At 59.6% G+C, this 56784-nt stretch carries 58 protein-coding genes and 1 riboswitch (2 of these 59 running past the window's edge); of the genes, 16 read left to right on the forward strand and 42 right to left on the reverse strand.

Going from position 1 to position 56784, the window contains the following annotated elements; all coding sequences use genetic code 11:
* Positions 1-359: the final stretch of an MFS transporter gene (locus V6S97_RS22895; RefSeq protein WP_334427783.1), read on the forward strand. Its footprint begins 1018 nt before the window's first position; the window shows 359 of its 1377 coding nt (coding positions 1019-1377); its start codon lies beyond the left edge, outside the window; the stop codon is at positions 357-359.
* 60 nt (positions 360-419) lie between these two features.
* Here the strand turns inward: V6S97_RS22895 and phaR are convergent, their stop codons facing one another.
* Positions 420-995, reverse strand: coding sequence for a polyhydroxyalkanoate synthesis repressor PhaR (gene phaR, locus V6S97_RS22900; RefSeq protein WP_003520279.1), 576 nt, complete (start codon positions 993-995; stop codon positions 420-422).
* 243 nt (positions 996-1238) lie between these two features.
* Between phaR and V6S97_RS22905 the strand changes: the two genes are divergently transcribed.
* The 4 genes from V6S97_RS22905 (at position 1239) to bfr (ending at position 4347) form a co-directional block, all read left to right on the forward strand.
* Positions 1239-2420, forward strand: coding sequence for an acetyl-CoA C-acetyltransferase (locus V6S97_RS22905; RefSeq protein WP_003505229.1), 1182 nt, complete (start codon positions 1239-1241; stop codon positions 2418-2420).
* A gap of 171 nt (positions 2421-2591) precedes the next feature.
* Positions 2592-3317 (forward strand): acetoacetyl-CoA reductase, encoded by a 726-nt coding sequence (gene phbB / locus V6S97_RS22910; RefSeq protein ID WP_035212852.1) that lies wholly within the window; start codon positions 2592-2594, stop codon positions 3315-3317.
* Positions 3318-3584: 267 nt separating this feature from the next.
* Complete coding sequence (locus V6S97_RS22915) at positions 3585-3896, forward strand: (2Fe-2S)-binding protein (RefSeq protein ID WP_003505234.1); 312 nt, start codon at positions 3585-3587, stop codon at positions 3894-3896.
* Positions 3862-4347: a bacterioferritin gene (gene bfr / locus V6S97_RS22920; protein ID WP_003505236.1), complete on the forward strand. Its 486-nt coding sequence runs from the start codon at positions 3862-3864 to the stop codon at positions 4345-4347. Before V6S97_RS22915 ends, bfr begins: the two co-directional genes overlap by 35 nt.
* A gap of 42 nt (positions 4348-4389) precedes the next feature.
* On the opposite strand, the gene V6S97_RS22925 is transcribed toward bfr, so the two are convergent.
* The 14 genes from V6S97_RS22925 to rplU all read right to left on the reverse strand — a co-directional run bounded on the left by V6S97_RS22925 (position 4390) and on the right by rplU (position 16572).
* Positions 4390-4902, reverse strand: a complete 513-nt coding sequence (locus V6S97_RS22925) for an RNA pyrophosphohydrolase (protein ID WP_080570260.1) — start codon at positions 4900-4902, stop codon at positions 4390-4392.
* Between the two features lie 46 nt (positions 4903-4948).
* On the reverse strand, positions 4949-6148 hold the full coding sequence (locus tag V6S97_RS22930; protein ID WP_334427784.1) for a divergent polysaccharide deacetylase family protein: 1200 nt from the start codon (positions 6146-6148) through the stop codon (positions 4949-4951).
* Positions 6149-6210: 62 nt separating this feature from the next.
* Positions 6211-7539: a S41 family peptidase gene (locus V6S97_RS22935; RefSeq protein ID WP_003505242.1), complete on the reverse strand. Its 1329-nt coding sequence runs from the start codon at positions 7537-7539 to the stop codon at positions 6211-6213.
* A complete protein-coding gene (locus V6S97_RS22940; protein ID WP_175281112.1) occupies positions 7529-8926 on the reverse strand; it encodes a murein hydrolase activator EnvC family protein in 1398 nt (465 codons plus the stop codon). Before V6S97_RS22940 ends, V6S97_RS22935 begins: the two co-directional genes overlap by 11 nt.
* 159 nt (positions 8927-9085) lie before the next feature.
* Positions 9086-9568 carry a 23S rRNA (pseudouridine(1915)-N(3))-methyltransferase RlmH gene (gene rlmH, locus V6S97_RS22945; RefSeq protein ID WP_003505246.1) on the reverse strand — a complete coding sequence of 161 codons (483 nt, stop codon included), beginning with the start codon at positions 9566-9568 and terminating at the stop codon, positions 9086-9088.
* Positions 9569-9726: 158 nt separating this feature from the next.
* Positions 9727-10215, reverse strand: coding sequence for a ribosome silencing factor (gene rsfS / locus V6S97_RS22950; protein WP_003505248.1), 489 nt, complete (start codon positions 10213-10215; stop codon positions 9727-9729).
* A gap of 69 nt (positions 10216-10284) precedes the next feature.
* Entirely contained in the window at positions 10285-10869 is a 585-nt protein-coding gene (locus V6S97_RS22955; protein WP_050816429.1) for a nicotinate-nucleotide adenylyltransferase, read from the reverse strand.
* Between the two features lie 42 nt (positions 10870-10911).
* A complete protein-coding gene (locus V6S97_RS22960) occupies positions 10912-12198 on the reverse strand; it encodes a glutamate-5-semialdehyde dehydrogenase (protein ID WP_035212838.1) in 1287 nt (428 codons plus the stop codon).
* A complete protein-coding gene (proB, locus tag V6S97_RS22965) occupies positions 12191-13360 on the reverse strand; it encodes a glutamate 5-kinase (protein ID WP_020010754.1) in 1170 nt (389 codons plus the stop codon). Before proB ends, V6S97_RS22960 begins: the two co-directional genes overlap by 8 nt.
* The gene (gene obgE, locus V6S97_RS22970) at positions 13357-14427 is read right to left on the reverse strand and encodes a GTPase ObgE (protein WP_065695302.1); all 1071 of its coding nucleotides are present in this window, start codon (positions 14425-14427) and stop codon (positions 13357-13359) included. The genes proB and obgE overlap by 4 nt, the downstream gene beginning before the upstream one ends.
* A 169-nt stretch (positions 14428-14596) precedes the next feature.
* Complete coding sequence (locus V6S97_RS22975) at positions 14597-15187, reverse strand: GNAT family N-acetyltransferase (RefSeq protein ID WP_060727343.1); 591 nt, start codon at positions 15185-15187, stop codon at positions 14597-14599.
* Positions 15184-15816 carry a GNAT family N-acetyltransferase gene (locus tag V6S97_RS22980; protein ID WP_003505256.1) on the reverse strand — a complete coding sequence of 211 codons (633 nt, stop codon included), beginning with the start codon at positions 15814-15816 and terminating at the stop codon, positions 15184-15186. Before V6S97_RS22980 ends, V6S97_RS22975 begins: the two co-directional genes overlap by 4 nt.
* Before the next feature lie 131 nt (positions 15817-15947).
* Positions 15948-16217: a 50S ribosomal protein L27 gene (rpmA, locus tag V6S97_RS22985; protein ID WP_003492686.1), complete on the reverse strand. Its 270-nt coding sequence runs from the start codon at positions 16215-16217 to the stop codon at positions 15948-15950.
* 40 nt (positions 16218-16257) lie between these two features.
* Positions 16258-16572 (reverse strand): 50S ribosomal protein L21, encoded by a 315-nt coding sequence (rplU, locus tag V6S97_RS22990; protein ID WP_003492690.1) that lies wholly within the window; start codon positions 16570-16572, stop codon positions 16258-16260.
* Between the two features lie 332 nt (positions 16573-16904).
* Between rplU and V6S97_RS22995 the strand changes: the two genes are divergently transcribed.
* Positions 16905-17345, forward strand: a complete 441-nt coding sequence (locus V6S97_RS22995; protein WP_080866490.1) for a metallopeptidase family protein — start codon at positions 16905-16907, stop codon at positions 17343-17345.
* Between the two features lie 676 nt (positions 17346-18021).
* On the opposite strand, the gene V6S97_RS23000 is transcribed toward V6S97_RS22995, so the two are convergent.
* Both V6S97_RS23000 and V6S97_RS23005 read right to left on the reverse strand, forming a co-directional pair.
* Positions 18022-18228, reverse strand: coding sequence for a DUF1737 domain-containing protein (locus tag V6S97_RS23000; protein ID WP_080866492.1), 207 nt, complete (start codon positions 18226-18228; stop codon positions 18022-18024).
* Complete coding sequence (locus tag V6S97_RS23005) at positions 18225-19136, reverse strand: HpcH/HpaI aldolase/citrate lyase family protein (RefSeq protein WP_161974152.1); 912 nt, start codon at positions 19134-19136, stop codon at positions 18225-18227. Before V6S97_RS23005 ends, V6S97_RS23000 begins: the two co-directional genes overlap by 4 nt.
* Positions 19137-19246: 110 nt before the next feature.
* On the opposite strand from V6S97_RS23005, the gene V6S97_RS23010 reads away from it, so the two are divergent.
* The 3 genes from V6S97_RS23010 (at position 19247) to leuB (ending at position 21582) form a co-directional block, all read left to right on the forward strand.
* Positions 19247-19477, forward strand: a complete 231-nt coding sequence (locus V6S97_RS23010) for a hypothetical protein (RefSeq protein ID WP_003505260.1) — start codon at positions 19247-19249, stop codon at positions 19475-19477.
* 164 nt (positions 19478-19641) lie between these two features.
* A complete protein-coding gene (gene leuD, locus V6S97_RS23015; RefSeq protein WP_003505261.1) occupies positions 19642-20247 on the forward strand; it encodes a 3-isopropylmalate dehydratase small subunit in 606 nt (201 codons plus the stop codon).
* 222 nt (positions 20248-20469) lie between these two features.
* On the forward strand, positions 20470-21582 hold the full coding sequence (gene leuB, locus V6S97_RS23020; protein WP_003505262.1) for a 3-isopropylmalate dehydrogenase: 1113 nt from the start codon (positions 20470-20472) through the stop codon (positions 21580-21582).
* Here the strand turns inward: leuB and V6S97_RS23025 are convergent.
* The 3 genes from V6S97_RS23025 to cobA form a co-directional block, all read right to left on the reverse strand.
* Positions 21563-22807: a cytochrome-c peroxidase gene (locus V6S97_RS23025; RefSeq protein WP_035212854.1), complete on the reverse strand. Its 1245-nt coding sequence runs from the start codon at positions 22805-22807 to the stop codon at positions 21563-21565. The two genes, leuB and V6S97_RS23025, sit on opposite strands and share 20 nt — an antisense overlap.
* Positions 22808-23030: 223 nt before the next feature.
* Positions 23031-24347: a cobyrinate a,c-diamide synthase gene (locus V6S97_RS23030; protein ID WP_003505266.1), complete on the reverse strand. Its 1317-nt coding sequence runs from the start codon at positions 24345-24347 to the stop codon at positions 23031-23033.
* On the reverse strand, positions 24344-25132 hold the full coding sequence (gene cobA, locus V6S97_RS23035) for a uroporphyrinogen-III C-methyltransferase (protein WP_003505268.1): 789 nt from the start codon (positions 25130-25132) through the stop codon (positions 24344-24346). Before cobA ends, V6S97_RS23030 begins: the two co-directional genes overlap by 4 nt.
* Positions 25133-25190: 58 nt before the next feature.
* On the opposite strand from cobA, the gene V6S97_RS23040 reads away from it, so the two are divergent.
* Positions 25191-26321, forward strand: a complete 1131-nt coding sequence (locus tag V6S97_RS23040) for a cobalt-precorrin-5B (C(1))-methyltransferase (RefSeq protein ID WP_020809683.1) — start codon at positions 25191-25193, stop codon at positions 26319-26321.
* Here the strand turns inward: V6S97_RS23040 and cobM are convergent.
* The 3 genes from cobM to V6S97_RS23055 are packed head-to-tail and all read right to left on the reverse strand — an operon-like array spanning position 26276 to position 28718.
* Positions 26276-27049: a precorrin-4 C(11)-methyltransferase gene (gene cobM, locus V6S97_RS23045; protein WP_107677667.1), complete on the reverse strand. Its 774-nt coding sequence runs from the start codon at positions 27047-27049 to the stop codon at positions 26276-26278. The two genes, V6S97_RS23040 and cobM, sit on opposite strands and share 46 nt — an antisense overlap.
* Positions 27046-27465, reverse strand: a complete 420-nt coding sequence (locus tag V6S97_RS23050) for a cobalamin biosynthesis protein (protein WP_003505273.1) — start codon at positions 27463-27465, stop codon at positions 27046-27048. Before V6S97_RS23050 ends, cobM begins: the two co-directional genes overlap by 4 nt.
* Entirely contained in the window at positions 27459-28718 is a 1260-nt protein-coding gene (locus tag V6S97_RS23055; protein ID WP_060725323.1) for a bifunctional cobalt-precorrin-7 (C(5))-methyltransferase/cobalt-precorrin-6B (C(15))-methyltransferase, read from the reverse strand. Before V6S97_RS23055 ends, V6S97_RS23050 begins: the two co-directional genes overlap by 7 nt.
* Between V6S97_RS23055 and V6S97_RS23060 the strand changes: the two genes are divergently transcribed.
* On the forward strand, positions 28717-29499 hold the full coding sequence (locus tag V6S97_RS23060) for a cobalt-precorrin-6A reductase (RefSeq protein ID WP_060725322.1): 783 nt from the start codon (positions 28717-28719) through the stop codon (positions 29497-29499). The genes V6S97_RS23055 and V6S97_RS23060 overlap by 2 nt on opposite strands.
* On the opposite strand, the gene V6S97_RS23065 is transcribed toward V6S97_RS23060, so the two are convergent.
* The 7 genes from V6S97_RS23065 to V6S97_RS23095 are packed head-to-tail and all read right to left on the reverse strand — an operon-like array spanning position 29466 to position 37745.
* A complete protein-coding gene (locus V6S97_RS23065; protein ID WP_334427788.1) occupies positions 29466-30227 on the reverse strand; it encodes a precorrin-3B C(17)-methyltransferase in 762 nt (253 codons plus the stop codon). The two genes, V6S97_RS23060 and V6S97_RS23065, sit on opposite strands and share 34 nt — an antisense overlap.
* Positions 30224-30991: a precorrin-2 C(20)-methyltransferase gene (locus tag V6S97_RS23070; protein WP_334427789.1), complete on the reverse strand. Its 768-nt coding sequence runs from the start codon at positions 30989-30991 to the stop codon at positions 30224-30226. The genes V6S97_RS23065 and V6S97_RS23070 overlap by 4 nt, the downstream gene beginning before the upstream one ends.
* A complete protein-coding gene (locus tag V6S97_RS23075) occupies positions 30988-31620 on the reverse strand; it encodes a precorrin-8X methylmutase (protein ID WP_107677672.1) in 633 nt (210 codons plus the stop codon). The genes V6S97_RS23070 and V6S97_RS23075 overlap by 4 nt, the downstream gene beginning before the upstream one ends.
* The gene (gene cobG, locus V6S97_RS23080; protein WP_020809687.1) at positions 31617-32972 is read right to left on the reverse strand and encodes a precorrin-3B synthase; all 1356 of its coding nucleotides are present in this window, start codon (positions 32970-32972) and stop codon (positions 31617-31619) included. Before cobG ends, V6S97_RS23075 begins: the two co-directional genes overlap by 4 nt.
* Entirely contained in the window at positions 32972-36322 is a 3351-nt protein-coding gene (gene cobN / locus V6S97_RS23085; protein WP_334427791.1) for a cobaltochelatase subunit CobN, read from the reverse strand. The genes cobG and cobN overlap by 1 nt, the downstream gene beginning before the upstream one ends.
* A gap of 2 nt (positions 36323-36324) precedes the next feature.
* The gene (gene cobW / locus V6S97_RS23090; RefSeq protein ID WP_099085796.1) at positions 36325-37362 is read right to left on the reverse strand and encodes a cobalamin biosynthesis protein CobW; all 1038 of its coding nucleotides are present in this window, start codon (positions 37360-37362) and stop codon (positions 36325-36327) included.
* Positions 37359-37745 carry a DUF1636 family protein gene (locus V6S97_RS23095; RefSeq protein ID WP_003505282.1) on the reverse strand — a complete coding sequence of 129 codons (387 nt, stop codon included), beginning with the start codon at positions 37743-37745 and terminating at the stop codon, positions 37359-37361. The genes cobW and V6S97_RS23095 overlap by 4 nt, the downstream gene beginning before the upstream one ends.
* A gap of 158 nt (positions 37746-37903) precedes the next feature.
* Positions 37904-38119, reverse strand: a riboswitch (cobalamin riboswitch).
* A 134-nt stretch (positions 38120-38253) separates the two neighbouring features.
* Between V6S97_RS23095 and cobO the strand changes: the two genes are divergently transcribed.
* Complete coding sequence (cobO, locus tag V6S97_RS23100) at positions 38254-38871, forward strand: cob(I)yrinic acid a,c-diamide adenosyltransferase (RefSeq protein WP_080866644.1); 618 nt, start codon at positions 38254-38256, stop codon at positions 38869-38871.
* Between the two features lies 1 nt (position 38872).
* Positions 38873-40330, forward strand: a complete 1458-nt coding sequence (locus tag V6S97_RS23105) for a cobyric acid synthase (protein WP_003505289.1) — start codon at positions 38873-38875, stop codon at positions 40328-40330.
* On the opposite strand, the gene cbiB is transcribed toward V6S97_RS23105, so the two are convergent.
* Positions 40317-41282, reverse strand: coding sequence for an adenosylcobinamide-phosphate synthase CbiB (gene cbiB, locus V6S97_RS23110; protein ID WP_334427792.1), 966 nt, complete (start codon positions 41280-41282; stop codon positions 40317-40319). The genes V6S97_RS23105 and cbiB overlap by 14 nt on opposite strands.
* Here cbiB and cobD point away from each other — a divergent pair.
* A complete protein-coding gene (gene cobD / locus V6S97_RS23115) occupies positions 41281-42330 on the forward strand; it encodes a threonine-phosphate decarboxylase CobD (RefSeq protein ID WP_003505294.1) in 1050 nt (349 codons plus the stop codon). The two genes, cbiB and cobD, sit on opposite strands and share 2 nt — an antisense overlap.
* Here the strand turns inward: cobD and V6S97_RS23120 are convergent.
* The 9 genes from V6S97_RS23120 to V6S97_RS23160 all read right to left on the reverse strand — a co-directional run bounded on the left by V6S97_RS23120 (position 42312) and on the right by V6S97_RS23160 (position 51660).
* On the reverse strand, positions 42312-43589 hold the full coding sequence (locus tag V6S97_RS23120) for an L-fuconate dehydratase (protein WP_003505299.1): 1278 nt from the start codon (positions 43587-43589) through the stop codon (positions 42312-42314). The genes cobD and V6S97_RS23120 overlap by 19 nt on opposite strands.
* A 36-nt stretch (positions 43590-43625) precedes the next feature.
* Positions 43626-43955: an L-rhamnose mutarotase gene (locus V6S97_RS23125; RefSeq protein ID WP_003505301.1), complete on the reverse strand. Its 330-nt coding sequence runs from the start codon at positions 43953-43955 to the stop codon at positions 43626-43628.
* Positions 43956-43966: 11 nt separating this feature from the next.
* Positions 43967-45100, reverse strand: coding sequence for a mannitol dehydrogenase family protein (locus tag V6S97_RS23130; RefSeq protein ID WP_003505302.1), 1134 nt, complete (start codon positions 45098-45100; stop codon positions 43967-43969).
* Positions 45097-46107, reverse strand: a complete 1011-nt coding sequence (locus tag V6S97_RS23135; protein WP_334427793.1) for a zinc-binding alcohol dehydrogenase family protein — start codon at positions 46105-46107, stop codon at positions 45097-45099. Before V6S97_RS23135 ends, V6S97_RS23130 begins: the two co-directional genes overlap by 4 nt.
* Before the next feature lie 3 nt (positions 46108-46110).
* Positions 46111-46932 (reverse strand): amidohydrolase family protein, encoded by an 822-nt coding sequence (locus tag V6S97_RS23140; RefSeq protein ID WP_334427794.1) that lies wholly within the window; start codon positions 46930-46932, stop codon positions 46111-46113.
* A 3-nt stretch (positions 46933-46935) separates the two neighbouring features.
* On the reverse strand, positions 46936-47949 hold the full coding sequence (locus V6S97_RS23145; RefSeq protein ID WP_087745220.1) for an aldo/keto reductase: 1014 nt from the start codon (positions 47947-47949) through the stop codon (positions 46936-46938).
* 97 nt (positions 47950-48046) lie between these two features.
* Positions 48047-48988: an ABC transporter substrate-binding protein gene (locus V6S97_RS23150; RefSeq protein WP_003505310.1), complete on the reverse strand. Its 942-nt coding sequence runs from the start codon at positions 48986-48988 to the stop codon at positions 48047-48049.
* 75 nt (positions 48989-49063) lie between these two features.
* Complete coding sequence (locus V6S97_RS23155) at positions 49064-50086, reverse strand: ABC transporter permease (RefSeq protein ID WP_003505311.1); 1023 nt, start codon at positions 50084-50086, stop codon at positions 49064-49066.
* 8 nt (positions 50087-50094) lie between these two features.
* Positions 50095-51660, reverse strand: coding sequence for a sugar ABC transporter ATP-binding protein (locus tag V6S97_RS23160; RefSeq protein WP_162687265.1), 1566 nt, complete (start codon positions 51658-51660; stop codon positions 50095-50097).
* Between the two features lie 255 nt (positions 51661-51915).
* Here V6S97_RS23160 and V6S97_RS23165 point away from each other — a divergent pair, with 255 nt between their 5' ends.
* Entirely contained in the window at positions 51916-52608 is a 693-nt protein-coding gene (locus tag V6S97_RS23165) for a FadR/GntR family transcriptional regulator (protein WP_003505313.1), read from the forward strand.
* 44 nt (positions 52609-52652) lie between these two features.
* Entirely contained in the window at positions 52653-54185 is a 1533-nt protein-coding gene (locus V6S97_RS23170) for a UxaA family hydrolase (protein ID WP_003505314.1), read from the forward strand.
* 84 nt (positions 54186-54269) lie between these two features.
* On the opposite strand, the gene purH is transcribed toward V6S97_RS23170, so the two are convergent.
* Both purH and V6S97_RS23180 read right to left on the reverse strand, forming a co-directional pair.
* Positions 54270-55886 (reverse strand): bifunctional phosphoribosylaminoimidazolecarboxamide formyltransferase/IMP cyclohydrolase, encoded by a 1617-nt coding sequence (gene purH, locus V6S97_RS23175; protein ID WP_065695307.1) that lies wholly within the window; start codon positions 55884-55886, stop codon positions 54270-54272.
* A gap of 152 nt (positions 55887-56038) precedes the next feature.
* Positions 56039-56784 carry the final stretch of a heparinase II/III family protein gene (locus V6S97_RS23180; protein WP_161974182.1) on the reverse strand. Its footprint extends 922 nt past the window's final position, so only the last 746 of its 1668 coding nucleotides appear in the window; its start codon lies off the right edge, out of view; the stop codon is at positions 56039-56041.

Consider the following 56784-nt stretch of genomic DNA (forward strand, 5'->3'; position numbering starts at 1 on the left):
AAAAGGGCTCTACCCTGTTCGGCTGGATACAATTATCAACCGCTGACAATGGCGGCATCTTCGCCACCGGTGCGGAAAAGGCCTATCTCCTTTATGGCGTTTTAATCGGCCTTGCCTTTGGCCCGGTCCAGGCCTCGTCGCGCTCTTATCTCGCCCGCAACATCACTGTCGCAGAAGCGGGCCGCTATTTCGGCATCTATGCGCTTTCCGGGCGCGCCACGAGTTTCATGGCGACGCTGTCATTTTCCATAGCCACCTATATAAGCGGCTCCGCCCATATCGGCATGGCCACGCTCATCGTATTTCTGGGGGCAGGCTTCCTGCTGCTGTTGCGCGTTCCGGAAAGAGCGGCGGGCTGAAAGTCCGAAGCAGCAGCCGATGCGGTAGTCAAATCCAGCATCGGCCAGAATGAGGTAGAATCAGAGCTGGTCGAGTTTTTGCTGCAATGCGCGCAACTGCGCCTTCAGCTCATCGATTTCAGATGCATTCGGTTTGCGGGTTTCTTTCGGCGCCTGCGGCATCGCAAAAGGCGTGAAGCCCTGCATCGCCTGGCGGAAGAGTTCGGTGTTACGGCGGATCTGCTCTTCCATCATCTGCAGAGGCGCCTGGAAATTGCGGGCAAGCGAACCGTCGCCGAAGGCCTTGGCCATATGCTCCTGCATCTGGCTTTGCTGGTCGGAGAAGGTCTTCATCGAATGTTCGAGAAATGTCGGCACTACCATCTGCATCTGGTCGCCGTAATAGGAGATCAGCTGCCGCAGAAACGCCGTCGGCAGCAACGTATTGCCGGTTTTGGCCTCCTGCTCGACGATAATCTGCGTCAGGACTGCGTGGGTAATATCCTCTGATGATTTGGCGTCCTGAACCTTGAAGTCTTCGCCGCGCTTGACCATCTGCGCCAGATCATCAAGCGTCACATAGGTGCTCGTGCCAGTATTATAGAGCCGCCTGTTGGCGTATTTTTTAATGATTGTTTCGCCGTCGTGTTTCGCCATGCCCGCCTCCTCGCGATGATGGTATTTTCTTGTTTTTTGGTGTTATTGCTCTTCCCACCGCAAAGTGTATGCGCAAAACAAGCCCTCTGACAAATGTTTTGTGCATCGCAACAGTTTGTTTTTTGCGCAGCAATTTTCCGCAAGATTCCAGCGTGATTTAGCAACATCTTTTAAAGCAACTTTCGCCATTTGACTTGTATTGAAAGCTTTGCCAGTCTCCGCCCGCAAGTGAGGAGAAAACTAATGACCCTGCCTTCAATCGTAATTGCCAGCGCCGCGCGCACCGCAGTCGGCTCTTTCAATGGCCACTTTGCCAATACGCCAGCCCATGAACTGGGGGCGACCGTCATCAGCGCCGTGCTGGAACGCGCCGGCGTCGCGGCTGGCGAAATCGATGAAGTCATTCTCGGTCAGGTCCTGACGGCGGGCGAAGGGCAGAACCCGGCGCGGCAGGCGGCGATGAAGGCCGGAATTCCCCAGGAAGCAACCGCCTTCGGTCTCAATCAGCTCTGTGGTTCCGGCCTGCGCGCCGTGGCCCTTGGCATGCAGCAGATCGTTACCGGCGATGCGGCCATCGTTATTGCCGGCGGCCAGGAATCCATGTCCATGGCGCCCCACTGCGCCCATTTGCGCGGCGGCGTGAAGATGGGCGATTTCAAGATGATCGACACCATGCTGAAAGACGGCCTGACTGACGCCTTTTACGGCTATCACATGGGCATCACTGCTGAAAACATCGCACGCCAATGGCAGCTTTCCCGCGATGAACAGGACCAATTTGCGGTCGCATCGCAAAATAAGGCCGAAGCCGCGCAGAATGCCGGTCGTTTCACTGACGAGATCGTTGCTTTCACGGTCAAAGGCCGCAAGGCCGATATCGTCATCGATGCGGATGAACATATCCGCGCCGGCGCTTCACTGGAAACGATGGCCAAGCTGCGCCCCGCCTTTGACAAGGAAGGCACCGTGACGGCGGGCAACGCCTCCGGTCTGAATGATGGTGCCGCCGCCACGCTTTTGATGTCGGAACAGGAGGCGGGAAAGCGCGGTATCAAGCCGCTGGCCCGTATCGCCTCCTGGGCGACGGCAGGTGTCGATCCGCAGATCATGGGCACCGGCCCCATCCCCGCCTCCCGCAAGGCGCTGGCCAAGGCTGGCTGGTCGATCAGCGATATTGGCCTTGTGGAAGCCAACGAAGCCTTTGCGGCCCAGTCCTGCGCGGTGGTGCGCGAACTTGGTCTTGATCCTGATATCGTCAACGTCAATGGCGGGGCGATTGCCATCGGCCATCCGATCGGCGCCTCCGGTGCACGCGTCCTTAACACCCTGATTTTCGAAATGCGCCGCCGCAACGTGTCGAAGGGCCTCGCAACGCTCTGCATCGGCGGCGGCATGGGTGTCGCCATGTGCATCGAAGCACTCTGAAACCACCGCCTGACTTTTCAAAAAGCAATTCCGGTTCGGCGTGCAATAGGTTAGAAGCGGCCTCCCATTGGCCGCATTTCTGTGGCCGGTGAGCGCGACGAAAAACTTCTGCAAGATATGGAAGCATCCTCGCATATGCAGGCGCTTCAATGACAGGTCATGGAGGCCGATATGAGCCGGGTTGCTTTGATTTCCGGCGGGACGAGCGGCATAGGTGCCGCAATCGCCCGCGCCCTGCAGGCGGCCGGCTACCGCGTGGCCGTCAACTACGCTTTCACAACGGACAGGGCGGAAGCATTCCAGAAAGAAACCGGCATCCCTGCACTCCAGTGGGACGTGCGCGACTATGACGCCTGCGTCAGTGGTATTGCGAAGGTGGAGGAAACTCTCGGGCCCGTCGAAGTCCTCGTCAACAATGCCGGCATCACCCGCGATGCGATGTTCCACAAGATGACACCGCAGCAATGGCGCGAGGTGATCGACACCAACCTCACCGGCGTGTTCAACATGACGCACCCCGTCTGGCCGGGCATGCGCGACCGCGGCTTCGGTCGCATCGTCAATATTTCCTCCATCAATGGCCAGAAGGGACAGGCAGGGCAGGCCAACTACTCCGCCTCGAAGGCAGGCGATATCGGCTTCACCAAGGCGCTCGCCCAGGAGGGCGCCAGCCGCAACATCACTGTCAACGCCATCTGCCCCGGCTATATCGGCACGGAGATGGTAAGAGCGATCCCGGAAAAGGTTCTGGCCGAACGGATCGTGCCGCAAATTCCCGTAGGACGGTTGGGTGAACCAGAAGAAATCGCGCGCTGCGTTCTGTTTCTGGTTTCCGACGAGGCCGGCTTCATCACCGGCTCGACCATGACGGCCAATGGCGGACAATATTTCGCCTGAGGCCATCCATCGCCGCCCTGCCGGCCGCCTGAACTCAGTAAACTTTCCGTGATCTCGGCTTCGATAAATTTGCGGCGCACAAAAACTTGAAGATGAAAGACAGGAAAGACAGGCCGCCTAAACCAATGAAAATACGATAGTTTTTGTATAGTTTAGAATGAGTCTAGAAAACCCTTGGCGACTCATTAATAGGTTTTTCTTGACATTGGCTGTCCTGTTTTGGTTTAAGAATGAAAACAACGTGTTGCGTCATACAGGCAGTCCATCATGCTGGTTTGCAGCTGCAATTACATCACTGATCACGATATCCGGGACGTCATTAACGAGCTCCTCGACGAGGACTGTTGGCAGCTCATCGTTCCTGCAAAAGTGTATCACGCCATGGAAAAACGCGGCCGCTGCTGCGGCTGTTTCCCGACCGTTGTCGACCTGATCATCAAAACGACTGAAGAATATCATGCCCGTCGCCACTCGACTGAGGCCGATGTTTTTGATTTTATGTCCCGCCTGAAGCAATTCCATGAAGAGAACAGGAGAGCGGACATTGAAAGGCGACAAAAAAGTCATCGAGCGGCTTAACGAGGCCCTTTTTCTCGAACTCGGTGCGGTAAACCAGTACTGGCTTCACTATCGTTTGCTGGAAGACTGGGGCTACACGAAGCTCGCCAAAAAGGAACGTGCTGAATCCATCGAGGAAATGCAGCACGCCGACAAGCTGGTCGCACGCATCATCTTCCTTGAAGGCCATCCCAACCTTCAGACGGTTTCGCCCCTGCGCATCGGCCAGAACGTAAAGGAAGTTCTGGAAGCTGACCTTGCCGGCGAATATGACGCCCGCACCTCCTACAAGAAATCGCGCGATATCTGTTATGAGGCCGGAGACTATGTCTCCATGAAGCTTTTTGAAGAACTGCTGATCGACGAGGAAGGCCATATCGACTTTCTCGAAACCCAGCTCGAACTGCTCGGCAAGATCGGCGAAGAGAAATACGGCCAGCTCAATGCCGATTCCGCCAACGAAGCGGAATAAGCACTGGCGACAGGACAGAAAAGGCGGCCCAGGCCGCCTTTTTTATTTGCCGGAAAGGTGCTGGAACTCCGCCACAACCTTTTCGTATACCGCCCGCTTGAAAGGCACGATGAGCTCCGGCAGGATTTCCATCGGCTTCCAGTCCCATGCGTCGAATTCGGCCGTGTGCCCGGTTGGCGGCGGATCGATCTGGATTTCGCTTTCATCGCCCTCGAAGCGGAACGCAAACCAGCGCTGCGCCTGCCCGCGATATTTGCCCCTGAGGCCGATACCGATCAGTTCGGGCGGCAGATCATAGTGAATCCAGTCGCTCGCTTCCGCAAGCAGGCTCACCGTTTTCATGCCCGTCTCTTCGTAGAGTTCGCGAATGGCGGCCGTCAAAGGCCGTTCGCCGTCATCGATGCCGCCCTGCGGCATCTGCCACAATTGCGGTGAACCGTCATATTCGGAATTGCCTTCCTTGATACGCCGACCGGCCCAGACGAGGCCTCGAGCGTTCAGAACCATTATTCCCGCACAGGGACGGTAAGGCAAATCTTCTGCTTTGATTGTCATGGGAAACCCGCACTGTCTCAACGCCGGAAATGGTCGCAGGCAAGGTTTACTGCCCCGCCTGCCCGGAAACAAGCGCGGAAACACCGACGATCTCAATACCGCGCCCGCCGGCCTCACGCGACCATTTCGATATCGCCGCAACGCTTTCATCGAAGGCCGACGCAACGCCGATCGCCTGGCCGTTACGGCGCGCAATCCGCTCCAGCTCGTCCAGCTTGCGCAGAATGGAAGCTTCGGTGACGTCACCGTCGAGCAGAACATCGGCAAAGCCCTGCGGCGCGGAAATAGCCTTCGCGATCCCCCCGCTCAACGACTGCGCCGAGGAGCCATCATCCAGAAACAGCAGGCCACGCTTGCCGATGTCGCGCATGACAGGCTCCAAGGCCGCCTGCTCGGCAAGAAAGCGCCCGCCGAGATAATTCATGATGCCGGTGTAATTGGTGATTTTTGTCATGGAGCGATGCAGCCGGTCGATATTGACCTTGGCAGGGTCACCCGCCAGCAGCGTGTCCGGACCGGGATTAGTACCCGGATAACCGAAGGGCTCCAGCGGTATCTGTAGAAGAATTTCATGTCCTTGCCGGCGCGCTTCCTGCATCCAGCGTTGCAGGCTGTTGCCGCTGGCGGCAAAACCAAGCGTGACCTCCGGCGGCAGGTCTCGGATCGCTTTTTGCGACCCCGTCTGGCTGAGACCCAGCCCGCCGACCACGATCGCCACCCGTGTGCCCCGTGCGCCCGACCAGGGCCGTGCATATTGCTCCATCGGCCGCAAACCGTCCGCGCCAACGACCGGCAATCTGCCGAATGCGGTTTCTTCCAGCAGCTCCTCATTGGGCCGCGTCGCCATGCGCGGATCCTGACCATAGGTCTGGCCGCTCATCAGCACCGGCCCGTCACCCTCGCGCGGGCGGGGGGAGTACACCGATACGACATTGCCATCAGGCATTGTCTCGCGATTGATATTGGCGCCGGAGCGCCCGCTTTGCGGCTGCAGAACGGCAGCATCACCGGGAGCCGTTACCTCGGCCAGTGCGGTTTCAGGTGTCTTGTCGGCAAGCTGAGGCTGTGCATCCGGCCCGCTCGCCGTCTTCTGCAAGTTGCCGGGCGAAAGCGCCGTATAGACGGAGAGGCCGCCAATCGAAAAAACCGCAAGCACCGACAGAGCCATAATGACGGAAAAGCGCCGGTTAATACCGGCGCTTTTTTTCTGACGACCTAGAAGCGGTTTTCGCAGGTCCGAAGGCAATGAACGATCCGTCCAAACGGTTGGGCAATAGAGACAATGCGCCGGCTGACCGGCGCACTATCTTACTGCTTGTTGACCACAGCCTTGTCCGGGTTCGGCGGGAAAGACGGATCCGTCTTGGCGCCGCGCAACAGGTCCAGCGCGTAGTTGAGCTGGATGTCGTCCTTTGCTTCCGGCGGCACGTAGGCGGAGGAACCAGAACCTTCGTCCGTTTCGCTCTGGCCCTTGATATGGCCGGTCAGGCTGGATTCGCCTTCGGTCGTGACGCGACCCTGCAATTCCGGCGGCAAAGGCTGTTCAACCTTGATGTCAGGCGTAATGCCCGTGCCCTGGATCGATTTGCCCGACGGCGTGTAATAAAGCGCCGTGGTCAGACGCAACGCACCGGCCTCGCCGAGCGGAATGATCGTCTGGACCGAGCCCTTGCCGAAGGAGCGCGTGCCGACGACGGTCGCACGACGCAGATCCTGCAGGGCACCGGCAACGATTTCCGAAGCCGAAGCCGAACCGCCGTTGACGAGCACGATGACCGGCTTGCCATCGGTCAGATCACCGGCCGTCGCGTTGAAGCGGCGGGTCTCGTCGGGATTGCGGCCACGGGTCGAAACGACCTCACCGCGCTCGAGGAAGGCGTCGGAAACATTGATCGCCTGATCAAGCAGACCACCCGGGTTGAGGCGCAGATCGAGCACATAGCCCTTCAGCTTGTCGGCAGGCACATCAGCCTTGATCTTCTTGATCGCCTTTTCGAGATCATCATAGGTCTTCTCGGTAAAGGAGATGACGCGCAGATAACCGACATTGTCACCCTCGACGCGGGACTTGACGGCCCGCACGGCAATGACATCGCGCATGACGGTGAATTCAAGCGGCTTGTCAGCGCCCTGGCGGATGATCGTCAGCTTGATCGGCGTCTTGACCGCGCCGCGCATCTTTTCAACCGCCTGTTCCAGCTTCAGGCCGCGAACCGGCGTACCGTCAATTTCTGAAATGAAGTCGCCTGCGAGAATGCCTGCGCGGGAAGCCGGCGTGTCGTCGATCGGCGTGATGACCTTGACCAGCTCGTTCTCCATGGTCACTTCGATGCCGAGACCGCCGAATTCACCCTTGGTCTGGGTGCGCATATCGTTGGCATCCTTGGCATTCATGAAGCTCGAATGCGGATCGAGCGAGCTGAGCATGCCGTTAATGGCATTTTCCACCAGCTTCTCGTCATCCGGCGGCGTCACATATTGTGCGCGCACGCGCTCGAACACGTCACCAAAGATCGACAGTTCCTTATAGGTCGAAGGCCCGGCCGCCTGTGCCGGCATGCTCGCCGAATAAATCACACTCATCGCCGTGGCGCCCATAAGCCCACCGATAAGGAGAAGCGAAACCTTACGAATCATTGTGCGCCCTTCCGGTATTTTTTGCGGTCCACCACGGTTGGGAATCAACCGGTACACCATCTTTCCTGAACTCAATGTAGAGCGTTGGCCTGTCGGTTTCCAGCGCCAATGCTGCTGCACTCGCTACTCTTTTTGCACCCATGGAGGCGATGGGCTCTCCGGAGAACACGAACATGCCCTGCCGCGTCCTCACATTGTCCATGCCCGTCATCACCACATGATATCCGTTACCCGTATTGAGGATGATCATCCGGCCGTAACTGCGAAAATCTCCAGCAAACACCACGAAGCCGTCTGCAGGCGCCGTCACGATGGCTTCCGGTCCGCTCGCGACAACAATTCCCTTGGAAAAGTGGCCCGTTCCGTCCGCATCGCCGAAGCGCCGCAGCACCTCGCCGGCCACCGGCAACTCCAGCTTTCCCTTCAAACTCGCGAAGGGATATGCGGGCGCAATGCGGTTTTTATCGGGCATTCCCGCCTCGGCCGCGGCGCGTTCCTTCTCGCGTTCCGCCTCCGAAAGACGAGCAAGACGCTGCTCTTCCGCCCGCGCCTTTTCCATCGCTTCCCGCACCGAGGTAATCTCGCCTTCGAGCGAACTGACCAGCCCCTCAAGGCTCGTCGCCTTGCTCGCAAGCTCTTCAGATCGCTTGCGTTCCGCCTCCAGTTCGGCCGCCGTCTGGGAATTCTTGCGGTCATTTTCGGCAATCAGGAGGTCGAGGCGTTTTTCCTCTTCCAGACTTGCCGTCATCATACCCGTAAGATCACCCTTTTCGCGAGCGATTGCCTGTCTGACGTCGGTCAATTCTTTGAGAGCGGCGACGAGCTTGTCGGTTTCACCGCGAATGCCGGGCACGACGGCGCCGAGAAGAATGGCACTGCGCACGGAAGCCAGTGCATCTTCAGGTGAAACGAGGAGAGCCGGTGGCGGGTTTCTGCCCATGCGCTGCAATGCGGCCAGAACCTCCGCCAGCACGCCGCGTCTTTCCCGCAATGATGCCTTGACGCCATCCTCACGGACCGAAAGCTTGGCCAGGCGATCCTCGCCGTCGCTGATCTTGGCTTCCAGCGCCTTGCGTCGGGCAGCCGATGCGATCAGTTCCTCGCGAATGCGCGCGCTGTCCTGATTGAGGGAGGCGATGCTTTCTTCGAGCGTCCTTGTCTTGTCTTCCGAAAGGCCGATGCTGTCGACCAGCTCCTCCAGATCCTGCCGGTTCTGGTCGCGGCGCTTCTCCAGCGTCTGCAGCGCATCCGGCGAGGAAGCATCGCTTGCCGCCGGGGCAGCGCCCGCATCGTCACGCGAATGGGTCGGACCGCCCCCCATGACGAAAGCAGCAATAACCGCGCCCGCAAGGGCAGCGTGCCGTTTTCGTTGAGGCGTGGTGTCCATTTGAGCTTTCTTTGATGCCGAAGCAGGAGCGCCGATATTAGGGATTTTGCCGCGATCTTCCAAGAGGCCTGAGAAAGGCCGCCGCCAAAGTCGTCCGCAGTCAGCGGTGTCGCGGAGCTTCATGTTGAAATTGAGACAATTCCCCGAAAGGAAACCCGTTCAGGCGCGGTGATAGGGATGGCCGGAGAGGATCGTGACAGCCCGATAGAGCTGCTCGGCAATCAGGATACGAACGATCTGATGCGGCCATGTCAGCTTGCCGAGATTGAGAACGGCCGCCGCCCTGTCGTAAAGCGCGGGGTCAAGCCCATCTGCCCCGCCAATGGCGATCACAAGGTCACGTTTGCCGCTATCACGCAGATCGCCAAAAAATGAAGCAAAGGCGGGACTATCAAGTGCCTTTCCGCGCTCGTCCAACAGGACGAGGACAGCGCCATCGGCCAGATGTTTCTCCAGCATCGCGGCTTCTTCGCGTTTGCGGGTCTCGGCATTGGAAGCACGGCTTTCACCCACCTCGATCACCCGCGAAAACTCCAGCCCGATCGCCGGGCCGGTCTTTGCCAGACGCTCGATATAACGGGCCGCAAGATCCTTTTCAGGGCCGGATTTCAGCCGTCCCACCGCAAAAATTGAAATCCGCATCGCAAACCTGCATTCGTCGTGACCCAACAGGGTCCCGCTCTTAACAGCATAGCCTGCGGATTCCTATGCGGCCGGTCTGATTTCCGGCCAGAGGCACCGTTTCCGAAGTCAGATTGATCTTCGGCAGAAACGATGCACTCGCTCAAAGGCTCACCGCATCAATGCAGCGTCTCTTCCGGCATATCCGGCGTCGCCCACATTTTTTCAATGTTGTAGAAGGCGCGGATTTCCGGGCGGAACACATGAACGATGATGTCGCCGGTATCGATCAGCACCCAGTCTCCGGTCTCGAGACCTTCGACGCGGGCGTTTCCGAACCCTTCATCCTTCATGTCTTTCAGAAGATGCTCGCAAATCGCCGAGACATGCCTGTTCGATCGCCCGGAGACCACAACCATGTAGTCCGCAAGCGCCGATTTTCCGGCAATGTTGAGAGAGACGATATCTTCAGCCTTGGAGTCCTCGAGGCTCGCGAGGACGGTTTCGAGGGCATGGCCGGCGGCATCGGCGCCACTGTCCTGACCCTTCGGGATAGCAACAAATGCTTTTCCCTTGGCGTGTACTGTTGTCAGAGGTTTTCCTTTCCAAGAATGACAAAACAGGCACTGCGCGACGCGATTCTCTGCGTCACACAATGAAGGTGGCATCAAAGCATTAACTTTTCAAGATATGGGCACTTCAACATCAGCCGCATACATCATTTGTGATCGGAGCTGTCATTTACGGCCGTTGCGCAGCGCCGTGGAACTGAGCGTAGAACGCGGTCCGTGAATGAAAACCCAGGCGGGAGCGCGTTTTTTCCACAGAACCCCGGCATCGTCCTCATCTATCCGCGCCTGGCTGAAGGCCTGCGCCATGGTGGAGGAGAGGTAGGACAGGGTCGAACCCGGTCGATCGATCACCGCGATTGGAAAAGTCTCGGCTATGGTGCGCCATTTCTGCCAATGGTGAAAACTCTTCAGATTGTCGGCACCCATGACCCAGATGAAGCGGACGTGCGGATTTTTTGCCTTCACCTTCGCGAGTGTATTGGCCGTATAGCTCATCCCCAGCGTTTTCTCGAAAGCCGTCACCTTGATGCGTGGATCGTGGACCAGCTTTTCGCAGGCCGCGATGCGATCTTCGAGGGACGCCAACTCCGAACGGCTTTTCAGCGGGTTGCCCGGCGTGACGATCCACCAGAGCTGATCGAGACCCAGCCTGCGCAGCGCAATCTCGGCCACAAGCGCGTGGCCTGCATGGGGGGGATTGAAGGAGCCGCCGAAAAGCCCGACGACCATGCCGCGTTCCACATGCGGCATGGTGAGATAACGTCTGTCGAGGCGCTTATCAGCGGGCAAATATCAGGTCCGTGTCTGGCCGGTGCCATGCACCCGGTATTTGAACGAGGTGAGCTGCTCGACGCCAACGGGACCCCGCGCATGCATCTTGCCGGTGGCGATGCCGATTTCCGCACCCATGCCGAATTCGCCGCCATCGGCAAATTGCGTCGAGGCATTGTGCAGCAGAATGGCCGAATCGAGTTCGTTGAAGAACCGCTCAACCACGTCAGAGTCCTCGGCGATCACCGCCTCGGTATGGTTGGACGAATAGGTGCCGATATGCTCTATCGCACCGGAAATGCCCTCCACCACAGCAACCGAAATGATTGCGTCGAGATATTCGGTGCGCCAGTCCTCTTCCGTTGCCGGCACCAGACCCGCCACCACATCACGAACAGCTTGCGAACCGCGCACTTCGCAGCCAGCTTCGATCAAGGCTTTGACGAGCGGCTCGAGATGCGTGGAAACGGCAGCGGCATCCACCAGCAATGTCTCAGCCGCGCCGCAAATGCCGGTGCGTCTCATCTTGGCGTTAACGACGATACGTTTTGCCATGTCGAGATCGGCGGATTTGTCGACATAGATGTGGCAGATGCCTTCCAGATGCGCAAAGACCGGCACGCGGGCTTCCGACTGCACCCTAGCCACGAGGCTCTTGCCGCCGCGCGGCACGATGACATCAACAGTGCCGTTCAGGCCGCTGAGAAGCGCGCCGACGGCCGCACGGTCGGTCACCGGCACCAGCTGAATGGCATGCTCGGGAAGACCGGCAATCTTCAGCCCCTCCACGAGGCAGGCATGAATAGCACGCGATGAATGTTGCGAATCCGAGCCGCCGCGCAGGATGACGGCATTGCCCGCCTTGAGGCACAAAGCACCGGCGTCCGCCGTCACATTCGGGCGGCTTTCGTAGATCACGCCGATGACGCCAAGCGGCGTACGCACGCGCTCGATCTTAAGCCCGTTGGGGCGATCCCAGGCGGCAATGACTTCGGCGACCGGATCGGACAGCGCCGCAACCGAGCGAATACCTTCAGCAATGCCGGCGATGCGGGCATCGTTGAGCGTGAGCCTGTCAACGAAAGAAGCAGCAAGACCGGCGCTCTCGGCTGCGGTCAGATCCTTCCTGTTGGCGGCAAGGATCGCCTCCTTCGACGCCTCGATGGCGGAGGCCATGGCGAGCAGCGCACGGTTCTTCTGGTCCGTGCCGGCGATGGACAACGGTCGTGAAGCAGCTTTCGCCTGAGCGCCGATGGTGATCATCAGCGCATCGATGTCATGGCTCTGCTTCACGGCCTGTTCAGGCATGGACCTCATCCTTCTTTGCATGTTTAACTTTGACGGCGGCGCCGGTCATCACGAGATCGTCGCGATGGATCATGGCCGCGCGCCCGACATAACCGAGGATCGCCTCGATCTCGTTGGACTTGTGACCGATGATAAGGCGCGCCTCTTCCGCATCGTAGCCCGCAAGACCACGAGCGACTTCCCGGCCTTCCGCACCGATAATGGCGATTGCATCCCCACGGCCGAAATTGCCCTTCACCAGTCGCACACCCGCGGGAAGCAGGCTTTTTCCGGCATAGAGCGCCTTTTCCGCGCCGGCATCCACATGGATTTCGCCCGCCGGCTGCAATTGCCCGGCAATCCAGGTCTTGCGTGCCGTCACCGGCGTGCCTGATGGTGCAAACCACGAGGAGCGCGCGCCGTTTTCGATGGCCTTCAGCGGATTGAGCGTTTTGCCTGACGCAATGATCATGCCGCAGCCGGCAGCGGTTGCAATCTTGCCCGCATCGATCTTGGTGCGCATGCCACCGCGCGACAACTCGGAGGCCGCACCACCTGCCATGGCTTCTATCTCGGGGGTGATATCAGCGATCGTCTCAAGGAATTTCGCGTCCGGATCGAGATGCGGCGGAGCCGTATAAAGTCCGTCAATATCCGAAAGCAGCACCAGAAGATCGGCACCCGTCATGGTCGCCACACGCGCTGCCAGACGGTCATTGTCGCCATAACGGATTTCGGTGGTCGCAACCGTATCGTTTTCATTGATGATCGGGATAGCGCCGATCTTCAGCAACTGGTTGATGGTGGCGCGCGCATTGAGATAACGGCGACGCTCCTCGGTATCGGAGAGCGTCAGCAGAATCTGGCCTGCAACGATTTCATGCCGCGACAGGCTTTCCGACCACGCCCGCGCCAGCGCGATCTGACCAACCGCCGCCGCCGCCTGGCTTTCCTCCAGCTTCAATGCACCAGAAGGCAGGCCAAGCACGGTACGCCCAAGCGCGATGGCGCCCGAAGACACGACCTGGACATCCGCGCCGTTTTTCTTCAGCGCAGCGATATCTTCGCAGATGGCATCCAGCCAGTCTTTCTTCAGACCGGTCTTTCGGTCCACCAGAAGCGCCGACCCGATCTTGATCACGATCCGATGGTGGCTCGCCAGCGGCTTGCGCGTCAGGCTCATAGGCGGTCGTCCTCTTCTTCGGCCTCGCTATCCTCATGCGGCATGGACCTGTCGGGCAGGGCAGTCTCCCCGCCCTCGCTTGCCGAAACGATGATGTCGCGAAGGGCGCGCAGCGCTTCCGTCATGCCGATATGCGCGGCGGCAGACAGAAGAAGCGGCGGACGGCCGCAGGCCTTTTCCAGTTCCTTCGCCTTCTTTTTCAGTTCTTTTTCATCGAGCACGTCGATCTGTGACAGCGCCACGATTTCCGGCTTGTCGGTCAGCCCGCCACCATAGGCGTCCAGCTCGGCCTTGACAGTCTTATAGGCCTTGCCGACCTTTTCTTCCTGTGCGGAAACCAGATGCAGAAGCACGCGGGTGCGCTCCACATGGCCGAGGAAGCGGTCACCAATGCCCACGCCCTCATGAGCGCCTTCGATGAGGCCGGGAATATCGGCCAGCACGAATTCGCGGCCGTCGATGGTCGCCACGCCGAGGTTCGGATGGAGGGTGGTAAAGGGATAATTGGCGATCTTCGGCCGCGCGCGGGTCACGGTCGCGAGGAATGTGGATTTACCCGCATTCGGCAATCCAACAAGACCGGCATCGGCGATCAGCTTCAGGCGAAGCCAGACCGTCTTTTCTTCGCCTGCAAGACCCGGATTGGCATGGGTGGGCGCCTGATTGGTCGAAGACTTGAAATAGGCATTGCCGAAACCGCCATTACCGCCGGCGGCGAGACGAAAGCGCTGGCCTTCCTTGGTGAGGTCGATGATCAGCGTCTCATTGTCTTCCTCAAATATCTGGGTACCAACAGGCACCTTCAGCACCACATCCGCGCCCTTGGCGCCGTTGCGGGTCTTGCCCATGCCGTGCTGCCCGATCGAGGCCTTGAAATGCTGCTGAAAACGGAAGTCGATCAGCGTGTTGAGACCGTTGACGACCTCAATCCAGACATCGCCGCCGCGTCCGCCATCACCACCGTCAGGACCACCAAATTCGATGAATTTTTCGCGCCGGAAAGACACCGCGCCTGCGCCGCCATCACCGGACTTGATATAGACTTTTGCTTCATCGAGAAATTTCATCGGACTGCCGTTCTATCGGTTTGCGGGCACAGCCGCCAATCGCGTTGCGCCAAACAAAAATATCGTCGTTTCGAATACAAGCGCTTCTTCACAAGGTCAAAGACTATCGTGCGGGAAGCCCCTGCGCGAGACAAGGCCGGTTTGGTGCAAACCGGCCTTGTTTTGATTGTCAGCGATGCGGCCGGATAAAATCCTCAGCCGTGATCATCGTGTCGATATGCGCCACCATGGCGGCGCGCGCCGTGGCGTAGATCTGGTGGCAGCCGGTCACCCGGAAGCCGAGTTTTTCCTGCACCCGCAGCGAAGCGGGATTATCCGCAAACACGCCGGAATGAAGGGTCACGCCCGGCATGCGGCGGAAGAACCGCTCGACCACGCCAGCCACCGCCTCGGTCATGTAACCCTTGCCCCAGTAGAAGCGGTTGAGCCAGTAGCCGAGATGCCACTCGCCGTGCCGCAATTCCACCGAGACGACGCCGATGAGGGTATCGTCGCCACTGGTAATGGCGAAATCCCAGTCGGGCAGGGTGCCTGAGGTGCGCAGGACCAACCATTCCAGCGCATCCTGCTTATGATAGGGCGCCGGAACACGAGCGAGCATCCTCGTCACAGCAAAATCGCCAAGCGATTCCGCAATGCTGCCGGCATCGGAAAGCCGCTGCGGCCGCAGCACCAGACGCCGCGTCTCGATGACGGGGCAGGGGCCGGGCGGCGCCACTGACGTAGCAGCCCGGCGGCGGGTCAGTTCGAGCGCACTCATCCCATGTCCCCCCAGCTCTTCAGCGAAACCCAGGTCTTGCGGTCCAGCCGGTACCATTCGACCGGCACCATGCCGCCGAGCGCCAGCGAACCGACCATGCCGGAACCCTGAAACTGGAAACCGCACTTCTGGATGACGCGGCGCGAAGCGATGTTGGTGACCCGGCAACGAGCATCGATCTGGTCGATTTCACGCGTGCGGAAGGCCATGTCGATCAGCGCATGCGCGGCTTCCGTCATGTAGCCCCGGTTCCAGTAGGGTTCCCCCAGCCAGTAACCGATTTCCAGCGTCTTTTCGTCTTCCTGGGGTTCGAGCGCGCAGCAGCCCAGAAACTCGCCATTGTCCATGCGGGTAATCGCATAGACGCACTTGCCAATCTCGCCAGCTTTGGAGCGTCGCACAAAATCCGCGGCGTCTTTGGCCGTGTAAGGGTGCGGCATACGCGACACCATGGTCGCGATATTGGCATTGTTGGCGAGATGGGCAAGGGCGTCGATGTCTTCTTCGTGAGGCTTGCGTAAAACCAGCCTCTGCGACAGTAAAACGGGGCAATCGCTCCTTGACCGATCGGGCCTCGGCCGCTCTTCGGGTGACCGTGATTGGTCAACCCTCAACAATTCAGCTTGCATGGTTCAGTCCCTCCATGAGGTTAAAGAAAAAGGGGAGTTGGGTGGTGCCCCATCTCCCCTGTTTTCTTGACTGAACCTGATACGTCTCAGCCGGGTCGATGGGACACCGGCTGCATATGACGCTTACCGGCTTATTCTGCGGCTTCCGCTTTCGGAGCCACGGATACAAATACGCGGCCGTTGGCCTTCGTACGGAAGTTCACGTTACCTGCGGTCAGTGCGAAAATCGTGTGGTCCTTGCCGATGCCAACATTGGCGCCCGGATGCCACTGCGTGCCGCGCTGACGCAGAATAATGTTGCCTGGAATGACAGCTTCGCCGCCGAACTTCTTTACGCCAAGGCGCTTGGATTCGGAATCGCGACCGTTACGCGAGGAACCGCCAGCTTTTTTGTGTGCCATTGGAGTTCTCCTTTAAACCTTGTTTCCCGTGTCGCGCCGATCAGGCAGCAACGATGTCCGTGATGCGGACGACAGTGTGATGCTGACGATGGCCGCGCGAACGCTTGGAGTTCTGACGACGACGCTTCTTGAAGGCGATGACCTTCTTGCCGCGATTGTGCTCGACAACTTCAGCCTTGACGATGGCGCCCTTGACAAAGGGAGCACCGAACTTGGCGTCGGCGCCTTCGCCAACAACGAGAACTTCGGTGAATTCTACAGTTGCGCCCGCCTCTGCTTCCAGCTTTTCGATGGTCAGCACGGCGTCGGCCGCTACGCGGTACTGCTTACCGCCGGTCTTGATGACTGCGAACATTTTTTATCCTTTCATGTTCGTTCCGGCTCTGCCCGCAAATGCAAGCTGGCCGTCTTTTTATCAGTCGGAATTTGGTAGAAACCCTTGGGAACAGAATGTCCCTTTGAATGTCTGCCGGTGAAGTCGCCTTTTAAGGGGCGGAATAAACGGAAGGCGCATTACGCCATCAATTTGGGTGCCGATTACGCGAGACGCCAGTTTATGTCAAGATGACGACGGCCCGAAAAGTAACTGTAACGCCAAGAATTTCATGCTTTTTCGGCGGGTGAAGCAGTCAGGTCTCGAAATTTGCCCAGCAAGTGTTTATATGGGCCTTCCAACAAGGAGCAGAAATGGCCCGCATAGACCAGACCGACGATTGGCGGGACCGCCATGCGCCGACAATTTCCGCCTTCGAGTCGCTTGCGATCGAGGCATATGGCCACCTGCCGGAAGAATTTCGCGCATTAACGAAGGATCTCATCATCGAGATCGCCGATTTTCCGACCGATGACGTGTTCGAGGACATGGCTCTCGAAACGCCTTTCGACCTTCTCGGATTATTCGAAGGACGCGGCATCTCCGAACGTTTCACCATGGAAACGGGCGAGATGGTGAACCGCATCACGCTTTATCGCCGCCCCATTCTCGACTACTGGGCCGAAAATGAGGAGACGCTGGGCGATATCATCACCCATGTCCTGATCCATGAAATCGGCCATCATTTCGGCCTGTCGGATGACGACATGGAACGGATCGAAGAAAGCGCAGACGAGGCCGCCGCCGAACGTTAAAAGACCGGCACCGAAAAACTATGGTGCCGACCCTCAAGCCACTAGTGGTCGCGTCTCATTGAAAGTGCAACCGTCTCGCTACCCACAAGACGTTTGCGCTTAATCACTTCATTAACCCGCCCCGGGTTTACGCCGTAAGAAGCTGCAATGTGGTGCTGAAACTCACCACCCCAGTACCGTAACCAAATTTCTACCGCGTCTTTTTCGGTCAATTTATAAGACTGTTGATGCATGTGATTGTCCTGTTAGGTTTTCAACCTTGGACAAACTTGACAGAAGAGTCTGTGAGCGTATTTTGCTCCGTGTATATGCTGATCCGCAAGCTTTCCAAGATATTGTGGTTTCGACACGGAGCCGAGGTTGCACCCTCGGCTTTGTCGTGCCAGCTCAGAGACCGCCCCCGAGCTCGTAAATATATGTTGGGACTCGATATTTTGAGTCAAGCTTAGGGCGATAGGCCGTATCTGTTCACTTTATGTACAACGGCAATTTCATCTCAAGACACGATGAGATTTGCAAATTTTATATTTTAAAAACATACACTTAATGTATTTTCGCGCATTTCGAACAAGGGCTGTGAATAATACGCCCTAATATTCGTTTTGTTTCAGTAACAAACAAGAAAATCGAGAGAATCAGATCGACGGACCCGAATCACTCGATTTTCTACTTCAGATCACTGCTCGCCGAGCTTGATGTCCGGGTGGTATTCCTTGCCCTCGACCACCTTGGTCACGGCCTGGCCGCAATGCATGACGCCGCTTGCGGCGTTGAAGGCATAGCTCGGCGAACCCGCGAGTTCCCAGCCCTTGTTCAGCGCCTCGGTCACCCGGTGACAGAATTTCGCGTCGTCGGGACCGGTTATGAAACGATAGACCTTCACGTCCTGTTTGCCTTTCTTTGTGCGATGATATCGGCCATGGCGACCAGCCTTTCGGCCTCAACCACATGCAGCCGCTCGATCATGCGACCGTTCATGTTGATGACGTTCAATTCCACAGATTCCGGTTTTGCGAAAGCGGCAATGATCTCGCGCGCTTCCGCGACCGCCGCCTCGTCCGGCGCGAAGCGCCCGTTGGCCGGCTCGATCTGGGCCGGGTGGATCAACATCTTGCCATCGAACCCCATGGCGCGACCCTGCTCACATTCGGCTTCGAAAGCGGCGATATCGCGAAAGTCGTTCGAGACGCTGTCGATGACGTCGAGCCCGTAGGCGCGGGCGGCAAGCACCACCTGCATCATCCACGGTACGAGATAGGTGCGTCCTGGGAGGGCCGGAACCCGCGTTTCCTTGCGCAGGTCGTTGAGCCCAATGACAAAAGCCGCAAGCCGCGCATCCGGCGTATGGGCCGCGTCAGCAATCGAGGCGGCATTCAGCACACCAAGCGGCGTTTCGATCATCGCCCAGATTTTCAGGCGCTCCGGCGCATCCGCCTCAGCCAGAAGATCGGCCACTTCATTGATATCGGCCGGCTGTTCCACCTTCGGCAAAAGAACCGCATCCGGCCGGCAGGAAAGCACGAGCTGCAAATCCGCCTTTCCATCGGGCGTCGAAAGCGGATTGATGCGGATAACGGTTTCCCGCCCGCTAAAAGGCTGCCCCAAAAACAGCTTTTCCAGATTGTCCCGCGCCTTGCCCTTCATATCGGGCGCGACGGAATCCTCCAGATCGAGGATCACCCCGTCACAATCGAGATCGCGGATTTTTTCCAGCGCCCGGACATTAATGGCCGGAACTGACAGCAGCGAACGGCGCGGTCTCACAAGAATATTTTCGGAAAAATCGACCATGCCGCACTTGTGTCAAGCTTTTGTGACATCTGCAAGCTGACAATCCACTGAATCCTCTTGCAAGCCGGAAGAAGAAGGCCCACATTCGTCTGGATAGAAAGGTTTGGATCATGCAAGGCATACGTTCGTTTTTCATCGCCGCATCCGGCATTGCAGTTCTGGCGATAGTCGCCCTTTTCACCGCGTCGCTTACGGTCGCTTTTGTCGGCGTGCTCGCGGTTCTCAGCGCTGCCCGCCTGCTTTCTGCGCGTTTGAAGCCGGCCCCCATTCCGGTCAAGCCCCGTAACCAGCGTGATATGCGCGTCTGGAACGACGGTAAGGGCACGATTATCGATCTCTGAGATCGTCTCAAATCGGCAAAAATGCCAGCGCGCCACACACGGCGTACCGAAGAACGCGGGTTTGCGCTTCTAAAGCGCTTAATTTTACGGTATTTCCCGGCTGAAAATATCCGGCAGGCCTGTCCGCGCCGGATTATGTTCAAGGGAAACACGGGAAGCGACAGATGGAAAAATTCACCAAGCTGACGGGCGTTGCCGCGCCCATGCCGGTGGTCAATATCGACACCGATATGATCATTCCGAAAGACTATCTGAAGACCATCAAGCGCACCGGCCTTGGCAAGGGCCTCTTTGCCGAGTCGCGTTATCTTGAGGATGGCTCGCCCAATCCGGATTTCGTGCTGAACAAACCCGCTTATCAGAACGCCCAGATCCTTGTCGCCGGCGACAATTTCGGTTGCGGCTCCTCACGCGAACATGCGCCATGGGCGCTTCTCGATTTCGGCATCCGCTGCGTGATCTCCACCAGCTTCGCCGACATCTTCTACAATAACTGTTTCAAGAACGGCATTCTGCCTGTCGTCGTCAGCCCCGAGAACCTCGAAAAGCTGCTGGACGATGCGTCGCGCGGATCGAACGCCGTTCTGTCGATTGATCTGGAACGCCAGGAAATCAGCGGCCCCGATGGCGGCACGATTACCTTCGAGATCGATGAGTTCAAGCGTCACTGCATGCTGAACGGGCTTGATGATATCGGCCTGACGCTCGAACATTCCAGCGCCATCGACACGTTCGAAAAGGCGAACGCCTCGGTCCGCCCCTGGGCCTGACAACATTTCCGCTCGTCAAAAAAGCCGATCCCGTACCAAACCGTACCGGATCGGCTTTTGCTTTGCTTGAAAAGCCGTTGAGGCAGAGATAAGAAGCCCACGATCCCGTCCGGCTGCGATAAGACTTTGCATCTGCAGGACGGAAACGAGTTTGACGCCGCGCTCGCCGCAACCGAAAACCCTTCGTGATGTTTTCCGGCGCGCCGCCCAAGGAGGGTTCTCATGACAGTCCGTTCGCTTTTCCTGCTGCCCGGTGACGGTATCGGCCCCGAAGCCATGGCCGAGGTCCGCAAGCTGATCGATTATATGAACAGCGCGCACAATGCCGGCTTCACTGTCTCGGAAGGCCTCGTCGGCGGCTCTGCCTACGACGCCCATGGCGTGGCTATTTCCGATGCGGATATGGAAAAGGCGCTTGCCGCCGATGCGATCCTGTTCGGCGCCGTTGGCGGCCCGAAATGGGATGGCGTGCCCTACGAGCACCGCCCGGAAGCCGGCTTGCTGCGCCTGCGCAAGGATCTCGAACTTTTCGCCAATCTGCGCCCCGCCATCTGCTACCCGGCGCTCGCTGCCGCTTCCTCGCTGAAGCCGGAGCTGGTCGAGGGTCTCGATATCCTCATCGTCCGTGAACTGACCGGCGGCGTTTATTTCGGCGAACCGAAGCAGATCATCGATCTCGGCAACGGCCAGAAGCGCGGCATCGACACGCAGATCTACGATACGTTCGAAATCGAGCGCATCGCCAGCGTCGCTTTCGAACTGGCCCGCACCCGTGACAACCGCGTCTGCTCGATGGAAAAGCGCAACGTCATGAAATCAGGCGTTTTGTGGAACCAGGTCGTCACCGAAACCCACGCCGCAAAATACAAGGACGTTCAGCTGGAACATATGCTGGCCGATGCCGGCGGCATGCAGCTGGTGCGCAAGCCCAAGCAGTTTGACGTGATCGTCACCGACAACCTCTTCGGCGACATGCTCTCCGACGTCGCCGCCATGCTCACCGGCTCGCTCGGCATGCTGCCCTCGGCCTCTCTCGGCGCACCTGACGCCAAGACCAGCAAGCGCAAGGCCATGTATGAGCCGGTCCATGGTTCGGCCCCTGACATTGCCGGCAAGGGCATCGCCAACCCCATCGCCATGATCGCGTCCTTTGCCATGTGCCTTCGCTACTCGTTCAACATGGTGGATGAGGCGACAAAGCTCGAAACCGCAATCGCAAACGTGCTCGACAAGGGCATCCGCACCGCCGACATCATGGCCGAGGGCAGCCGCCAGGTCGGCACCTCCGAAATGGGCGACGCGGTTCTCGCCGAATTCAAGGCGCTTTCGGCGTAACGCTTGACGAAACCGGCTGGGCAGGCGGCACGTTCGCCTGTCCATCTTCTTTCGGCAGAAGATGCTCATATCTTTTGTCAGTCAGCGTCTTCAGAAATGCGACAATGGCGTCCACACGCTTGTCGTCCAGCGCCGGTGCGGATGTCAGTTCCGTCATGGCGATATTTTCAGGCACTTCCGGCGCATCCCACGTCTTGCCGGTTTCCGGGTTGATCTGGCGGCTGGGTTTCTTGCTTTTGTATTTTACATAAAACAGCACCACCGTGCGCAGGTCTCTGAACACCCCGTTGTGCATGTAGGGAGCGGTAACGGCGACGTTGCGCAATGTCGGCACCTTGAACTTGCCGCGCTCAGCCGGATCGCCGGCCACAACAGGATTTTGCGCGAGCCCGAGATCGACCGCATCCGGCTTCGAGCCGTTGGCGGCTCTCACCGCCGTGTTGGCTGGAACGCCGATGTTGAAATATTTGTGGTTGGTGAAGAGGCCGTCTTCCAGCCCCTTGGCGCCGCGGATTTCGTGGCAGGTATTGCAATTGGTGAATTGCGTCGAGGAGATCAGGACCCGACCCAGCTCTTCCTGCTCGGTCAGCTTCTCCTCACCACGCAGGAAACGATCATATTTGGAATCGAAGGTGGAAAATTCATCGGAGCGCTCGAAGCTCGCCAGCGCCTTCGTCATCGCGGCATAGGCAGTGTCGTCGCTCTCAAAAACATCCTTGCCGAACTGCGTGCCGAAAGCCGCGACATAATCCGGGTTTTCCCGGAGCCGTTTGACGACCGAGGTCTTGTCCGGCATGCCCATTTCGAGGGGATTAAGCGGCGGACCGCCCGCCTGATCTTCGAGCAGAGAGGCGCGGCCATCCCAGAATTGCCCGCCGACATACTCGCCCGCCGCATTCCTGCCGAAAGGCGGCGTGAAGCGGGCATAAGCTGCAGTCGGCGCATTGCGGTCGCCCAGCGAAATCCCATCGTCGCCGAGAGAGACGTCCCGCCCGACCTTTTCGCTCTCCCGCGCATCGGAAAAACCGGCAGCCTGCATATGGCAGGTGGAACAGGCCATGGTGCGGTTCATCGAAAGGTTGGGATCGTCGAACAGCGCCGCACCCAGCTTTTCCAGCGTTGCGTAATCTTCACCGCCGTGGACGGCCGTGCCGTCGGTTCCCAAAGGGGCCAGCAAAATGGTCGCAGCGAGAGCGGCAGAGACAAAAAATCCGGGTTTCATCATCGGTAGGCACGCTCGATATGAATGCGCGAGGGCAGGTTCGGACCGGGAAATATAAAGCGGCTTTCGGTCCGGCTGCGCTTCACCGAACATGGATCACGGCAGACAACTCCGCTCTTCCATGCCCTATAAAATGATCTATAGCACTTTCCCGTTATCCAAGCCTACAAACTTTCGCAGCTTGCTCCACTTTGCCGCAGGTCCCACGGACCAAAGCCGTTAACGGTCAACCGCCTCTGGCGATGGCATGGAAAAAGGTGCCTGAGACAAATCCTCTCCTGCCGCCCGATGGCCCCAGCGGACGACCCTGCCCGTCAGCAATCTGGGCGAAGGGCTCATCGCTGCCGGCATCAGTAACCCGCGCATAATGGAATTCATGGCCGCGCAGAACATCCCCCGCCGTGCCGAGCGGGCCGCTTGCCGCAATTGTTGCCTGCCGGTAGCCTAGATTCATCTTGCGCGTCGCAAAGCTGGTGGCATGCGACAGAAGTCCGGTCATTGCGTGGGTCACCCCATCCGCATCTTCCAATGCCTCGCCGAGCACCATGTAACCACCGCACTCGCCATGCACAGGCTTTGTCGCGGCAAAGCGGGCAATACCTGCCTTGAAACCAGCCGCATCCGCAAGCTTCCCTGCAAAAAGCTCGGGATATCCGCCGGGCAGCCAGCAGATATCACAGCTGTCGTCGGGCGCCTCATCCGCGAGCGGTGAGAACGGCACGATCTCGGCCCCGGCCGCCTGCCAATGCTTCCTAAGATGCGGGTAAAGGAAGGTGAACGCCGCATCCTCCGCCAGCGCGATACGCTGACCGGGCGGTGCGATTGCCGCATCCACCGAGCCTGAAGGCACGTCCACCGGCGCGGCGAGTGAAAGCAAGGCATCGAGATCGATGGATTTTTCCATCGCATCGGCCAGTCGTTCTATATGTGCATCGATCTCCGGATGTTCGCTGGCCTGCACCAGCCCCAGATGCCTTTCGGGCAGGATGAGCGAAGGATCACGCAGCACGCAGCCGGCAACGGGAAGGCCGATTTTTTCGATCGCTTCCGTGCACAGCGTCCGATGTCTTTCGCTGCCCGCCCGGTTCAGCACAACCGCCGCCATGGTAACGGCCGGATCGTAGTGAGCAAAACCATGGGCGACGGCAGCGGCCGTCTGCGACTGACCGGACACATCCAGCACGAGCAGCACGGGAATGCCGAACAGCCGCGCCAGATCCGCCGCCGAACCCGTGCGATTTTCCGCAACCGGAATGCCGTCGAACAGGCCCATGGCGCTTTCGATAAGAACGAGTTCCGCATCTTCCGTCTGTTGCGAAAAAAGATGTCGCAGCAAGTCTGGCCGCATGGCCCAGCTATCCAGATTAAGACCCGGTGTGCCGGTGGCGAAGGTGTGGAAACCGGGATCGATGTAATCCGGCCCCGTCTTGATACCGCGCACCTTGATACCGCGTCGGGCAAAGGCCCGGAGCAGGCCGATGGTCACGCTGGTCTTGCCGGAGCCGGAGCGTGGTGCACCGATGATGATCGCCCGCGCCGTCATGAGCCGGAGACTCCAAGACGCGCCCGCATCGAAACAATCTCGCCGATAACGATCAAAGCCGGCGCTTCGAAATTCTCCCTGATTGCATCGTCAGCTATGCTTTCCAGCGTACCGATGAAAATCCGCTCCTGCGCAGTCGTTGCCGACATGATGACGGCGACGGGCGTTTCGCCGGAACGGCCGCCCTGCATCAGAAGACCGGCGATCGTGCCGATATTCTTCAGCCCCATGTAAACGACGATGGGTTCCCGTGTTTTCGCCAGCGCCAGCCAGTCAAGATCCTCTTCCGTGCCCGCTGCGTGGCCCGTGGCAAGAGTTACGGCACGGCTGATGCCGCGCATGGTGGCGGGAATACGGGCTGAAGCAAGCGCTGTGAACGACGATGTCATGCCAGGCAATATGCGAAACGGAATGCCGGCATGGACAAGCGCCTCCGCCTCTTCACCGCCACGCCCGAAAATAAAGGGATCACCGCCCTTCAGCCGCAGCACCTTTTTGCCTTGGCCGGCGAAATCGATCAGCGAAGCGGTAATGTCATCCTGCGTTGCGGAAGGCTTGCCGCCCCTTTTACCGGCAAAAACAATCTCTGCCTGCGGACCCAAAGCGACGACATCGTCGCTCACCAAAGCATCGCGCACGATGACGTCGGCCTGAGACAGCGCGAGCGCCACTTCCAGCGTCAGATAACGCACATCGCCCGGCCCTGCGCCCGCGAGCCAGACGTGACCGGCCTGGAAGACCGGACCTTTTGCGGCAATGCTGTTCAAAATCTGCGGTATCGACATTCTTCTTGGCTGCTTTTTAACGATGACGGAAAAAGCCGTCCCGGCTATAGAAATTCATATGGAAACAGATGGAAAAACCCTTCGCCGCGGCTGGACCACGGGCACCTGCGCGGCGGCCGCCACGAAGGCGGCCTGCGCTGCCCTTTTGACCGGCGAATTTCCTTACCCTGTCGAGGTCGAACTTCCAAGCGGCGCGAGGCCTGCATTTTCCCTCGCCACCGAGGAAAAGGGTGAAAACTTCGCCCGCGCCGGTGTCGTCAAGGATGCGGGTGACGATCCCGACGTAACCCATGGTGCGCTGATCGAAAGCACGGTGCGACGAGGTCAACCGGGAAGCGGCATCACCTTCAAGGCCGGCAAGGGCGTGGGCACCATCACACGGCCGGGCCTGCCCCTGCCACCGGGAGAACCCGCCATCAACCCCGTACCGCGCAAGATGATCGAAACAGCGATTCGAGAGGTGGCCGGAGAAAGTGCCGATTTCGAAGTCGAGATTTCCGTCCGCGACGGCGAGAAACTGGCGGAGAAAACCCTGAACGGCAGGCTCGGCATTGTTGGCGGCATTTCCATCCTCGGCACAACAGGCATCGTTATTCCCTTTTCCTGCTCCGCCTGGATCCACTCCATCTGGCGTGGCATTGATGTGGCGCGCGCGACCGGCTGCGCCCATGTGCTGGGCGCCACCGGCAACACCTCCGAAAAAGCCGGGCAGGCGCTTTACGATCTGCCGGAAACCGCGCTGATCGACATGGGCGATTTCATCGGCGGCATGCTGAAATACCTGCGCAGTCATCCGGTCGAGCGGGTGACGATTGCCGGCGGCGTCGCCAAGATGACCAAGCTCGCGCAGGGAATGCTCGACGTGCACTCCAAGAAGGGACTGGCCGATCTTGATGCGCTGGCGGCATTGGCGACGGAAGCCGGAGGAGACGAAAGCCTCGCCATTGCCATCCGTCAGGCCAACATGGTGGCGCACGCCTTTGAGCTGGCCGAACGCGCGGGGATAGACCTCGGTGCGGTCGTGGCGGAAAAAGCCTGGGTGACCGCAGCGGCGGCGCTGAAGACGCCCGCCATTGCGCTTGATATTCTGGTGTTCGATCGTCAGGGCACGCTCAAGGGGCGCACCGCCTCCACGCCGTCGCATCAGCCCGTCGCATCTTCTTTCGGAGATCGGAACCGCCGGACATAGTCGGTGCTATAAAGCGCGCTTTCACGAAAATCCGTCGAGGCAAGTCCACGTCCGACGAAGATCAGGGCCGTCCGCTCCACCGGTTCGGCTGCGAGCTTTCCTTCAATGTCGAACAGCGTTCCCCTGATAACCCGCTCATCCGGCCAGGAGGCGCGAACCACGATGGCAACCGGGCAATCGGAGCCGTAAAGTGGCGCCAGTTCTTCCACCACCTTGCCGATGGCATGAATGGCGAGATGAATGGCGAGCGTCGTACCCGTCGCACCGAAAGCCTTCAGTGTCTCACCGTCAGGCATCTTCGATGCACGACCGGAAATGCGGGTCAGTACAAGGCTCTGCGCCACTTCCGGCACCGTCAGTTCCCGCTGCAAAGTGGCGGCTGCAGCGGCAAAGGAGGGCACGCCGGGCGTGACGGTATAATCGAGACCCAGCCGCTCCAGACGGCGAATCTGTTCACCCATGGCGCTCCAGACGGAAAGGTCGCCGGAATGCAGCCGCGCCACATCCTTGCCGGCCTCTGCTGCAGCCACAAACTCCGCCTCGATCTCGTCAAGCGAAAGCGCTGCCGTATCGACAATACGTGCACCCGGTGGGCAGTAATCGATGAGCGCCTTCGGAACCAGTGAACCCGCATAAAGGCACACCGGGCAGGCGGCGATAAAATCGCGCCCGCGCACCGTAATGAGATCGGCGGCACCCGGACCGGCGCCGATGAAATGAACCGTCATTGTTGTTCTCCATGTTCGATGGCGCAGCCGCTATCACGTGGGGCATCGTCAGTCGTTGCGATGGCCACCGTCACATCGCCAACCACAAGACGCGGCGCGACCAGCCTTGCATTCTCTCCGGCGGCGGCAAGCGCCGCCGCTTCGCTGACACTTGGCGAGCCGGCATGATCAAGGCTGGCCTGTGAAAATGTCATTGTTTTCGAAGCGACCGCATCGAGCCGCTCCTGCGATACGATTTCCAGCGACAGCGACAAGCTTTTTGCCGCTGCCGCAAGACCGGCTTCACCGGCTTTGAGCGGCGCAGTCGCCAGGCATTCTGCGGTCATGCCAAAAGCATGCTCCGCAGCGCGCACGGCGGCCATGACAGCGTCCGCACCCGTGCCCTTGCGACAGCCTATGCCAGCCACTGTCACCATGGCTTGACCCAACTCCACTGCGTCACCGGCATTGCCGGACGCCAGCCCGACATGGAGCCGACAGCCACCACCCGCGACACATCCAGACGGATCATCGAACCGCCAAGCCGCGCATGGGCGGCAAGCAGTACCGCCTCCATTTCCAGCGTCACCGCATTGGCGACCAGCCGCCCACCCGGTTTCAGGGCCTCCATGGCCCCCTCCAGCACGCCCGTTTCACTACCGCCGCCGCCAATGAAAATCACATCCGGCTGAGGCAAGCCTTCAAAAGCTGCGGGGGCCGCGCCGATCATGACCTCAAGCCCCGGTACACCGAAAGCTTCGGCATTGCGGGCGATACGCTCCGCCCTTTCCGGATGCTGCTCTATGGCGATCGCACGAAGCGAGGGATGCGACAGCATCCATTCGATACCGATCGAACCCGAACCGGCACCGATATCCCACAACAATTCGCCCCGCCGTGGGGCAAGAGAGGAAAGTGTCACGGCGCGGATTTCGCGTTTGGTGATCTGCCCGTCATGTTCGAACAGGCTGTCATCCAGTCCCTGTGCAAAAGGCAGGATACGGGCGCCCTCAGCCGCGACGACATCAATCGCCACCACATTCAGCGGGTCGATGTCTTCAAAGGCGAAATCAGCCGCCCTGACCTGCCGCTGCTTTTCCCGCTCTCCGCCTAGGGCTTCGAGCAAAACGAATTCCGACTGACCGAAATCCAAATCGGACAACAATTCCGCAATCAAAGCCGGGGCGTGAGCATCCGAGGTAAGCGCAATGATGCGCGCACCGGCATGGAGATACGGCCGCAAGAGATCGATGGAACGGCCGTGTAGCGAAACGCATTCGACCGATTGCAGCCCCCAACCAAGCCGCGCCGCCGCCAGGGAAAAGGCGGAAGGCGAGGGATGACAAACCGTCTCATCCGCCTCGACATGCCGCAGAAGCGTGACGCCGACGCCATAAAAGAACGGATCGCCGGAGGCGAGCACACAAACCCGCTTGCCACGCAGCGCCACGACATCACTCATATCCGTGTCGAACGGCACCGGCCAGCGCCGTGCTTCACCACGAACAGCCGCAGCCGCCAGTTCCAGATGGCGTTTACCGCCGAAAACGATCTCGGCCGCCTCTATCGCCTGGATCGCGTTCCGGCCCAGCCCCGCGAGCCCATCCTCACCAATGCCGACGATGGAAAGCCACGGCTTCTCTTTCTTTTCTGTGGAAGCATCGCCCGTTCCGGAATATTCAGACGTCATGACACGCTCCATACTCATCCTTGGCGGCACGGCGGATGCCCGCATTCTGGCCGGCAGGCTGGCAGAAGACTCCGGCTACCGAATTCTGCTTTCCATGGCCGGTCGCACACTCTCGCCGGTCGAACAGCCGGTGCCGATGCGCAGTGGCGGTTTTGGCGGTGCCGTAGGTCTTGCGGATTTCATTCGCACCGGGGGTTTCGATATTCTGGTGGACGCCACGCATCCCTATGCGGCGAAGATTTCCACCAATGCCGTTGAGGCGGCGCGGCTTGCCAAGGTCCCGCTTGTGGCGCTTTCGCGTTCCGCCTGGCAGTGCCAGCCGGATGACACATGGCATGGTGTCGACAGCGTCGAGCAGGCTGTTATTGCGCTCGGCAGCGAAGGCCGGCGCGTGTTTCTGGCTTTGGGACGGCAGGAGCTGCTTCCTTTCGAAGCCGCGCCCCAGCACAGCTATCTCATCCGCAGCGTTGACCCCGTGGAGCCGCCACTGAAACTGCCGCATGCGCGCTACATCACCGCGCGTGGTCCTTTTGCGCTGGATGATGAAATCCGCATGCTGGAAGAAAACCGCATCGAGACATTGGTCTCGAAAAATTCCGGTGGCAGCGCCAGCTATGGAAAGATCGAGGCCGCAAGACGGCTCCGCCTGCCGGTCATCATGATCGAGCGGCCGCGAAAGCGAAACGACGCGTCCATGAATGATGTGACGGTGCCGGATATTGCAGCTGCGCTCACCGCCATCCAACATCAGCTCTCTCTTCTCGAAAAACGCGGCGAATAAACCAGCGGTTCTTTGCCGGATCGTTCAATCAGACGGGTTTCAACCGAACCGACGATGATGCAGGTGGCCATGTCAGCCATGTCGCTCGAGGCTTCCGAAAGAGGTATCACCCGGATACGCTCATCCGCCCGGCCTGCTGCCCGACCGAAGATCACCGGCACAGAACCGGGCAAATGCGCCCGCAACAGATCAAAAGCGGTACCGAGCTGGTGCGGACGCGCCTTGCTGACGGGATTGTAGAAAGCCATGACAAACCCTGCTTCCGCCGCCGCAATCAGCCGTTTTTCAATGATGCTCCAGGGCTTCAGATTGTCCGACAGCGAAATGGCGCAGAAATCATGGCCGAGCGGCGCGCCGGCCCTCGCAGCGACCGCCAGCATGGCGGTCACGCCGGGCACGACGGAAAAATCGACCTCGCGCCACTCGGAAGGACCGCTTTCGATCGCCTCGCAAACTGCCGCCGCCATGGCGAAAACGCCGGGATCACCACCGGACACCACGCAGACCTTGCCGCCGGAAGCCGCAAGCCGCAAAGCCTGCTCGGCGCGGGAAATCTCCTCGCGATTGTCGGACGCATGGCGACGCTGGTGCGGCCCAAGCGACAGGCGGTCGAGATAGGGAATATAACCGAAGAAATCCTCCGAGGCATCGACAGCGGCAAGCGCCTCCGGCGTCACCTGCGCCGCACTGCCGGGGCCGAGGCCGACAACGACGAGCCTGCCGGTCATGGCTTTTCACCTGCGAAGGGCCTCGTTTTCCAGCCCGGCACCAGAACCAGTGAAAAATAGGGCGCAGGCGATGCATCACGTTCGATGAGCCGCACCGCACGACTGTTGGCCATCGTGCCGCGCTCGACATAAAGCGCTTCTTCAAGCTTACCGGCCTTTTCCAGCGCCCGGCGAATCTTTGGCAGGTTGCGCCCCACCTTCATGATCACCGCACCGTCCGTGCCGGACAGACGTTCCGTCAGAACATCTTCGCCAAGCGTGCCGGGAAGGACGCTCAAAATATCATCGCCCTGCACCAGCGGCAGACCGGCCATGGACCAGCAGCCGGACATTGCCGTGATACCCGCAACGACCTCCGCCGGGTAGGACGGAGCAAGCCGCAAATGAAGGTGCATATAAGAACCGTAAAACAGCGGATCGCCTTCCGACAGCACGGCAACATTGCGTCCGGCCTCGAGATGCACGGCAATATCCTTCGCCGACTGATCGAAAAAGGCGGCGATCGCATCGCGATAATCGCTGCCGTTTTTGTCGCTTTCGACGGTTACCGGATAGACCAGCGGCATTTCCAGCGTACCGGGGCGAATGAAGGCTTCGACAATGCCACGACCGTTACCGCTACCACCCTTTTTGCAGAAGAAGGCGAGCACATCGGCATTTTCGATGGCACGAACGGCTTTCAGCGTCAGAAGTTCGGGATCACCGGGGCCGGTGCCGACGCCAACGAGTTTACCCCTGGGGTTTTCAAAAAGAGCCGCGCTCACAGGCCAGCCCTCGCAACCGCGTTGATGGCGGCAGCCGTCATCGCCGAGCCACCCATGCGTCCCTTGACGATGGCATAGGGAATGCCGAGCGAACTTGCTTCCAGCGCGTCTTTCGATTCCGCCGCACCGACAAAACCAACGGGCATGCCGATGATGGCGGCGGGGCGCGGCGCGCCTTTTTCCAGCATTTCCAGAAGATAAAACAGGGCCGTCGGCGCATTGCCGATGGCGACCAGCGCGCCATCCAGCTTCTCGGCCCAGAGATCGAGTGCGGCGGCGGAACGGGTATTACCGATCTTTTGCGCTATCTCAGGCGTGCGCGGATCGCGAAGGGTGCAGATCACATCATTATCAGCCGGAAGACGGGCACGCGTCACGCCGTGGGCCACCATTTCAGCATCACAGAGAACGGGCTTGCCGGCTCGTAGAGCACCACGTGCAGCGGCAACAAAATCCGGCGAAAATCGGAAATGGCTGGCCGCCTCCACCTGCCCGCAGGCATGGATCATGCGAATGGCGATATCCGCCTGCTCTTCGGTAAAGGCGGACAAATCCGCTTCTTCGCGAATGATGGCGAAGGAGCGCTCATAGATCGCATTGCCGTCGCGAATATAGTCATAGTCGGTCATCGGTCATCCTGTCGAAGCGCCGCACCGATCGCCTGTTTGCCCAGCCGGGCAAACAGGGTAGCGGCGTTTTCCCCGGGCTTATGTTCTTTTTCGTAAAGACGGGCAAGCCGCGAAAGCACCGTCCTCTGATGCGGGAAAGGTAAAATGCCATCCGGCACATCGCCGGGGCGGCCTGCAATAGAAAAGACCAGGCCATCGGCAGTGCCGGAAAAAGTGAGAAGCGACGGCGCGGGATGAGCGCAACCCTTACCACAGCCGGAAATATGCAGCGTGAAGGAGCCATCCAGCAATGACGCGCATTCCTCAGACGCAAAGGCGGCCAGTTCATGGGTGGGAAGAAAAGCCGAAGCGCAGCCCGGCGCGCCGGGACAGACGGCGATGGAAGAGCGCGCGTCACCTGCCGTCGTTATGAAACCGGACTCCCCTGCAATCTCCAGCAAGGCGTTGCAAGCGGATGACGATCCAAAAAATAGCAGGCTATGGTTTGGGGATGGCCGTAGAGCCTTGATGTCGAGCGTACCGGCCCGTTCGCAGAGATGAGACAAATCGCAGGCCCGGATTTGCCCGAAAGCAGGCGCGACAGCAACTGCAAAGCAGTCCTTTCCCGTCGTCATCAGTCCCAGAGGTGCAGAAGCCACCCTGGCTTCGTCCGCAATCACCCGATCGAGCAGGCGATCTCCGCAAACTGTCTTTATGGTCGAATGGTCCAGATCGCGGCCACGGGTAAGCGGTCCCTTGCCGGCCAGAAAGGCGAGCAGCGACACGACGGCGCCCGCCGCCGCGCCCGTCTCGACCAGTCCCGCATTCAGCGCCCTGCTTTCCGGCCCGCCAACGAGCAATCGCCAGAAGGTCCGACCATCAAGTGACAGTGCTTTCAGGCGAATATCGGCCAGCAAATCTCCCATGGAGAGGTGCCCGCCGCCATCAACGACGACAGACATTTTAGCGGCAAGCTTCTCATGGAGAATGAGCCTGTCAGCCCCTTTTCGAATCTCTGCGGCGAGTGGGCGGCCATCAGCGATTTCCGCGTCATCCCGACCGGCGAGAGGCGAGGTCTCAACTGCCAGTCCCTCACGCAGCGGCAAATCCAGCGCCAGAACATCTTTTTCCAGGGCGCGGGCGCTTTCCGGCGTCAGGCCGCGAAATTGCAGGCTGCCGCGCGCGGTAATGTCGATCAATCCGTTGCCATGCAGCTCGGCAAAATGGCAAAGCACCGCCATATCACGCGGGCCAATATCCGCCTCGAAAGCGATCCGCGACAAAAAACCGTCTCCGGTGCGCATTGGAACGGAGAGGGCCGGGCAGAGGCCACGGCGGCCAAAGGGCTGGACGGGATCGGCAGCGGCCATCATCACGCCTCCACCCCTTGGGGCCGCGGCATGATGAGCATTTCAAGTTCCGCATCCACAGCATTGCGGCGGCTATGCCACAACCCACGACGGCGGGCGGATAAAAACCGTTCGGCCATCACTTGCGCCGCTTTCGGATTTTCCCGCAGAATGAAATCGCGCACGTCCTCATTGCCGAAATAGGCGTCGTAAAGCGCCTCGATCAACGAGGAGGACACCGCATGTGTGGTTTCGGCAAAGCCGATCAGCCGGTCCACCGTCTCGGCGAACTCCGCCGCCCCGCGCGGACCATGCCGCATCTGGCCTGCAATGAAGCGTGGATTGACGGCGCGCGCGCGCACCACCCGCGTCAGCGCCTGCGTCATTGACCTTGCACGCGGGCGTGCCGGATCTGTGGTATCCAGCGCCACGATGTCAGCGACCCCGCCAAGCACGGCCTTCGCAGCGGAAAAGCCGCCAATGAAGGCGACATCGGAAGAACCATCGAGAAGGTCACGACCCGGATCATCGCCGGTATGAACCAGAAGCTCAGCCCGCCTGACCAGCTCCACAAAACCGGTATCTTCGAAAATCTCCAGCCCGTCCGCACCACCGAAAGCGTGGCTCGCCGCCTCGAGATAGGCCTGCCCCAGCTCCTCGCGTTCTTCCCATTTCCCGCTCGCAAGCTTTTCTTCGATGCCGGCACCATAGGTGCCGGGCGCGGAGCCGAAAATGCGCGCCGGAATATGCCCGAGCGCAACGGCCTCTTCCGCGAGAGGATTGTCGCCCGGCGCTTCCTCCCGCCGCGCAACGGCCTTGGCGGCGGCGTCGAGAAGCGCGATCAGTGCCGGAAACATATCGCGGAAAAGGCCGGATATGCGAAAGGTGACGTCGACACGCGGCCGCCCCAGGCTCGCCGGCGGCAGAACCTCGATGCCGGTGACCCGGCCGGTGGCGAGATCGTGGATCGGTCTCGCCCCCATCAGATGCAGCGCTTGGGCCACATCCTCACCGCCATTGCGCAGACTGGCGCTGCCCCACAGATCGAAAACCAGATGTTTCGGCCAGTCGCCGTGGGACTGCAGATGATGGCGCAGCACCTCTTCGCCCGCCATTTTGCCGAGCTCGAACGCCGTCGGCGTCGGCATGGTGCGCGGATCGGCGGCATAGAGATTGCGGCCCGTGGGCAGCACATCGAGCCGTCCGCGCGCAGGTGCGCCGGAGGGGCCGGGGGCGATATGCCGGCCATCAAGCGCAGCCAGTAGGGCAGCTTTTTCCGATTTGGCGCTTTCAAGCCTCAGAAGATCGGTCTCGGCTTCGGCACAGCGGCCAAAAACATGCTGGCCGTCCTTGATGGCGAAATCCTTGAGGTCGCACAGAAAGGCGTCGATGCGCGACAGGGCCGCATCGGCATCATCCTTCACACCCACGCCCGCCTCAGCTGCAAGCCCGGTCTCCAGCGCCTTTTCGACAATCAGTTTCGCCAGTCGGTCACGCCGGCGGCGATCCAGCCCATCCGCCTGCGCATATTCATCAACGAGCTGTTCCAGCGCCGACTGTTCCGGGGAAAGCCCGGCATTGACCAGCACCGGTGGAACATGGCCGATGGTCACGGCCGCGATACGCCGCTTGGCGACCGCCGCTTCGCCTGGATTGGAAACAATGAACGGATAGACTACGGGCAGCGAGCCGGTGACAATTTCGGGAAAACAATCACGGGAAAGCGCGACCGTCTTGCCCGGCAGCCATTCCAGCGTGCCGTGCGCACCCACATGCACGATGGCATGCGCATCTGCGACCCGCTGCATCCATGCACCGAAAGCGACTAACGCGTGACGCGGCGGCAGGGCAGGGTCGTGGTAATCCACCCGGCGATCCTCGTTGCGGCCCCGGTCGGGCGCGAGCGCCACGAATACTTCGCCGAAACGGGCGACACGAAACCGGAATGCACCATCAACCAATGCGTCGTCGTCGGTTGCTGCGCCCCATGTCGCATTTACGGATGCGGCAGCTATAGGTGGCAGGGCGGAAAAAAAGCTCTCATAGACGGAAAGACCAATCGTCGCTTCCTGCTTTTCGACGCGGTCGAGCAACGCCCGCGCGGTTTTAGGAATATCCTCGACCGCATAACCTGCGCCAGCGAGATCGCGCAGCATTTCGAGAACGCTTTGCGGCACATCAAGACCGACGGCATAACCGGTTCGCCCGGGCGCCGCACCGGGATAATCCGGCATCAGAATGACGATCCGGCGATCCCGTGGAGCGGCATGCCGCAGCCGCAGGAAAGCGGCGATGCGATTTGCCACCTGCTCGACGCGATCGGCCTCGGGTACATTGAGCAAACTCGCGCCACCATCCATTCGCGCCTGTTTGAACGAGATCGCACCGGCAAGAATCCGGCCATCCAGTTCCGGCAGAACGACATGCATGGCAAGATCGGAGGGATTGAGACCGCGCGCATTTTCCGCCCAGCCGTCCCGTCGCGTCGTCGCCATCACTACCTGAAACACCGGCACGCCGAGCCGGTCGAACAGTGTTTTACCCTCGTCATCCGTCTGGCTGGCGAAGGCGGTGGCGGCAATGATGGCGGCGGGTTTGAGATCTGGCAGCACCGTTTCGAGGAAACGGATCGCCTCGCAATCCTTCAGGCCGCTGACAAAAATCGGCAAGGGTGCAAAACCGCGCTGCGAGAGCGCTTCGAAGAGCGCATCCACAGGTGCAGCATCTGCCGCCAGAAGCATGGAGCGGTAAAAGAGGATCGGCAAAAGGGGCGCACCGGCGGGAAAACCCTCGCAGGCTTCCGCCCGATCCATGACGCCCCTGCCGGGTCGGTAGAAACCGGCTTTCGGCAGCGGTTCAGCCTCGATATCCGGCCATGTCTCACCATTTGCAAGGGAGGTAAGACCACCGGCAAGCCGGCCCATATTCTCCTGCCCACCCTCGCGGAAGAAGGAGAGGGCAGAGGCCAAGATCCGCCGATCGACGGTTGATGCCGCTTCAAGCTTTTCATCTCGGTCGCTGCATTCTCCCGGCAGGAGCAGCAGCCTTATTCCGCGCCTGCGCGCCAGAATGGAAAGCTGATCGACACCGTAGCGCCAGCGTTCTGCACCGCCGAGAATCCGGATAAGAATAACCTTGGCGTGTTCCGCCGTCTTTTCAATCCACAGATCGACCGACATCGGGTGCCGAAGCTCGGACAGGTTGGCGGCGGACAGGGAGGGTAGTGTACTCTCGGTTCGCCGCCAAGCCTGTTCCAGCCCGGCCAGATCGCTTGCCGAAAACGATAGCATCACCACATCCGACCGGGGCTGGTTTAGATCAACCGGCTCTATCAGGTCGTCCAGAGACGAGGATGTGGTGGCGAGAATATGCATCGTCAGGCGGCCAGCATCTGCTCGATCTTCTCGCGATTGAGGCCCTTTTCACCGATGACGACGAGACGGCTGCGGCGTTCTTCACCCGCGGCCCAGGGCCGGTCGTAATAGTGGTTGACGCGGCTGCCGACAGCCTGCACCTGCAGGCGCATCGGCTTTGCGGAAACCTCGATGAAGCCCTTGATCCGCAGGACATTTTCCGCAGCAGCCGTCTCGGCGATACGGATAGCCAGTGCTTCCGGGTCGGTGACGGCCGGCAAATCGATGACGAAGCTGTCGAAATCGTCATGCTCGTGGTCAAGCTCGCCATCATGGTGGGTGCGGCGGTTTTCGATATCCTCTTCCACCGCAAGGCCAAGACCGATCAGCACGGCGGGATCAATAGCGCCATTGGAGGCCACGACGATCTTTGCTGCCTTCGGCAGATGTTCGAGAATATGCGCCTTGGCCTTGTCCAGGCCGGCATCGTCAAGAAGATCGGCCTTGGTCAGCACAATAAGATCAGCGCAGGCGACCTGATCCTCGAAAACCTCTTCGACCGGGTCATCATGATCGAGCGCCTCGTCATTGGCGCGCTGAGCGGCTAGCGCTTCCATGTCATGCGCCACCTGCCCTTCGGCGAGGGCAGCGCCATCCACCACGGCCACGACGGCATCCACCGTCACGCGGCTCTTGATGGCCGGCCACTGGAAAGCCTGCACAAGCGGCTTCGGCAGGGCAAGGCCCGAGGTCTCGATGAGGATATGCTCCACCTTCGGCTGGCGGCTCAGAATCTGTTCGATGGCGGGCTGGAAATCATCCGCCACTGTACAGCAGATGCAGCCATTGGCCAGCTCGATGATGTTTTCTTCCGGGCAGCTTTCAATACCGCAGCCTTTCAGAATTTCGCCATCGATGCCGATATCGCCGAATTCATTGACGATGATCGCCAGCCGCTTGCCGTCAAGCTTTTCGAGAAGACCGCGCAGCAGCGTGGTTTTGCCGGCCCCCAGAAAACCGGTAACGATGGTGCAGGGAACGCGGTCCAGAAGGGTGCTCATGATCTCTCCTCGGTAAAATCGAATGGGGGAATGCGCGCCACCATGCCGCGCTTTAATGGTTCGGGGCGGCCGCGCCAGGGCATCAGGCCATCGGGGGCGGCAGCCAGCAGCCGCGCGCCGGTCAACAAATCTTCCGCGTCACCGGTCGTCAGCCCGCCGAATACATAGGACCAGCCATTGGCGCTGCGCAGCACGGCGCTGAGGCCGCGCTTGCAATTGGCAAGACAGTTGACGGAACGAACGGTGACACCCGTTTCCTCCGCCTTTGCCATGACGGCATCGGCGAGACGCGAACCGGGGCGCGGTTCGGCATTGGCGTCGGCTTCATCGCGACAGCTTCTGCAAATGAAGACGGTCACGCCGGACGCCGTTTCGTCCTGCATGTTTCCACTCGTAGAAGAAGATGTCGCTGAAATATCCAAACCGTATCGTTTCCCGCGCCTTGCAAAAAATCTCGGGGTGCGGATGTCGAAAACGGCATGCGGGAAAGCGCAAACCGGATGTTCGATCTAACCGACTGACCGGAGCACCCCGCCCGGCAGACGTTTTTCCTGAAACGGCAGGTCTCCTGGCTCGCGGCTTTACACCCTGACACCGCCTTCCCGAACCATCTTCAAGGGTCCAGTGGCTTTACGGTGCGGGCTTACCGCTTACAGTTGCGGGGGCAGCCACGGAATGACCCGGTAATCGGGTTGGAACCGTGTTCCCTCTTAGCTTCTCCCGTTGCCGGGAAAAGACCGTCAGTCCGTTACCCTTAGGCTGAACGGACGTGAGGGTCAATGCTGCGGGCCCTGCGGCGGCACATTGCCGGGTGCGGCAAATTGGGTATAGTCGCCGCTCCGAATGGCGGGGGCACCGGATCTCGCACAGCTGGATGAAAAGGAAAATGCAATGACACGCGACATCAGCGACAGCGAAGCCGAACGCCACCGGCAGAAAATGGTCAACCGCAAGACGGTGCAGGATGCCGAAGTTGCGGAAAAGACCATCGAAAAAGGTCTGCTGATGATTAATACCGGCCCGGGCAAGGGCAAATCCACCGCCGCTTTCGGCCTTGCCCTGCGCATGCTCGGCACTGGACGCAGGGTCGGCGTGGTGCAATTCATCAAGGGTGCATGGTCGACAGGAGAACAGCAGGCGCTGACCTTGTTCGGCGACAAGGTTGCCTGGCGCACCATGGGCGAGGGGTTCACCTGGGACACGCAGGATCTGAAACGCGATGTCGCAGCGGCGGCAAAGGCCTGGGAAGAAGCCAAGATCCTGATGGCCGACGAAACCATCGGCCTGCTGATCCTCGATGAGCTGAACATCGCACTCCGTTACGATTACCTGCCGCTGGAGGAGGTGGTGGAAACGCTTTCCAGCCGCAGGCCCGATCTGCATGTCATCGTTACCGGCCGCAACGCCAAGCAACCGCTCATCGACGCCGCCGACATGGTGACGGAAATGACCCTCGTCAAACATCATTTCAAGGCGGGCGTGAAGGCGCAGGCGGGGATAGAATTCTGACATGGCTGCACACGTGCTGATGTTTCAGGGAACCGGCTCGGATGTCGGCAAATCGCTGATGGTGGCCGGTCTTGCCCGGGCCTTCGTCAGGCGCGGCCTGTCCGTCATGCCGTTCAAGCCGCAGAACATGTCGAACAATGCGGCCGTGACCGCCGATGGCGGCGAGATCGGCCGCGCGCAGGCGCTGCAGGCGCGGGCGGCGGGCGTGCCGCTTTCCGTGCACATGAACCCGGTGCTCCTGAAGCCGCAGAGCGAAACCGGCGCACAGGTGGTCGTGCAGGGCAAGATCGCCGGCAATGCCAAAGCGGCCGATTACCAGCACATGAAGGCCGGACTGATGCCACGCGTGCTGGAAAGCTTCGAGCTCCTGAAACAGCAGGCCGATCTGGTGCTGGTGGAAGGGGCGGGCAGCGCGTCCGAAATCAACCTGCGTGCCAATGACATCGCCAATATGGGATTTGCGAGAGCTGCGGACGCGCCTGTGATCCTCATCGGCGATATCGACCGGGGCGGCGTCATCGCCAGCCTCGTCGGTACCAAAGCCGTGCTCGAAGCTGAAGACGCGGCGATGATCGAAGGTTTTATCGTCAACCGCTTTCGTGGTGATCCGGCCCTGTTTTCGGACGGCATGCGGATAATTGCGGAAAAGACCGGCTGGGCCTCCATCGGGCTTCTGCCGCATTTTACCGACGCCGCACAATTGCCGGCGGAGGATGCTCTCGGGCTTTCCGGCCCGGCTGAACGGAAACCTGGCGCGAAGATGCGCATTGCCGTGCCGATCCTGCCGCATATTTCCAATTTCGATGATCTCGATCCCCTGGACATGGAACCCGATGTCGAACTGATCCGCGTGCGGCCGGGCGAGACAATTCCTACCGATTGCCGGCTGGTATTGCTGTGCGGTTCGAAATCCACGATCGCCGACCTTGCCGTGCTGAAGAATGCTGGCCTGGACATTGATATCAAGGCGCATGTAAGACGCGGCGGCTATGTTCTGGGCCTCTGCGGCGGATACCAGATGCTTGGAAAAACAGTTGCCGATCCTGACGGTATCGAAGGATCGCCAGCGACGGTCGAGGGAATGGGCCTGCTGGATGTCGACACGGTTCTGACGGGCGACAAGCGGCTCATTTCCGTTCGCGGCACGAGTTTCGACGGCATAGATTTATCCGGCTACGAAATGCATGTCGGTGAAACCACAGGCATGACGGACCATCTGCCGTTCTCGACGCTTGATGGGCATAATGATGGCGCCATCTCGGCCTCTGGCCGCGTCTTCGGCACCTATATTCACGGTCTTTTCGCGGATGATCGCCAACGCGGCGCATGGCTGGAGCGGCTCGGCGGGCAGGGCGCGGACCTGAACTATGATGCGCAGGTGGAGGCCGTCCTCGATCATCTTGCGGCGCATATGGAGCACCACCTCGATCTCGACCGTCTGCTGGCTATAGCGCGATAAGGATCGCCAGAAGTCCGAACAGGCCGATCAACAGCAGGTCGGCAACCCGCGCCAGCTCCAGCGCCCTGCGAATATCCCCCGCAACCAGCGTCGCCCTCCCGCCTTCGCCCATGAAGCGCGCCTCGATCATCTGCCCGCCATAGGAGCGCGGCCCTGCAAGCGCGAAGCCCAGAGCGCCGGCCAGCGCCGCCTCCGGCCAGCCGGCATTGGGGGAACGGTGATGACGGGCATCGCGACGTATCGCGGCAATGGCCCCGCCGGGTGATGCGCCCTTCACGAAAAACGAAGCGGCCACGAAAAGGCCGCCACTCAGTCTCGACGCCGGCAGATTGACCAGATCGTCCAGCCGGGCCGAGGCCCAGCCGAAGGCCTCATGGCGGGGTGAGCGATGGCCGATCATGCTGTCAGCCGTATTGATCGCCTTGTAAGCCGCGCCGCCCGGCAGGCCCAGGAGACCGAGCCACAGGGCGGGTGCAACGATGCCGTCGGAAAAATTCTCGGCCAGACTTTCGATCGCCGCCCGGCAGATCGCCGCCTCATCAAGCTTTTGCGGATCGCGCCCGACGATCATCGATACCGCCTTGCGGCCACCGCCCACGCCCTCGCGCTCCAGAGCAGTGGCGACAGCCTCCACATGCTGCTCAAGACTTTTCTGCGCCGGAAGCGAAGCGCCCAGCACGGCAACCAGCAAAATGCCGAAGGGCAGAAAAATCAGGGTGGATTGCGCAAACCACGCAAGGAGCAGCGTCAGCCCGACGAAACCGGCCAGAGCCGCCACACCTGCCGCCTTGCGCTGTGAAAATGACTCGTTCTCCCGGTTCCATTTTTTGTCCAGCAGCGCGATAAGCGAACCGACCCAGGTTACGGGATGGCCTATGCGTTTGAACAGCCAGTCCGGATAACCGGTCAGGCGTTCGATCAAGAGCGACAGGAAAGCGAGAGCAAAGAACATGGGTGAAACAGTACCAGAAAAGGCGCGGGCTGCGATCCGTCACGGCGGCAATCTCGGCAGGGCGCGTCTGATGTTTCCTGAAGCGCCGGCACCGTGGATCGACCTTTCGACCGGGATCAATCCGCACTCCTATCCGCATTCGGCCGTTCCCGCCAGCGCATTCACCCGCCTGCCGGAACCGGATGCCGCCGAAGAATTGAAACAGCTGGCTGCAGCCCATTTCGGCGCGCCTTCCGCCCGGCATGTGACGCTTTCCCCCGGCACCCAGATGCTGATGCCATTACTGGCTCAGATTGCACTTGCTCGCGGGGCCAAGAGCGGCGCCGTGCTTTCACCCGCCTATGCGGAACATGCCCGGACCGCACGTATGGCCGGACTTGCCGTAACCGAGTTGGAAAACACCAGGGAGCTGTCGGCTCACGACTATGCCGTGGTGGTTAATCCCAATAATCCCGATGGCCGCATCACGGATCGCGCAGCGTTGCTGTCGCTGGCCGAAGCCATGCGCGACAAGGGCGGGCTGCTCGTCGTGGACGAAGCCTTCATCGAGACGGGAGGAGGTGCAGAAAGCCTCGCAAATGCAGCCAGCCAGGATGCGCTGGTGATCCTGCGCTCTTTCGGCAAATTTTATGGTATGGCCGGCGTTCGGCTGGGTTTCGCCATTGCGAAGCCCGATATCGCCGCTGAACTTGAAGCGCGGCTCGGCCCCTGGGCGGTTTCCGGCCCTGCGCTGCATATCGCAACACAGGCTCTGGCAGATGGAAAATGGCAATCGTCCATGCGTCTGCGCCTTGCCGAAGACACCCGGCGCATGAACGACATGCTGGAAAAAGTGGGACTGGCGATTGCCGGCGGTACGTCCCTTTTTACTCTGGCGCGGAACCCTCGCGCCACCGAACTGTTCAGCCATCTTGGCCAACACGGCATTCTGGTCCGCATTTTTGATGAAAGGCCGAACGACGTGCGTTTCGGCCTTCCCGGGAGCGAAACGGAGTGGCAGCGCCTTGAGGAGGCGCTGTCATCCTTTGGTTATTCCTCGAAGGTGTAGGTCTCGATCGACTCCGGCTTCATTTCGATGGAGAAGCCCGGCAGTTTCGGCGGCATGTAAGCGGCGTTTCTGATATCGCAGGGTTCGATGAAGTGCTCGTGCAGGTGGTCGACATATTCGATCACGCGGCCTTCCTTCGTACCAGATACCACCAGATAGTCGATCATCGACAGATGCTGCACATATTCGCAAAGGCCGACGCCGCCGGCATGCGGCCAAACCGGTAAATTGTATTTGGCGGCGATCAGGAGAACCGCCAGCACCTCGTTCAGGCCACCCATGCGGCAGCTGTCGATCTGCACCACATCGATCGCGCCTTCAGCGATGAACTGCTTGAACATGATCCGGTTCTGGCACATTTCGCCCGTCGCCACCTTCACCGAGCCGATGGCAGCACGAATTTTGCGATGGCCAGCGACATCATCCGGGCTGGTCGGTTCTTCGATGAAGAAGGGCTTGGAAAAGGCGAGCTTATTCACCCACTCGATTGCCTGATCAACTTCCCACACCTGATTGGCATCGATCATCAGGTAACGGTCGGGACCAATCACCTCGCGGGCTATGGTAAGACGGCGAATGTCGTCTTCCAGATCACGGCCGACCTTCATCTTCACATGGTTGAAACCGGCATCGATGGCTTCCTGGCAAAGACGGCGCAGCTTGGCGTCGTCATAGCCAAGCCAGCCGGCCGACGTGGTATAGCAGGCGTAACCTTCGTTCTTCAGCGTCTCGATACGTTGCTTCTTGCCGCTTTCGGCTTTTTTGAGGATCGCGAGCGCATCGTCGCGGGTGAGCACGTCGGTCAGATAGCGATAATCGACGATATCGGCGATTTCTTCCGGGCTCATATCGGCAACAAGCTGCCACACCGGCTTGCCCGCCTTCTTGGCCAGCAGATCCCATACCGCATTCACAACGGCGCCGGTGGCGAGATGCATCGCGCCCTTATCCGGGCCGATCCAGCGCAGCTGGCTGTCGCTCGTCAGATGCCGCCAATATTTGCCCGGATTCTCGGTAACGGTAGCAAGATCGGTGCCGACCACCAGATGACGCATCGCTTCGATGGCCATGCAGCAGATGTCATTGCCGCGGCCGATGGTGAAGGTCAGCCCGTGGCCTTTGAGACCCGCCTCATCGGTATCAAGAATGACGTAAGCCGCCGAATAATCCGGGTCGGGGTTCATAGCATCCGAACCGTCGAGACTTTGGGAGGTCGGAAAACGCAGGTCGAAAACACGCAGATCAGTAATTTTGGTCATGGCCGGTCACTCGCGGTCAGTGTCAAAGGAAATCGTTCAATCGTGGTGGAAGGTCTCTTCCATCATCGCCCACCACTCGCCTTCCTTGCGGCTTTCGAGTGGTTGCTGGCAGGGAATCGTGAAGGACCACCATTCCTGGTTCTTGGGGCTTGCAGCCATCTTCGCCATGTCGGCGCTGATATCGGTGCCGTAATATTCCCAATAGCCGAAGAGCAGATTTTCCGGCTCGCGCAGGAAGATCGTATAATTGCGGATATTGCAATCGCTGATGAGCGCCAGAATTTCAGGCCAGACGGCGGCGTGCAGCCTTTTATATTCCGCGATCATGTCAGGTTTGACGCCTATGACCATGCCCATACGCTGCATGAAAAACTCCGTTATTGCTTGATGGTGGCGAGCGCAGCGCGCAGCTTTGTCTGCGGCAGGCTTAGTCCCAGCCGTTCCGCCGCGGCAATGACCGGAGCGAAGCGGCGACGCTTCTTTTCGTCGTGGTTGCCGGCGATATCAGCCAGCCGATGCGCGAGAAAGGGATTGCGCAAACGTTCCCGCAATTGACCGATATAGGTCTGCGCTTCGTCTCCCATGCCTTCGGCTGCAAAGACCGGCAGAACCTCGTCCCGCCAGAGCGTCTCCAGATCTGCAACGAGAGCATCGTCGGCCATTGCCTGACGCACCGTCTCATCCTTCCCGCGCGCATCCTGCGTCCAGCGTTCCGCCAGATAGGAATGGCCGAGATTGAGCAGAAAAAGCTTCAGCTTTTCATAGTGATCGAGATCGTCGGTCAGCACCACGGCAGGGTGCGTGCAGGGGAGGACAAGACCATCCTGGCTCTCTATCGCCCAGAGCGCATAGGGTTCCGCCACAGCGCCGACCGGGTCGATGGGCTCGGAGACGATGCGGTCCACCAGACTATTGGCGAAACGGCACTTCTCATTCAGATAAAAGGCAAAACCTGCCGGCAATTGCCATTCATCGGCAAGCCGGCGAATAACCTCTTTCAGCCTTTCGCCGTTACGCGGTACAAGCTCACAGGGGAAAATGGACACAGGCGCTTCCGGATTGCTCTGAAAACGCTCCAGCAGCAACATGCAGAGTTTCGCCGGAAAGCTCTTCGGCACGATCGTAAAATCGCCAGCAAGCCCAGCATTGTCGGCCGAATCCAGCTCATAACCGCGGTCGCCCGTATTGGACAGAATGACCTCGGCCTCGCAGGCGAGGCGGCGCACTTCGGCCCAGTCGGTCGCAGCGGTCAGTGCCCGCGCGACAGCCCTGCCTTGAATTTCCTCGTCCACTTCATGCCCATCACGGATACCGCGAATAAGCACGGGATAGGGCGCGCCGCTGTTCAGCGCCGCAACACGCTTCAGGCTCTCCGCATTGCCGGTCGTCTGGACAATCGCGATGCGCCCGAGCGCTTCGCCCTTGTCCAGCGCCTGCGAAACAAAGAGATCCGCATGCGCCAGGAGAAAGCGGCTGGTGCCGAATTGCAGGATGGCCGTATCGGACGTCATGCGACCTCCACCATGCCTTTGATCACTCCGGCCTTCGGATCGGTCAGGCCGGCGAATCTGGAGGGCACATCGGCAAGCGTCATGCGATGGGTGATCAGTGCCTCCGGCACCTTGCCTTCCCGCAGCGCCTGCAGGACGCGCTCGAAATCCTGAGGCGTGGCATTGCGGCTGCCGAGCAGCGTCGTCTCACGCTTGTGGAACTCCGGATCGTTGAAGCTGATATCGCTGGCGACGATGGAGACCAGCACGTAGGAACCGCCATGGCCGACAAAGGAAAAGCCGCGCTCCATGGCTTTCGGATTGCCGGTCGCATCAAAGACCGCATCGAAGAAATCGCCGTCGGTGATTTCGGAAAGACGATCTTTGTCACCTTCCCCGAGTGTCACCGTATGCGCAACGCCAAGATGCTCCTTGCAGAAATCCAATCGGTCGGTACGTCCATCGATCATCGTCACTTCGCCACCATCGAGAACGGCGAAAACCGCAACGGCCATGCCGATCGGGCCGGCACCGACGATCAGAACCTTCTGCCCCCTCTCGACTGTGCCACGGCGCACCGCATGCGCACCAATAGCCAGAAATTCGGTCATCGCCGCCTGGTCGAGGCTCAGCCCCTCCGCCTTCAGTACAAATTGCTGCGGCACGCTCAGATATTCGACCATGCCGCCGTCACGATGAACGCCGAGCACACCGATATTGCGGCAGCAATTGCTCTTGCCCTTAAGGCAGGCGCTGCATTTGCCGCACGAGATATAGGGAATGACGGTGACCACGTCGCCCACGGACAGATGGTTGCCTTGCGGCGCCTCTTCCACCGTGCCGGAAAGCTCATGACCCATGATACGCGGATAGGAAAGATAAGGCTGGTTGCCGGTGAAGATGTGCAGATCCGTGCCGCAAACACCAATGCGGCGGATGCGCACCAGCACTTCACCCTCGCCACGCGCTGGTTTCGGCAGTTCCTTGGGGACGAGTTGACCTGGGGTTTCGCAGAAAATCGCCAGCATGCATCACCTGTGGGAAAGGGAATAAAAACGAATGGCATTACCGCCAAAGACTGCCGCATGGTCCTCTGCCGGCACGATATCGCGGCAGAAATCCAGCCATGCCTGATAATCGCCGGCCAGCCGCAACACCGGCCAGTCACTGCCGAAAATCACGCGGTTGCGACCAAAGAGTTCAAGAATGGTCTCGGCATAAGGCCGCACGGCTTCCGGTCGCTGTTCACCGCGCTCGGTCAGCAGACCGGAGAGTTTGCAATGGACATTGGGAAGAGCCGCCAGAGCGGCCATATCCTTACGCCAGTCGCTGTAGTGACCGATGGCAATCATGGGCTTCGCGCCATGGTCGATGACGATGGGCAACTGCGGATGGCGGCGGGCGAAGGACAGCAGATGCGGCAGATTGGGCGGCAGGACCAGCGCATCGAACGCCAGACCGTGCTTTACCAAAGCCGCCGCGGCTGGATCGAGTGCCGGATCATCGATCCAGGCAACATCCTCCATGCCCTGCAACATCGGACGCACAGCCTTGAAGGCCGGATGTTTTGCCCGGCGAGCAATTTCACTCGCCGCGTCGGGAGACTTCATGTCCACCCAGCCGACCACACCCTTGATGAAATCGGTCTTTTCCGCCAGTTCCAGCATGAAATCCGTGTCGGCCCGCGTCTCCATCGTCTGCACCAGCACGGTGCCGGAAACTCCGGCAGCGGCCAGCAAGGGCGACAGATCGGCGGGGAGAAAATCCCGGTGGATGGCGGCGAGCGACGGCGGCGGCCATTGCCCGGCACGATCCTTCATCAGCCAGAAATGCTGGTGGGCGTCGATAATCATGCCTCAAGCCTTCCCGGCGGGCGTAGGCGCACCTTCGGCAATCAGGCCTCGTCTGTGCAGCTCGGACCAGAATTCATCCGGGATCGACTGCTCGAACCATTCGATATTGGAAGCGAGCTGCTGCGCATTGCGCGCACCGGAGACAACAGTGACCGAAGCCGGATGCGCGAGCGGAAATTGCAATGCGGCGGCCTGCAGCGATACGCCGAGTTCCTCGCAAACACCCTGCAGCGCATCGACACGCGTGAGAATATCGGCAGGCGCATCGGCATAATTGAATTTGCGGTTGCCAGCCAGAATGCCGGAATTGAAAGCACCGGCGACAACGATACCGACGCCGCTTTCAGCGCAACGGTTCATGAAACCAAGGCTCTGCTGTTCCAGCAGCGTATAACGGCCAGCGAGCATGGCGACGTCGATGTCGAAGACATCCATCGCGTCGCTGACAATTTCCCACTCGTTGACGCCAAGGCCGATGGCCCCCGTCGATCCTTCCTCGCGCAGCTTGCCAAGCGCTCGGAAGCCGCCACCCGTGGTCAACTGCTCCCAATAATGCTGGTGCTTTTCGCCATGGGTGTAGGAACCGATATCATGGACATAAAGAATATCCGGCTTCAGGACGCCTAGCCGCTGCTGGCTTGCCTCGAAGGAGCGCAGAATACCGTCATAGGAATAATCATAGACCGGGCGGAAGGGCAGGGGCGCTATATAGGCATCCTCCTCCGGACCGACGGTCTCGTCAGGAACCATCACACGGCCGACCTTGGTGCTGAGCGTATATTCGCTCCGGTCATGCTCCGTAACCATGGTGCCCAGACGACGCTCCGACCGCGTATAGCCATAAAACGGCGCGGTATCGAAATAACGCATGCCGCTTTCCCATGCCTTGTCGAACGCACCCTTGGACTCTTCATAGGGGGTGAGGCGGTAGAGATTGCCCATCTGGGCGCAACCGAGGCCCATGACGGTGACGTCAACGGCGCGGCGCGGCAATTTACGTGTATCGGAGACTTTCATCGCAGGGACTTCCTGAATTTCTAGCTAGAGCGGGATGGTGAAAACCGCATCTCAAACAGGTAAGGCGCGCCGCCCTGTGGCGGCGCGCCATCATGCATCAGTAAAGAACGTTCTTGGCTTCCGGCTTTTCGATATTGTCCTTGGTGACAACAACGACGCCGGTATCGACGAACTTCTCGACCTTTTCCTTGTTGATGAGCTTGGAAATGGTCTCTACGCCCTTTTCACCCATCTGGTAGGAACCCTGAACCACGATACCGCCCAGCGTGCCATCCTTGACGAAGCTCTGAAGGTCCTGATTGCCGTCGAAACCGATGGCGACGACCTTGCCGGCCTTGCCGCTCTGGGCGAGAGCGCGGCCAACGCCGATCGCCGTCGGCTCGTTAGCGCCGAAAATGCCCTTGAGGTCCGAATTGGCGGCCAGAACGTCGGTCGTCTGGTTCAGCGCGGTGGCCATCTGCGACTGCGAGTAGAACGGTCCGACAATCTTCAGATTGGAGTTCATCTGGATATAGTCGGTGAAACCGCCGACACGGCCGATTTCGGAACCGGCACCGGCGACATAGGACATGACGGCGATCTTGCCTTCCTTGCCCACCTTGTCGATCAGCGCCTGCGCTGCCAGTTCGCCGGCTTTCTTGTTATCGGTCGCCAGGAACGACTGGTAATATTGCTCCGAGCCCTTGGCGAGCTGCGAGTCGATCAGGACGACGGGAATACGGGCTTCCCAGGCCTTCTTGACGGCAGGCACCAGCGCGTCCGGATCGGAAGGTGCGAGAACAATACCAGCAACCTTACGGTTGATGGCGTTTTCAACCATGTTGACCTGGTCGGCAATCGCCGATTCAGCAGCCGGACCCTGGAAGGTCATGGTGTTGCCGGAAGAATTCTTCATCGCCGCGTCAGCGCCCTTCTGGACGTTCTGCCAGAAGGTGGAGTTGACGGTCTTGACGATGACGGCGATTTCACCGGCCTGCACGGTGGAAACGCTCCACAGCGCGATTGCGGATGTCAGAAGGGCAGTCGCAATTTTCTTCATTTCTTCCTCCGTGATGTCGGCATACCGGGCCTCCCCTGCCGATCTTTTTTGCGGAAAGGGTCCGCAGCCCTTTGATCAGCGGCGGTTGCGCAGCTGGTCGATCCAGACGGTGACCAGAATGACGAGGCCGATGATGATCTGTTGCGTGAAGGCGGAGACGCCATTCATATTGAGACCGTTGCGCAGGATGCCGATGACGAAGGCACCGATGGCCGTGCCGGAAATCGTGCCGACGCCGCCGATCAGCGATGTGCCGCCGATAACGGCGCTGGCAATCGCATCCAGCTCATACATCACGCCCTCATTCGGCTGGGCCGTGACGAGGCGCGACATCAGCACGCAGCCCGTCAGCCCGGCGAGCGTGCCGGACAGGATGTAGGTGAAATTGGTGACGCGGGCGACGTTGACACCGGAAAGGCGTGCAGCATCCGCATTGGAGCCCACGGCGTAGATGTGGCGGCCGAGGATCGAGCGGTTGAGCATGAAGGAAACCGCAAGCGCAATCACCACCATCAGGATGACGGGGTAAGGAATGCCGGGGAAAACGACATTCGGAAAACCGTCGTCACCGATATTAACAATGCGGAAGAGAGCGCCGTTGCCGAGTTCGCCAAAGGATTCACCAAGGCCCGAAACGGCGCGCGCACCGGTAATCTGCAGCGCCACGCCGCGCGCGATCAGCATCATGCCGAGAGTGGCGATGAAGGGCGGCAGCTTGAAACGCGTGACCAGAAGGCCGTTGATGAAACCACAGAGCGATCCCGTCAGAATGCCGAGCAACATGCCGATCGGCACAGGCATGCCGAGTTCCTTCACCGCAAGGGCGGCAACCACACCGGCGAGCGCCAGCACCGAACCGACAGAAAGATCGATACCGCCGGTGATGATGACGCAGGTGGCACCAATGCCGAGCAGAGCGATGGACGTGACCTGCAACGCAATCGTCATGCCGTTATTGACGGTGAAGAAGGCGCTGCTGGTGGCGGAGAAGACCGCGACGAGGGCGAACAGGCTGCCGAGCGCAGCAAACTTCTGGATGATGTCCTTCTGGCGGTCGCTGACAGCAAAGCTCTTCTTGGGTTCTGCAATATTGGCCATGTCGTTCCTCACTGCGCGGCCCGGCCGTAACCGGACGCATACCGCATGATTTCTTCCTGATTGGTCTTGGCGGTTTCGAGTACGCCCGTGATGCGGCCCTGATGGAAGACCGCGATGCGATCCGTCAGCCCCAGAATTTCCGGCAATTCCGAACTGATGAGAACGACGCCGATGCCCTGTGCGGCCAGTTCGTCCATGATCTTGTAGATCGCGAATTTCGCGCCGACATCGATGCCGCGTGTCGGCTCATCGAAGAACAGCACGCGCGACTGGCGGAACAGCCATTTGCCGATGATGATTTTCTGCTGATTGCCACCCGAAAGCAGCCGCACCGTCTGATCGATCGAAGGGGTGCGGATATTCAGAAGGTCGACGTAGCGCTTGGCGACGTCGTCGTGCTTCTTGAAGTCGATCAGCCCGAAACGGTTGGAAACCTCGCCGAGATTGGCAAGCGTCGTATTGGCCGCCACCGACATCTTGATGGCGAGGCCATCGCTTTTGCGGTCTTCCGAGAGATAGGCAATACCTTCTTCGATCGCGTCCTGTGGCGAGTTGATCGAAAGCTCGCGCCCATTGAAGGTGATTTTGCCGGCATCAAGCGGATCGGCCCCGAAGATCGCCCGCGCGACTTCCGTTCGTCCCGCGCCCATAAGTCCGGCAAAACCGAGGATTTCACCGCGCCGCAGTGAAAAGCTCACATCGCTGAACACGCCATTGCGGGCCAGACCTTCAACGGAGAAGATGACGTCTTCCGTCGGGCGCGATGTGCGCTCGGGGAATTTGTCTTCCAGTGAACGCCCGACCATGCGGGTGACGATGTCATCGACGGTAATCGAGGCGAAATCGTCGGTCGAAATATAACGTCCGTCACGCAGGACCGTCACACGGTCGACGATCTCGGCCATTTCATCGAGACGATGGGAAATGTAAACGATGCCGACGCCGGAGGCTTTGAGGTCCCGGATAACCTTGAAAAGAAGGCGGGTTTCCTGCTCGGTCAGCGAAGAGGTCGGCTCATCCATGATGAGCACTTCCGCATCAAGCGACAGCGCCTTGGCAATCTCCACCATCTGACATTGGGCGACGGAGAGGCCACGGACCATCTGGTCGGGGTTGATATCAACACCCAGCCGGTCGAGACAGCGCTTGGCGTCGAGACGCAGCTTCTTGCGGTCAACGAGGAAACCGCGACGCGGTTCGCGCGCAAGATAGATGTTCTCGGCAACGGAAAGATGCGGAACGAGGTTGAGTTCCTGGTGAATGATGGCGATACCGGCGGCTTCGGATTCCAGCGGTGATGCATATTGCACCTTCACGCCCTTGTGCAGGATCGTGCCGTCGCTCGGCTGATAAACGCCGCTGATGATTTTCATCAGCGTCGATTTTCCCGCACCATTCTCGCCGCAGACGGCATGCACTTCACCGCCGCGCAAATCAAAATGCACGTTGGACAGCGCTTTGACGCCCGGAAATTCCTTGCTGATATTGTCGAGACGCAGAAGGGCCGAACGCTCCGCGCGCGCCATCTCCTCAGGCGAAAAATCGCCCCGAATTGTCGATGCGCCCTGCGACATCTGGAAACCTCCCACCCGTATCCCCGCTCCACCGGGGTTCATGAACAGGTCAAATGGTTAGGCCGGTTTTTCAGAATGGTCAAGCCAATTAGGTCAAAATTTGCTATCCTGCATCCGAAGCGGAAACAGAGTATCGAAATCATATCGGTAATAAGCATGTATTTTCATATGATTAAGTAATTCCTTGCGCATTGATACGCTTGGCGTTACGGTAAGGCCAAATACGGATTGCAGATAGGGCTCGTCGGAAAACACATGAGTGGTCAGGCCAAAATAGCGGAACCGCGCAGGCTTTATCAGCAGATTGCGGACCAGATACGTGAACTCATCGATATGGGTGAATTCCTACCCGGTACGCGGCTTCCCGCCGAACGGGAACTGGCCCAGAAGCTCGGTGTATCAAGGCCTTCGTTGCGCGAGGCGCTGATTGCGCTTGAAATCGACAACACCGTCGAGATTCGCATGGGTTCCGGCGTCTATGTGTCGGCGGAAGCTCTGCAGACGACCCATCATACCAAATCGCTTGGCGACAGCCCCTCCGAACTGATGCAGGCGCGGGCCGCGCTGGAGGGCGCGACCATCGTGCTGGCGGCAAGCCGGATGACCGATGAGACGATCGCGACCCTCCGCCAGATACTCAACACCATGCAAAGGGAAATCGAGGCCGGTCGCAAACCTCTGGATCAGGACCGGCTGTTTCACGTCACCATAGCCGAGCAATCCGGTAACAGCGTTCTGGCCCGAATGGTGGCGAACCTTTTCGATGAGCGCCACAGCCCGATTTCGGCCCAGCTTCGCGTGAAATTTGAAGACCGCGATACCTGGACCCATGCGCTTCAGGAACATGAAGCCATTCTGGCGGCGCTTGAGCTTAAAGACCCGCTGCTGGCGCAGGCAGCCATGCATACCCATCTGGAAGGTTCGAAGAGACGCTGGGTGGAAAGCTAATTTCGAAACATAGCAGACAATATATATCGGGAGGAGGATAACCCGTGAGTGAGAATTCCGAGGCAACCATTTTGCTGAACGCCAACGACAATGTCGCGGTGGCGCGTCGGTCCATTCCGGCCGGCGGCGCAACGGGCAGGGGAGATCTGGCGGCGCTCGAGTTGATCGGGCGCGGGCATAAGGTGGCCCTCAAACTCATCAAATCCGGAGACGAGGTGCTGAAATACGGACAGGTGATCGGTATAGCCACACAGGATATCGAGCCCGGCCGGCATGTTCACCTGCACAATCTCGCCATGGTGCCGTCCGAACACGCCCATCAGTTCAGTGTCGATATTGAAGAAAAGGGCATGCTGCCGGAAGCCGAGCGCCGGACGTTCAAGGGGTATGACCGCGGCCTCGGTGGCGTCGGAACGAGAAACTATATCGGCGTCATCGCTTCGGTGAACTGTTCCGCCACGGTATCGCGTTACATCGCTGATTATTTCAACAAGCAGGGCGGCCTTGATGGTTTCGACAATGTCGATGGCGTCGTGGCGCTGACCCATGGGGGCGGCTGTGCGCTGAACACAAAATCGGAAGGTTACCGCCTGCTGATCCGCACCATTCAGGGTTATGCCCGCCATCCGAATTTCGGCGGCATTCTGCTGATCGGCCTCGGCTGTGAAACCAACCAGATCGCCCCCATCCTCGAACATTACAAGATGGAAGAGGGTGAGCGGCTGCGCACCATGACGATCCAGCAGCATGGCGGCACCCGCAAGACGATCGATGCGGCGATCGCCGAGATCAAGGCCATGCTGCCAATGGTCAACGCCGCCAGCCGCACCGAGCAACCACTCTCCAAGCTGAAGGTGGCGCTGGAATGTGGTGGTTCGGATGGTTACTCTGGCATTTCCGCCAACCCGGCCCTGGGTTATGCCTCCGACCTCATCGTCCGCAACGGCGGCACCACAGTCCTCTCCGAAACGCCGGAGATTTACGGCGCCGAGCATCTGTTGACGAAGCGCGCAGTCACCCCTGCTGTGGCCGAGAAGCTCTTGCAGCGTATCGACTGGTGGCGGGATTATACCGCCAGGAACGGTGACGAACTCAACAACAACCCTTCCCACGGCAACAAGCTTGGCGGCCTGACCACCATTCTGGAAAAATCACTCGGCGCAGTCGCAAAGGGCGGCTCCATGCCGCTGAAGGCAGTTTATGAATTTGCCGAGACCGTGACGGAGCAGGGTTTCGTCTTCATGGATACACCGGGCTATGATCCCGTTGCCGTCACCGGCCAGGTCGCGGGCGGCTGCAACGTCATCTGTTTCACCACCGGCCGCGGCTCGGTCTCGGGCTTCAAGCCGGCTCCATGCATCAAGATCGCCACCAATTCCGAAATGTATGAACACATGAAGGAAGACATGGATATCAATTGCGGCGAGATCGTCACCGGCAACGAAACCATCGAAGAATCCGGCAAACGAATTTTCGAGCATATTCTGGCCGTCGCATCCGGCGACAAGACCGTCAGCGAGATTTACGACTACGGCGACAACGAATTTGTGCCTTGGCAGGTTGGGGCTGTGACCTGAACCTGCGACACCAGACTGTCCCACGTGAAACAAAAGGCCCGGAAATCACTTTCCGGGCCTTTGTCATTTCTGCCTGTTCCGCACTTAGTGGCGGAAGTGACGCATGCCGGTAAAGACCATTGCCACATTGTGCTCGTTCGCAGCGTCGATCACTTCCTGATCGCGCATGGAGCCACCCGGCTGGATAACAGCGGTAGCACCTGCGGCGATCGCGGCGAGCAGACCGTCAGCAAAGGGATAAAATGCTTCCGAAGCGACGGCAGAGCCGCGTGTCAGCGGCTCGGAAAGACCAAGAGCCTTGGCGGCATCTTCAGCCTTCTGGGCGGCAATGCGGGCGGAATCCACACGGCTCATCTGGCCGGCACCGATGCCTGCGGTCTGCCCGTCCTTGGCATAGATAACGGCATTGGACTTAACATGCTTGGCGATCTTGAAAGCGAACTTCATGTCTTCAAGTTCCTGCAGCGTCGGCGCACGCTTGGTGACCACCTGGAGGTCCAGATCTTCGACCATGCCATTGTCGCGGCTCTGCACCAGCAGGCCACCCGAAACGGTCTTCGCCGTAATCCCGGCCGCGCGCGGATCAGGCAGGCCACCGGCGGTCAGCAGGCGCAGGTTCGGCTTGCGGGCGATGATGGACTTGGCTTCTTCCGTCACGTCAGGTGCGATGATGACTTCCGTGAAGAGCTTGACGATCTCTTCCGCCGTTTCCGCATCAAGCGTGCGGTTCAAGGCGATAACGCCGCCAAAGGCGGAAACGGAATCACATGCCAGCGCGCGCCGATAGGCTTCGGCAAGCGTCGGGCCGGTCGCAACGCCACAGGGATTGGCGTGTTTGATGATGGCAACGGCCGGCGCGTTTTCCGGCAGGAATTCCGCCACAAGCTCGTAAGCTGCGTCCGTATCATTGATGTTGTTGTAGGAAAGCTGTTTGCCCTGAAGCAGAGTGGCGGTCGCCACGCCGGGGCGCTTCTCACCCGTCAGATAGAAGCCTGCGCTCTGGTGCGGGTTTTCGCCATAGCGCATCTTTTCCTTCAGCACGCCGCCGATGGCGCGGTAATCCGGTGTCTCGATCGCAAGCGCTTGCGCGAACCAGTTGGAAATCACCGCGTCATAGGCAGCCGTGCGGGCATAGGCCTTGGCGGCAAAACGCTGGCGTAGCGCATAGGAGGTCTGGCCGTCATCAGCCTGCAGGGCTTCAACCAGGTCAGGGTAATCGGACGGATCGGTAACAACAGTGACATAGGCATGGTTCTTGGCGGAAGCGCGGATCATTGCCGGGCCACCAATATCGATGTTTTCGACCGTCGTCGGATAATCGCCGCCCTTGGCGCGAACTTCCTCGAAGGGATAGAGATTGATGACCGAGAGATCGATCGCCTCGATGCCGTGCGCCTTCATCGCCTCGACATGCTCCGCGTCATCCCTGATAGCCAGCAGCCCACCATGGACATTGGGGTGCAGAGTCTTGACGCGGCCGTCCATGATCTCAGGAAAATTCGTCACGTCGGAGACATCCGTCACCGGCAGGCCTGCTTCCGCAATGGCTTTCGCCGTACCACCGGTCGACAGGAGCTTGACGCCAAGCTTCGACAGAACCGTCGCCAGCTCTATAATGTCAGTCTTGTCAGACACGGAAAGAAGCGCCGTGCGGATTTTGACCTTGTCGGGGGCGGGGATTTTCTTGGACACGACGGCCATCAGGCATACTCCGTTAAACGGGGAGGACAGGCTGGAATGGGATTGATCCAGCAATTGCCGCCGCGTTAACACAGCTTACCGGATTAATAAACAGCGGGGATGCTGAACGGCGTAAACTATGGCGGTTTTTGCCCCGCGCCGCCGGAAATTTCCTAGGCCTGGCGTTCAATCAGCCAGCGGATTTCCCGCGTATTCGCAAGATTGAAGGGGAGCTCGATCTGCTGAGAGGGCCGCATGCCGGACGCATCGGCCATAAACACATCCTCGGTGACGAAAAGCTCCAGCCCGGGTGCCGAAAACAGCCAGACGGTTCCATCCGCCGCCTCCAGGTAGACCGACTCTTCGTCCCGCTGGTGCAGCTGAATGTGAGGATGAATGTGGAAACGCGAAACCGCGGAGATCGACTGCAATTGCGTTTTTGCGGCATTCTCATCAGCCCGAAGCAGATCCCGGCCTTTTATCTTGGTGCCGGCCGCATTCAATTCTATTTCCCGCTCATGATAACAGCCGAAATTCTGCAAATAACCGTCATGAGACGCCCACAGGATGTCATTGCCGTTTGCGTCCGTTCCACGTCGGCTGTCAACCTGGCTGACACCTGATACCATGATCGGACCAAGCAGCCTCGAGCGCGACAGTCTGCAGGATGATGTATCCGCAAGCGTGACAGTGGAATGCGCGGCCGTCGAACGGCTGGCCCGCTGATATTCCGGCGCGGCATTGCGCGGAAAACCGGAATTGACGATGAAGCGGTTCTTGCCACAGGACATTTCAAACGAAAGGCAACCCGAATGGGCATTGCGTGAAAGCTCCGCCGAACCGGGATACCCTGTATCGACGATGATGACCGTATCGTCCGTCGCAAGCCGGTGATAGTTCACATCCGGCAGGACTTTGG

This window comes from Agrobacterium sp. CCNWLW155, assembly GCF_036888815.1.
In the GTDB taxonomy this organism is placed as follows: Bacteria; Pseudomonadota; Alphaproteobacteria; order Rhizobiales; family Rhizobiaceae; genus Agrobacterium; species Agrobacterium radiobacter.

Coding starts and splice junctions, on each gene's coding strand:
- rpmA (WP_003492686.1), bottom strand. CDS start 16,217: ATGGCACACAAAAAAGCTGGCGGTTCCTCGCGTAACGGTCGCGATTCC.
- V6S97_RS23005 (WP_161974152.1), bottom strand. CDS start 19,136: ATGGTCGATTTTTCCGAAAATATTCTTGTGAGACCGCGCCGTTCGCTG.
- V6S97_RS23025 (WP_035212854.1), bottom strand. CDS start 22,807: ATGATGAAACCCGGATTTTTTGTCTCTGCCGCTCTCGCTGCGACCATT.
- obgE (WP_065695302.1), bottom strand. CDS start 14,427: ATGAAATTTCTCGATGAAGCAAAAGTCTATATCAAGTCCGGTGATGGC.
- V6S97_RS22955 (WP_050816429.1), bottom strand. CDS start 10,869: ATGCCGCATGTGGAACGCGGCATGGTCGTCGGGCTTTTCGGCGGCTCC.
- cbiB (WP_334427792.1), bottom strand. CDS start 41,282: ATGTTCTTTGCTCTCGCTTTCCTGTCGCTCTTGATCGAACGCCTGACC.
- cobO (WP_080866644.1), top strand. CDS start 38,254: ATGACACGCGACATCAGCGACAGCGAAGCCGAACGCCACCGGCAGAAA.
- V6S97_RS23135 (WP_334427793.1), bottom strand. CDS start 46,107: ATGCTGGCGATTTTCTGCGAAACCCCAGGTCAACTCGTCCCCAAGGAA.
- V6S97_RS23150 (WP_003505310.1), bottom strand. CDS start 48,988: ATGAAGAAAATTGCGACTGCCCTTCTGACATCCGCAATCGCGCTGTGG.
- V6S97_RS23065 (WP_334427788.1), bottom strand. CDS start 30,227: ATGACCGGCAGGCTCGTCGTTGTCGGCCTCGGCCCCGGCAGTGCGGCG.
- cobD (WP_003505294.1), top strand. CDS start 41,281: ATGGGTGAAACAGTACCAGAAAAGGCGCGGGCTGCGATCCGTCACGGC.
- V6S97_RS23010 (WP_003505260.1), top strand. CDS start 19,247: ATGCAAGGCATACGTTCGTTTTTCATCGCCGCATCCGGCATTGCAGTT.
- cobA (WP_003505268.1), bottom strand. CDS start 25,132: ATGTCGATACCGCAGATTTTGAACAGCATTGCCGCAAAAGGTCCGGTC.
- V6S97_RS22905 (WP_003505229.1), top strand. CDS start 1,239: ATGACCCTGCCTTCAATCGTAATTGCCAGCGCCGCGCGCACCGCAGTC.
- phbB (WP_035212852.1), top strand. CDS start 2,592: ATGAGCCGGGTTGCTTTGATTTCCGGCGGGACGAGCGGCATAGGTGCC.
- leuD (WP_003505261.1), top strand. CDS start 19,642: ATGGAAAAATTCACCAAGCTGACGGGCGTTGCCGCGCCCATGCCGGTG.
- V6S97_RS22975 (WP_060727343.1), bottom strand. CDS start 15,187: ATGAGTGCGCTCGAACTGACCCGCCGCCGGGCTGCTACGTCAGTGGCG.
- V6S97_RS22995 (WP_080866490.1), top strand. CDS start 16,905: ATGGCCCGCATAGACCAGACCGACGATTGGCGGGACCGCCATGCGCCG.
- V6S97_RS23130 (WP_003505302.1), bottom strand. CDS start 45,100: ATGACGTCCGATACGGCCATCCTGCAATTCGGCACCAGCCGCTTTCTC.
- V6S97_RS23040 (WP_020809683.1), top strand. CDS start 25,191: ATGGAAACAGATGGAAAAACCCTTCGCCGCGGCTGGACCACGGGCACC.
- V6S97_RS23165 (WP_003505313.1), top strand. CDS start 51,916: ATGAGTGGTCAGGCCAAAATAGCGGAACCGCGCAGGCTTTATCAGCAG.
- V6S97_RS23120 (WP_003505299.1), bottom strand. CDS start 43,589: ATGACCAAAATTACTGATCTGCGTGTTTTCGACCTGCGTTTTCCGACC.
- cobW (WP_099085796.1), bottom strand. CDS start 37,362: ATGAGCACCCTTCTGGACCGCGTTCCCTGCACCATCGTTACCGGTTTT.
- phaR (WP_003520279.1), bottom strand. CDS start 995: ATGGCGAAACACGACGGCGAAACAATCATTAAAAAATACGCCAACAGG.
- rplU (WP_003492690.1), bottom strand. CDS start 16,572: ATGTTCGCAGTCATCAAGACCGGCGGTAAGCAGTACCGCGTAGCGGCC.
- V6S97_RS23095 (WP_003505282.1), bottom strand. CDS start 37,745: ATGCAGGACGAAACGGCGTCCGGCGTGACCGTCTTCATTTGCAGAAGC.
- V6S97_RS22925 (WP_080570260.1), bottom strand. CDS start 4,902: ATGACAATCAAAGCAGAAGATTTGCCTTACCGTCCCTGTGCGGGAATA.
- V6S97_RS23050 (WP_003505273.1), bottom strand. CDS start 27,465: ATGGTGACAGTGGCTGGCATAGGCTGTCGCAAGGGCACGGGTGCGGAC.
- V6S97_RS22940 (WP_175281112.1), bottom strand. CDS start 8,926: ATGGACACCACGCCTCAACGAAAACGGCACGCTGCCCTTGCGGGCGCG.
- V6S97_RS23105 (WP_003505289.1), top strand. CDS start 38,873: ATGGCTGCACACGTGCTGATGTTTCAGGGAACCGGCTCGGATGTCGGC.
- V6S97_RS23160 (WP_162687265.1), bottom strand. CDS start 51,660: ATGTCGCAGGGCGCATCGACAATTCGGGGCGATTTTTCGCCTGAGGAG.
- V6S97_RS23125 (WP_003505301.1), bottom strand. CDS start 43,955: ATGCAGCGTATGGGCATGGTCATAGGCGTCAAACCTGACATGATCGCG.
- purH (WP_065695307.1), bottom strand. CDS start 55,886: ATGGCCGTCGTGTCCAAGAAAATCCCCGCCCCCGACAAGGTCAAAATC.
- V6S97_RS23155 (WP_003505311.1), bottom strand. CDS start 50,086: ATGGCCAATATTGCAGAACCCAAGAAGAGCTTTGCTGTCAGCGACCGC.
- cobG (WP_020809687.1), bottom strand. CDS start 32,972: ATGATGGCCGCTGCCGATCCCGTCCAGCCCTTTGGCCGCCGTGGCCTC.
- rsfS (WP_003505248.1), bottom strand. CDS start 10,215: ATGCCACCTTCATTGTGTGACGCAGAGAATCGCGTCGCGCAGTGCCTG.
- V6S97_RS22935 (WP_003505242.1), bottom strand. CDS start 7,539: ATGATTCGTAAGGTTTCGCTTCTCCTTATCGGTGGGCTTATGGGCGCC.
- cobN (WP_334427791.1), bottom strand. CDS start 36,322: ATGCATATTCTCGCCACCACATCCTCGTCTCTGGACGACCTGATAGAG.
- V6S97_RS22980 (WP_003505256.1), bottom strand. CDS start 15,816: ATGCAAGCTGAATTGTTGAGGGTTGACCAATCACGGTCACCCGAAGAG.
- V6S97_RS23140 (WP_334427794.1), bottom strand. CDS start 46,932: ATGATTATCGACGCCCACCAGCATTTCTGGCTGATGAAGGATCGTGCC.
- cobM (WP_107677667.1), bottom strand. CDS start 27,049: ATGACGGTTCATTTCATCGGCGCCGGTCCGGGTGCCGCCGATCTCATT.
- V6S97_RS23030 (WP_003505266.1), bottom strand. CDS start 24,347: ATGACGGCGCGGGCGATCATCATCGGTGCACCACGCTCCGGCTCCGGC.
- V6S97_RS22960 (WP_035212838.1), bottom strand. CDS start 12,198: ATGCCTGAACAGGCCGTGAAGCAGAGCCATGACATCGATGCGCTGATG.
- rlmH (WP_003505246.1), bottom strand. CDS start 9,568: ATGCGGATTTCAATTTTTGCGGTGGGACGGCTGAAATCCGGCCCTGAA.
- V6S97_RS23055 (WP_060725323.1), bottom strand. CDS start 28,718: ATGACGTCTGAATATTCCGGAACGGGCGATGCTTCCACAGAAAAGAAA.
- V6S97_RS23145 (WP_087745220.1), bottom strand. CDS start 47,949: ATGAAAGTCTCCGATACACGTAAATTGCCGCGCCGCGCCGTTGACGTC.
- leuB (WP_003505262.1), top strand. CDS start 20,470: ATGACAGTCCGTTCGCTTTTCCTGCTGCCCGGTGACGGTATCGGCCCC.
- proB (WP_020010754.1), bottom strand. CDS start 13,360: ATGAGCCTGACGCGCAAGCCGCTGGCGAGCCACCATCGGATCGTGATC.
- V6S97_RS23060 (WP_060725322.1), top strand. CDS start 28,717: ATGACACGCTCCATACTCATCCTTGGCGGCACGGCGGATGCCCGCATT.
- V6S97_RS22915 (WP_003505234.1), top strand. CDS start 3,585: ATGCTGGTTTGCAGCTGCAATTACATCACTGATCACGATATCCGGGAC.
- V6S97_RS23075 (WP_107677672.1), bottom strand. CDS start 31,620: ATGACCGACTATGACTATATTCGCGACGGCAATGCGATCTATGAGCGC.